Origin of the sequence: Enterobacter sp. SENG-6, assembly GCF_001605945.1 — a bacterium.
Taxonomy (GTDB): domain Bacteria; phylum Pseudomonadota; class Gammaproteobacteria; order Enterobacterales; family Enterobacteriaceae; genus Enterobacter; species Enterobacter cloacae.
This window is the reverse complement of record NZ_LOMM01000044.1, coordinates 114706-172376: the sequence shown is the minus strand read 5'-3', so window position 1 is coordinate 172376 and position 57671 is coordinate 114706. Positions and strand designations below refer to the sequence as shown.

55 protein-coding genes, 2 tRNA genes and 1 other RNA gene (1 of these 58 running past the window's edge) are annotated in these 57671 nt (G+C 55.0%); 37 read left to right on the top strand and 21 right to left on the bottom strand.

The features are described 5' to 3' along the window. Positions 1-97: 97 nt before the first annotated feature. From ppsA to AX755_RS18715, 3 genes are all read left to right on the top strand, one after another. Positions 98-2476, top strand: coding sequence for a phosphoenolpyruvate synthase (gene ppsA, locus AX755_RS18725; RefSeq protein ID WP_013096979.1), 2379 nt, complete (start codon positions 98-100; stop codon positions 2474-2476). A gap of 233 nt (positions 2477-2709) precedes the next feature. Then, positions 2710-4110 (top strand): MFS transporter, encoded by a 1401-nt coding sequence (locus AX755_RS18720; RefSeq protein ID WP_013096978.1) that lies wholly within the window; start codon positions 2710-2712, stop codon positions 4108-4110. A 3-nt stretch (positions 4111-4113) separates the two neighbouring features. After that, positions 4114-6489 carry a glycoside hydrolase family 3 N-terminal domain-containing protein gene (locus tag AX755_RS18715; RefSeq protein WP_062857240.1) on the top strand — a complete coding sequence of 792 codons (2376 nt, stop codon included), beginning with the start codon at positions 4114-4116 and terminating at the stop codon, positions 6487-6489. A gap of 5 nt (positions 6490-6494) precedes the next feature. Here AX755_RS18715 and rprA read toward each other — a convergent pair. Both rprA and ydiK read right to left on the bottom strand, forming a co-directional pair. After that, positions 6495-6602, bottom strand: an RNA gene (rprA, locus tag AX755_RS18710) — antisense sRNA RprA. Positions 6603-6811: 209 nt separating this feature from the next. Continuing rightward, a complete protein-coding gene (gene ydiK / locus AX755_RS18705; protein ID WP_013096976.1) occupies positions 6812-7927 on the bottom strand; it encodes an AI-2E family transporter YdiK in 1116 nt (371 codons plus the stop codon). Positions 7928-8126: 199 nt separating this feature from the next. Here ydiK and ydiJ point away from each other — a divergent pair, with 199 nt between their 5' ends. From ydiJ to AX755_RS18690, 3 genes are all read left to right on the top strand, one after another. Further along, complete coding sequence (gene ydiJ / locus AX755_RS25185) at positions 8127-11183, top strand: D-2-hydroxyglutarate dehydrogenase YdiJ (RefSeq protein ID WP_062857239.1); 3057 nt, start codon at positions 8127-8129, stop codon at positions 11181-11183. Then, positions 11180-11590 (top strand): 1,4-dihydroxy-2-naphthoyl-CoA hydrolase, encoded by a 411-nt coding sequence (gene menI / locus AX755_RS18695; RefSeq protein ID WP_062857238.1) that lies wholly within the window; start codon positions 11180-11182, stop codon positions 11588-11590. Before ydiJ ends, menI begins: the two co-directional genes overlap by 4 nt. A gap of 85 nt (positions 11591-11675) precedes the next feature. Continuing rightward, positions 11676-11870 carry a YdiH family protein gene (locus AX755_RS18690; protein WP_013096972.1) on the top strand — a complete coding sequence of 65 codons (195 nt, stop codon included), beginning with the start codon at positions 11676-11678 and terminating at the stop codon, positions 11868-11870. 44 nt (positions 11871-11914) lie between these two features. On the opposite strand, the gene AX755_RS18685 is transcribed toward AX755_RS18690, so the two are convergent. After that, the gene (locus AX755_RS18685) at positions 11915-12544 is read right to left on the bottom strand and encodes a helix-turn-helix domain-containing protein (protein WP_062857237.1); all 630 of its coding nucleotides are present in this window, start codon (positions 12542-12544) and stop codon (positions 11915-11917) included. Between the two features lie 66 nt (positions 12545-12610). Next, positions 12611-13270 (bottom strand): helix-turn-helix domain-containing protein, encoded by a 660-nt coding sequence (locus AX755_RS18680; RefSeq protein WP_013096970.1) that lies wholly within the window; start codon positions 13268-13270, stop codon positions 12611-12613. Positions 13271-13626: 356 nt separating this feature from the next. On the opposite strand from AX755_RS18680, the gene AX755_RS18675 reads away from it, so the two are divergent. The 7 genes from AX755_RS18675 to fliB all read left to right on the top strand — a co-directional run bounded on the left by AX755_RS18675 (position 13627) and on the right by fliB (position 20949). Further along, a complete protein-coding gene (locus AX755_RS18675; RefSeq protein ID WP_029882031.1) occupies positions 13627-14157 on the top strand; it encodes a fimbrial protein in 531 nt (176 codons plus the stop codon). A gap of 57 nt (positions 14158-14214) precedes the next feature. Beyond that, positions 14215-14892 carry a fimbrial biogenesis chaperone gene (locus AX755_RS18670; RefSeq protein ID WP_062857236.1) on the top strand — a complete coding sequence of 226 codons (678 nt, stop codon included), beginning with the start codon at positions 14215-14217 and terminating at the stop codon, positions 14890-14892. Between the two features lie 44 nt (positions 14893-14936). After that, complete coding sequence (locus tag AX755_RS18665) at positions 14937-17474, top strand: fimbria/pilus outer membrane usher protein (protein ID WP_062857235.1); 2538 nt, start codon at positions 14937-14939, stop codon at positions 17472-17474. 1 nt (position 17475) lies between these two features. After that, on the top strand, positions 17476-18423 hold the full coding sequence (locus AX755_RS18660) for a fimbrial protein (RefSeq protein WP_062857234.1): 948 nt from the start codon (positions 17476-17478) through the stop codon (positions 18421-18423). A gap of 35 nt (positions 18424-18458) precedes the next feature. Beyond that, on the top strand, positions 18459-18947 hold the full coding sequence (locus AX755_RS18655; protein ID WP_073971479.1) for a fimbrial protein: 489 nt from the start codon (positions 18459-18461) through the stop codon (positions 18945-18947). A gap of 51 nt (positions 18948-18998) precedes the next feature. Then, positions 18999-19643 (top strand): helix-turn-helix transcriptional regulator, encoded by a 645-nt coding sequence (locus AX755_RS18650; protein WP_062857232.1) that lies wholly within the window; start codon positions 18999-19001, stop codon positions 19641-19643. Positions 19644-19731: 88 nt separating this feature from the next. Then, a complete protein-coding gene (fliB, locus tag AX755_RS18645; RefSeq protein WP_062857231.1) occupies positions 19732-20949 on the top strand; it encodes a flagellin lysine-N-methylase in 1218 nt (405 codons plus the stop codon). Between the two features lie 47 nt (positions 20950-20996). Here the strand turns inward: fliB and fdhF are convergent, their stop codons facing one another. The 4 genes from fdhF to ycgZ form a co-directional block, all read right to left on the bottom strand. Beyond that, complete coding sequence (gene fdhF / locus AX755_RS18640; RefSeq protein WP_062857230.1) at positions 20997-23147, bottom strand: formate dehydrogenase subunit alpha; 2151 nt, start codon at positions 23145-23147, stop codon at positions 20997-20999. Between the two features lie 175 nt (positions 23148-23322). Continuing rightward, complete coding sequence (locus tag AX755_RS18635; protein WP_013096961.1) at positions 23323-23601, bottom strand: biofilm development regulator YmgB/AriR family protein; 279 nt, start codon at positions 23599-23601, stop codon at positions 23323-23325. 29 nt (positions 23602-23630) lie between these two features. Beyond that, positions 23631-23951 (bottom strand): hypothetical protein, encoded by a 321-nt coding sequence (locus tag AX755_RS25880; RefSeq protein ID WP_029883869.1) that lies wholly within the window; start codon positions 23949-23951, stop codon positions 23631-23633. Between the two features lie 4 nt (positions 23952-23955). Next, entirely contained in the window at positions 23956-24195 is a 240-nt protein-coding gene (gene ycgZ / locus AX755_RS18625) for a regulatory protein YcgZ (protein WP_013096960.1), read from the bottom strand. Between the two features lie 341 nt (positions 24196-24536). Here ycgZ and AX755_RS18620 point away from each other — a divergent pair, with 341 nt between their 5' ends. From AX755_RS18620 to ldtE, 9 genes are all read left to right on the top strand, one after another. After that, a complete protein-coding gene (locus AX755_RS18620) occupies positions 24537-25757 on the top strand; it encodes a diguanylate phosphodiesterase (RefSeq protein WP_013096959.1) in 1221 nt (406 codons plus the stop codon). Positions 25758-25947: 190 nt separating this feature from the next. Continuing rightward, positions 25948-26676: a MerR family transcriptional regulator gene (locus AX755_RS18615; RefSeq protein ID WP_013096958.1), complete on the top strand. Its 729-nt coding sequence runs from the start codon at positions 25948-25950 to the stop codon at positions 26674-26676. Between the two features lie 312 nt (positions 26677-26988). Next, the gene (sufA, locus tag AX755_RS18610) at positions 26989-27357 is read left to right on the top strand and encodes a Fe-S cluster assembly scaffold SufA (RefSeq protein WP_008500631.1); all 369 of its coding nucleotides are present in this window, start codon (positions 26989-26991) and stop codon (positions 27355-27357) included. Between the two features lie 8 nt (positions 27358-27365). Next, positions 27366-28856: a Fe-S cluster assembly protein SufB gene (gene sufB / locus AX755_RS18605; protein WP_013096956.1), complete on the top strand. Its 1491-nt coding sequence runs from the start codon at positions 27366-27368 to the stop codon at positions 28854-28856. 9 nt (positions 28857-28865) lie between these two features. Beyond that, a complete protein-coding gene (gene sufC / locus AX755_RS18600; protein WP_013096955.1) occupies positions 28866-29612 on the top strand; it encodes a Fe-S cluster assembly ATPase SufC in 747 nt (248 codons plus the stop codon). Continuing rightward, complete coding sequence (gene sufD, locus AX755_RS18595; protein ID WP_062857229.1) at positions 29587-30858, top strand: Fe-S cluster assembly protein SufD; 1272 nt, start codon at positions 29587-29589, stop codon at positions 30856-30858. Before sufC ends, sufD begins: the two co-directional genes overlap by 26 nt. Next, a complete protein-coding gene (sufS, locus tag AX755_RS18590) occupies positions 30855-32075 on the top strand; it encodes a cysteine desulfurase SufS (protein ID WP_062857228.1) in 1221 nt (406 codons plus the stop codon). The genes sufD and sufS overlap by 4 nt, the downstream gene beginning before the upstream one ends. A gap of 14 nt (positions 32076-32089) precedes the next feature. Next, positions 32090-32506: a cysteine desulfuration protein SufE gene (gene sufE / locus AX755_RS18585; protein WP_062857227.1), complete on the top strand. Its 417-nt coding sequence runs from the start codon at positions 32090-32092 to the stop codon at positions 32504-32506. A 97-nt stretch (positions 32507-32603) separates the two neighbouring features. After that, a complete protein-coding gene (gene ldtE / locus AX755_RS18580) occupies positions 32604-33617 on the top strand; it encodes a L,D-transpeptidase LdtE (protein ID WP_040019821.1) in 1014 nt (337 codons plus the stop codon). A gap of 61 nt (positions 33618-33678) precedes the next feature. On the opposite strand, the gene lpp is transcribed toward ldtE, so the two are convergent. The 5 genes from lpp to AX755_RS18560 all read right to left on the bottom strand — a co-directional run bounded on the left by lpp (position 33679) and on the right by AX755_RS18560 (position 38543). After that, a complete protein-coding gene (gene lpp, locus AX755_RS18575; protein ID WP_001082307.1) occupies positions 33679-33915 on the bottom strand; it encodes a murein lipoprotein Lpp in 237 nt (78 codons plus the stop codon). A 311-nt stretch (positions 33916-34226) separates the two neighbouring features. Further along, positions 34227-35639, bottom strand: a complete 1413-nt coding sequence (gene pykF, locus AX755_RS18570) for a pyruvate kinase PykF (RefSeq protein WP_013096950.1) — start codon at positions 35637-35639, stop codon at positions 34227-34229. Positions 35640-35646: 7 nt separating this feature from the next. Beyond that, positions 35647-35943 (bottom strand): protein YnhH, encoded by a 297-nt coding sequence (gene ynhH, locus AX755_RS26120; protein ID WP_418250441.1) that lies wholly within the window; start codon positions 35941-35943, stop codon positions 35647-35649. A gap of 73 nt (positions 35944-36016) precedes the next feature. Beyond that, the gene (locus AX755_RS18565) at positions 36017-37162 is read right to left on the bottom strand and encodes a trans-sulfuration enzyme family protein (protein WP_062857226.1); all 1146 of its coding nucleotides are present in this window, start codon (positions 37160-37162) and stop codon (positions 36017-36019) included. Between the two features lie 10 nt (positions 37163-37172). Next, positions 37173-38543 carry a pyridoxal-phosphate dependent enzyme gene (locus AX755_RS18560; protein WP_062857225.1) on the bottom strand — a complete coding sequence of 457 codons (1371 nt, stop codon included), beginning with the start codon at positions 38541-38543 and terminating at the stop codon, positions 37173-37175. A 398-nt stretch (positions 38544-38941) separates the two neighbouring features. Here AX755_RS18560 and AX755_RS18555 point away from each other — a divergent pair, with 398 nt between their 5' ends. The 9 genes from AX755_RS18555 to AX755_RS18515 all read left to right on the top strand — a co-directional run bounded on the left by AX755_RS18555 (position 38942) and on the right by AX755_RS18515 (position 46193). After that, a complete protein-coding gene (locus tag AX755_RS18555) occupies positions 38942-39964 on the top strand; it encodes a methionine ABC transporter ATP-binding protein (RefSeq protein WP_062857224.1) in 1023 nt (340 codons plus the stop codon). Next, positions 39957-40625 carry a methionine ABC transporter permease gene (locus AX755_RS18550; RefSeq protein WP_062857223.1) on the top strand — a complete coding sequence of 223 codons (669 nt, stop codon included), beginning with the start codon at positions 39957-39959 and terminating at the stop codon, positions 40623-40625. The genes AX755_RS18555 and AX755_RS18550 overlap by 8 nt, the downstream gene beginning before the upstream one ends. 24 nt (positions 40626-40649) lie before the next feature. Then, positions 40650-41462, top strand: a complete 813-nt coding sequence (locus AX755_RS18545) for a MetQ/NlpA family ABC transporter substrate-binding protein (protein ID WP_013096945.1) — start codon at positions 40650-40652, stop codon at positions 41460-41462. A 109-nt stretch (positions 41463-41571) separates the two neighbouring features. Continuing rightward, positions 41572-41781: a fumarate hydratase FumD gene (gene fumD / locus AX755_RS18540; RefSeq protein ID WP_013096944.1), complete on the top strand. Its 210-nt coding sequence runs from the start codon at positions 41572-41574 to the stop codon at positions 41779-41781. Between the two features lie 118 nt (positions 41782-41899). Further along, positions 41900-42067, top strand: coding sequence for a hypothetical protein (locus AX755_RS25610; protein WP_013096943.1), 168 nt, complete (start codon positions 41900-41902; stop codon positions 42065-42067). Positions 42068-42211: 144 nt separating this feature from the next. Further along, positions 42212-43618 (top strand): DUF1996 domain-containing protein, encoded by a 1407-nt coding sequence (locus AX755_RS18530; protein WP_062857222.1) that lies wholly within the window; start codon positions 42212-42214, stop codon positions 43616-43618. 72 nt (positions 43619-43690) lie between these two features. After that, positions 43691-45019, top strand: coding sequence for a sensor histidine kinase (locus tag AX755_RS18525; protein ID WP_062857221.1), 1329 nt, complete (start codon positions 43691-43693; stop codon positions 45017-45019). Continuing rightward, positions 45012-45623 (top strand): response regulator transcription factor, encoded by a 612-nt coding sequence (locus AX755_RS18520; protein ID WP_062857220.1) that lies wholly within the window; start codon positions 45012-45014, stop codon positions 45621-45623. Before AX755_RS18525 ends, AX755_RS18520 begins: the two co-directional genes overlap by 8 nt. A 90-nt stretch (positions 45624-45713) precedes the next feature. Further along, positions 45714-46193 carry a GlcG/HbpS family heme-binding protein gene (locus AX755_RS18515; RefSeq protein ID WP_020688318.1) on the top strand — a complete coding sequence of 160 codons (480 nt, stop codon included), beginning with the start codon at positions 45714-45716 and terminating at the stop codon, positions 46191-46193. 37 nt (positions 46194-46230) lie between these two features. On the opposite strand, the gene AX755_RS25435 is transcribed toward AX755_RS18515, so the two are convergent. Then, positions 46231-46371 carry a hypothetical protein gene (locus AX755_RS25435; RefSeq protein ID WP_013096938.1) on the bottom strand — a complete coding sequence of 47 codons (141 nt, stop codon included), beginning with the start codon at positions 46369-46371 and terminating at the stop codon, positions 46231-46233. Positions 46372-46496: 125 nt separating this feature from the next. On the opposite strand from AX755_RS25435, the gene AX755_RS18505 reads away from it, so the two are divergent. Beyond that, positions 46497-47279, top strand: coding sequence for a hypothetical protein (locus AX755_RS18505; RefSeq protein WP_062857219.1), 783 nt, complete (start codon positions 46497-46499; stop codon positions 47277-47279). Positions 47280-47351: 72 nt separating this feature from the next. After that, positions 47352-47987: a carbonic anhydrase gene (locus AX755_RS18500; protein ID WP_013096936.1), complete on the top strand. Its 636-nt coding sequence runs from the start codon at positions 47352-47354 to the stop codon at positions 47985-47987. A 25-nt stretch (positions 47988-48012) separates the two neighbouring features. On the opposite strand, the gene AX755_RS18495 is transcribed toward AX755_RS18500, so the two are convergent. The 4 genes from AX755_RS18495 to mdtK form a co-directional block, all read right to left on the bottom strand. After that, a complete protein-coding gene (locus tag AX755_RS18495) occupies positions 48013-49608 on the bottom strand; it encodes an FAD-NAD(P)-binding protein (protein WP_062857218.1) in 1596 nt (531 codons plus the stop codon). A gap of 120 nt (positions 49609-49728) precedes the next feature. Next, positions 49729-49805, bottom strand: a tRNA-Val gene (locus AX755_RS18490). A 4-nt stretch (positions 49806-49809) separates the two neighbouring features. Then, a tRNA-Val gene (locus AX755_RS18485) sits at positions 49810-49886 on the bottom strand. A 153-nt stretch (positions 49887-50039) separates the two neighbouring features. Then, positions 50040-51413: an MdtK family multidrug efflux MATE transporter gene (gene mdtK / locus AX755_RS18480; RefSeq protein ID WP_013096934.1), complete on the bottom strand. Its 1374-nt coding sequence runs from the start codon at positions 51411-51413 to the stop codon at positions 50040-50042. Between the two features lie 226 nt (positions 51414-51639). On the opposite strand from mdtK, the gene AX755_RS18475 reads away from it, so the two are divergent. Further along, complete coding sequence (locus AX755_RS18475) at positions 51640-52281, top strand: riboflavin synthase (protein ID WP_040023023.1); 642 nt, start codon at positions 51640-51642, stop codon at positions 52279-52281. Positions 52282-52311: 30 nt separating this feature from the next. Here AX755_RS18475 and cfa read toward each other — a convergent pair whose 3' ends face one another. After that, a complete protein-coding gene (gene cfa / locus AX755_RS18470; RefSeq protein ID WP_013096932.1) occupies positions 52312-53460 on the bottom strand; it encodes a cyclopropane fatty acyl phospholipid synthase in 1149 nt (382 codons plus the stop codon). A 298-nt stretch (positions 53461-53758) separates the two neighbouring features. Beyond that, complete coding sequence (gene punC / locus AX755_RS18465; protein WP_062857217.1) at positions 53759-54958, bottom strand: purine nucleoside transporter PunC; 1200 nt, start codon at positions 54956-54958, stop codon at positions 53759-53761. Positions 54959-55073: 115 nt separating this feature from the next. Between punC and punR the strand changes: the two genes are divergently transcribed. Then, on the top strand, positions 55074-55985 hold the full coding sequence (punR, locus tag AX755_RS18460) for a DNA-binding transcriptional activator PunR (protein ID WP_013096930.1): 912 nt from the start codon (positions 55074-55076) through the stop codon (positions 55983-55985). 16 nt (positions 55986-56001) lie between these two features. On the opposite strand, the gene purR is transcribed toward punR, so the two are convergent. After that, positions 56002-57027 carry an HTH-type transcriptional repressor PurR gene (gene purR / locus AX755_RS18455; protein WP_013096929.1) on the bottom strand — a complete coding sequence of 342 codons (1026 nt, stop codon included), beginning with the start codon at positions 57025-57027 and terminating at the stop codon, positions 56002-56004. 297 nt (positions 57028-57324) lie between these two features. Between purR and cydH the strand changes: the two genes are divergently transcribed. Continuing rightward, positions 57325-57414, top strand: coding sequence for a cytochrome bd-I oxidase subunit CydH (cydH, locus tag AX755_RS25430; RefSeq protein ID WP_020688313.1), 90 nt, complete (start codon positions 57325-57327; stop codon positions 57412-57414). A 163-nt stretch (positions 57415-57577) separates the two neighbouring features. After that, positions 57578-57671, top strand: partial view of an MFS transporter gene (locus AX755_RS18445; RefSeq protein ID WP_062857216.1) — the start only. It continues 1073 nt past the right edge of the window; only the first 94 of its 1167 coding nucleotides appear in the window; it begins with the start codon at positions 57578-57580; the stop codon falls past the right edge of the window.

The window sequence follows — 57671 nt, the reverse complement described above, 5'->3', positions numbered from 1 at the left end:
ACGATTCACCGTTTTTTTAGCGTAAATAAATATGCCAGTATAAATACGTAGTCAGGTGTTTCTTACTCCGATCAAATATCACAAAAGGATTGTTTCGATGTCCAACAATGGCTCGTCACCGCTGGTGCTTTGGTATAACCAACTCGGCATGAATGATGTAGACAGAGTTGGGGGCAAAAATGCCTCCCTGGGTGAAATGATTACAAATCTGTCCGGTATGGGTGTCTCCGTACCAAACGGGTTTGCCACGACCGCCGATGCGTTTAACCTGTTTTTAGACCAGAGCGGTGTAAACCAGCGCATTTACGACCTGCTGGATAAAACGGATATTGATGACGTTACCGAGCTTGCTAAAGCCGGGGCGCAGATCCGCCAGTGGATTATCGACACACCTTTCCAGCCGGAACTGGAAAAAGCCATTCACGATGCGTACAACCAGCTCTCCGCTGATGATGCGCAGGCCTCTTTCGCCGTGCGCTCCTCTGCAACCGCAGAAGACATGCCGGATGCCTCGTTCGCCGGACAACAGGAAACCTTCCTGAACGTTCAGGGGTATGACGCGGTGCTGGTGGCGGTGAAACACGTGTTCGCCTCCCTGTTTAACGATCGCGCTATCTCTTATCGCGTGCATCAGGGCTATGACCATCGCGGCGTCGCGCTCTCTGCGGGCGTACAGCGTATGGTGCGTTCCGACGTGGGCTCTTCCGGCGTGATGTTCTCCATTGATACCGAGTCCGGCTTCGACCAGGTGGTGTTCATCACCTCCGCGTGGGGCCTGGGTGAAATGGTGGTGCAGGGGGCCGTGAACCCTGACGAATTCTACGTCCACAAACCGACGCTTGCCGCCAACCGTCCGGCAGTAGTTCGCCGCACCATGGGCTCGAAAAAAATCCGCATGATCTATGCCCCGACCCAGGAGCATGGCAAGCAGGTGAAGATTGAAGATGTACCGCAGGAGCTGCGCGACCGCTTCTCCCTGACCGACGCCGAAGTGCAGGAGCTGGCGAAGCAGGCGGTGCAGATTGAAAAACACTACGGCCGTCCGATGGACATCGAATGGGCCAAAGACGGTCACACCGGCAAGCTGTTCATCGTCCAGGCGCGCCCGGAAACGGTTCGCTCCCGCGGCCAGGTGATGGAGCGTTATACCCTCCACGCGCAGGGCAAAATCGTGGCGGAAGGTCGCGCGATTGGTCACCGCATTGGTGCCGGTCCGGTGAAAGTGATCCACGATATCAGCGAGATGAACCGCATTGAACCGGGCGACGTGCTGGTAACCGACATGACCGACCCGGACTGGGAACCGATCATGAAGAAAGCCGCGGCTATCGTCACCAACCGTGGCGGGCGTACCTGTCACGCGGCGATCATCGCCCGCGAGCTGGGGATCCCGGCGGTTGTCGGGTGCGGTGACGCAACCGAACGCATGAAGGACGGACAGAACGTGACCGTCTCCTGTGCCGAAGGGGATACCGGCTACGTGTATGCTGACATCCTTGACTTCAGCGTGAAAAGCTCCAGCGTCGATACCATGCCGGACCTGCCGCTGAAGATCATGATGAACGTCGGTAACCCGGACCGCGCGTTTGACTTCGCCTGCTTGCCGAACGAAGGCGTGGGCCTGGCGCGTCTGGAATTCATCATCAACCGTATGATTGGCGTTCACCCGCGCGCGCTGCTGGAATTTGACGACCAGGACGCAAAGCTGCAGAACGAAATTCGCGAGATGATGAAAGGCTACGACTCGCCGAAAGAGTTCTACGTTGGCCGTCTGACCGAAGGGATCGCGACGCTCGGGGCGGCGTTTTATCCGAAGCGCGTGATCGTGCGTCTGTCGGACTTTAAGTCTAACGAATACGCCAACCTGGTGGGCGGCGAGCGTTACGAGCCGGAAGAAGAGAACCCGATGCTGGGCTTCCGTGGGGCCGGACGTTATGTCTCCGACAGCTTCCGCGACTGCTTCGCGCTGGAGTGTGAAGCGGTAAAACGCGTGCGCAACGACATGGGGCTGACTAACGTTGAGATCATGATCCCGTTCGTACGTACCGTGGACCAGGCGAAAGCGGTGGTGGACGAACTGGCGCGTCAGGGGCTGAAGCGCGGCGAAAATGGGCTGAAGATCATCATGATGTGTGAGATCCCGTCCAACGCCCTGCTGGCAGAGCAGTTCCTGGAGCACTTCGACGGCTTCTCTATCGGTTCGAACGACATGACGCAGCTGACGCTGGGTCTGGACCGTGACTCCGGCGTGGTCTCTGAGCTGTTCGACGAACGCAACGAGGCGGTGAAAGCCCTGCTGTCGATGTCCATCCGTGCGGCGAAGAAACAGGGTAAATACGTCGGGATTTGTGGCCAGGGCCCTTCTGACCATGAAGACTTCGCGGCCTGGCTGATGGAAGAGGGGATCGACAGTCTTTCCCTCAACCCGGACACCGTGGTGCAAACCTGGCTGAGCCTGGCTGAACTGAACAAGTAACGTCTTCCGTATCTGAAAAGGCGAGGGAAATAATCCTCGCCTTTTTTATTTCCGCTTATATTTGCTCCCCATCACAAATAAAGTAAAAAACCAAATATCATAATTTGTCTGTTAATTTAGACAATTGTTAGCACACAAAGGGTTGCTAATACTTGAGCCTTACCGCGCAAATCAACAGGATTTTGCGCAACTGGTTGAAATACGTTTTAACCTGATAAAAAGGCAAATAACAAATGACAATCTCCTCTGTACTGCGTACCAAAGATAAAATAGGTTATGGCTTAGGTGATATGGCCAGTGCGCTGGTCTGGCAAACTGCGACGTTATTTCTTGCTTATTTCTATACAGACGTTTTCGGTTTACCCGCGGCCATTATGGGAACCATGTTTTTAGTGGTGCGCGTGGTCGATGCCTTTATTGATCCCTGTATCGGCGCGCTGGTGGATCGCACCCAAACGCGTCACGGTCGTTTCCGTCCATGGCTGCTGTGGTTTGCCATTCCGTTTGGCGTTAGCTGCCTCATTACGTTCTACGTTCCCGACGTCGGGCCCACGGCGAAAATCGTCTATGCCTGTGTGACCTACGGGATTTTAAGCCTCATCTATTCCGCCATTAACGTCCCTTACTGCGCCATGCCGGGCGCGCTGACGCTGGATCCGCGCGAGCGCCATTCGCTGCAGTCGTGGCGCTTTGGCCTGTCGTTTATCGGCGGGTTGATTGTGACGGTTATCGCTTTGCCGTTGGTTTCGCATCTTGGACAGGGCAACGTACAGAAAGGCTATTTCTATGCCATGAGCCTGATGGGATTACTGGGGATTATTTTATTCTTCTGCTGCTTCCTGATGACCCGCGAGCGCTATTCTCCGCGGAATGATACTTCTGGCTCCATGCTCACCGATTTAAAACTGCTGGCCGGGAACAGCCAGTGGCGAATTGTGTTCCTGTTTAATATTTTGCTGTTAACGGCGGTCGTGACGCGCGGCTCTGCCACGATGTATTACGTGAATTATGTGCTGTTGCGTCCGGAACTGGTGTTTGCCTTTATCGTCTCCGGGATGGTGGCCTCCTTAAGTGGCGCATTATTATCCGAACGGCTGCTGGGGAAATTTGACCGCGTACGTGCCTATCAGTGGACCATTATTTCCTTCGTGATTTTTGGGGCGCTGATCTTCTTCCTGCCGCCTTCACAGGTCTGGCTGATTTTCGGCCTCAATATTGTCTTTAGCTTCATCCAGAATCTGACCACGCCGCTGCAGTGGACCATGTTCTCCGATGTGGTCGACTATGAAGAGCACCGCAGCGGTCGCCGGCTCGATGGTCTGGTCTTCTCCACCGCGCTGTTCGCCATCAAATTTGGTCTGGCGTTGGGTGGGGCAGTGGTGGGTTGGGTGCTCGGGATGGTGGATTACGCGCCAGGCCAGGCAACCCAGACGCCGCACGTACTCACGACCATTAACGCACTGTTTACCCTCATTCCGTGCGTGCTGTTCCTCTGCATGGTCGCGCTGCTTGCCATCTACAAACTCAACAGTCGGCTGGTGGATTCCATCGCCCGCGAACTGGCCAGCAAGCGCGACGTGCGGCCAGAAGCAGGGCAACTCAGCCCGGCTGCCCCTTCCGCCCTACAGGAGTAAAACATGACTGCAATCTATAAGGACGCGGGACGTCCCGTGCACGAGCGCGTCGCCGACTTGCTGGCACGCATGACCCCGGAAGAGAAGTTCGCCCAGATGCACGCGTACTGGCTGATCCTCGATGAAAACGGCAACCACCGTGAACGCAACGACTTGAGTGACGAATTCGCGGGGGTGAGTGAACAGGCCTCGCTCAGCGAACGGCTTAAGCTGGGCGTCGGGCAGATTACCCGTCCGCTGGGTACCCATATCGTTGATGCGCAAACCGGCGTGCGCGCCGCCAACCGTCTGCAGCGGATGATGATGGAAGAGACGCGGCTCGGCATTCCGGCGCTGTTCCATGAGGAGTGTCTGGTGGGGTTGTTGTGCAAAGCGGCCACGCTGTTCCCGTCGTCGCTCAACTACGGTTCAACCTGGGATCCGGCGCTGGTACAGCGGGCAGCCGAACAGATAGGCAAAGAGGCGCGCTCTGTGGGGTGCCAGCAGGGGCTGGCCCCGGTGCTGGATGTCTCCCGCGATGTGCGCTGGGGGCGCACGGAAGAGACCTTTGGCGAAGATCCCTGGCTGGTGGGTGTGATGGCCACGGCCTACGTTAAAGGGCTGCAGGGCGATAAACGCGATCTGCTGGCCACGCTTAAGCACTATGTGGGCCACTCGTTCAGCGAGGGAGCGCGTAACCATGCCCCGGTTCATCTGGGCTTTAGCGAACTGAATGATACCTTCCTGCTGCCGTTTGAAATGGCGGTGAAGCTGGCCAATGCCGGGTCGGTGATGCCTGCCTACCACGATATCGACAATCAGCCGGGGCACAGTGACCACTTCCTGCTGACCACCGTCCTGCGCGAACAGTGGGGCTTTGACGGTATCGTTGTGGCGGACTATGGCGGCGTCAGCCTGCTGCATCAGCATCACGGGGTCTCGCATGATGCGACCGAATCCGCCGCGCTGGCCTTTAACGCCGGGCTTGATGTTGAGCTGCCGAAAGATGACTGCGCCCGCCATCTGGCCGAGGCCGTTGAGCGTGGTCTGATCTCCATGGCGAAAGTGGACGAGATTGTAGGACGCGTGCTGACCGAAAAATTCCGTCTCGGCCTGTTTGAAAACCCGTATGCCGATGAAAGCGGTATTGATTTGCAAAATGAGACCACCCGGCAGGTTGCACGTGAGGTGGCGACTCGCTCGCTGACGCTGCTGGAGAATAACGGCATTTTGCCTCTCGGCGGCAAACCCCGCGTGGCGGTGGTGGGACCCACGGCGGACGATCCGCTGGCGTTGCTCAGCGGCTACAGCTTCCCGGTGCATTTGATTATCAGCGATATGGTTGACGAAACGTCACAGGTGACGACTCCGCGCGCGGCGCTGGAGCACTATCTGGGCGCGTCGAACGTGCGTTATGCCAAAGGGTGTCACATCATCGAAAAACGAATGGCGGGCGCGCCGGTCTTCCCGGGTGACAGCGGGGGCAAACCGATGCAGCAGTCGCCGGTGTCGCAAAGTACCGCGCTGATCCCCGAAGCCGTGAACGCCGCGCAGGAGAGCGACGTGGTGGTGGCCTGTGTCGGCGACCTCGCCGGTTTGTTCCAGAGCGGCACGGTAGGGGAAGGATCCGATACCGATTCCCTGCATCTGCCTGGCGTTCAGCAACAACTGCTGGAAGCCCTGGTCGCCACGGGCAAACCGGTGATTGTCGTGATGACCGGTGGGCGGCCGTACAATCTTCAGGGGCTGGAAGATAAGGTCGCGGCGCTGATGATGGCCTGGGCACCTGGGCAGGAAGGGGGCTGGGCAATTGCCGATGTGTTAACCGGCCGCGCGGAGCCGCAGGGACGTCTGGTGGTGAGCGTGCCGAAAAGTGCGGGCGCCATGCCGTACTACTACAACCACAAGCTGAAAAGCGGCGGCACGCCATTCGCGTTCCACTTTGGCTCCCGCTATCCCTTTGGTTTCGGCCTTGGCTGGACGCAATTTAACTGGGGCGCAGCACGCCTCGCGCAAAACAGCGTACCGGTGGACGGCGAAGTTGTGTTGAGTATTGACGTCACCAACCGCGGTGAACGCAGCGGCAGCGAGGTGGTGCAGGTGTACGTCCGGGATAAGGTTGCCACGCAGGTGCGGCCGCTTCAGGAGCTGAAAGCGTTCCAGCGCGTGGCGCTCGCGCCGGGCGAAACGGCCACGCTCACCTTTACGCTGCCCGTGGAGATGTTCAACTTTACCCGTCGGGACGGCAAACGCATTGTCGAGCCGGGCGAGTTTGAGCTACAGGTGGGAGCATCGTCGGCGGATATTCGCGACGTGGTGACGGTCAATGTGACGGGAGAGACGCGGGTGCTACCTGCTGAATGGCGCATGCTAAGCACCTGTCAGGTTCAGCACGCGTAGCCAGGATAAAAAAAAGCCCATCGTGGGAGATGGGCAAAGACTACACACAGCAATTCGTTGTTTCACTCAGGGGATTTCCATGCTTATAAATCAAGGTGTTGATTTATAACCGTGAGCTAATAGTAGGCATGCCAACCTTGAGCGTCGATCAGATTCGTCTCAATAGTTAAAGAGAAGTAAAGATTTCTTGAGGTGAATAGCGGACTTAGAGCAAAAAAGGCGGGTCGGACCAGTGCGCAACGAATAAATAGTTTAGCAATGTTTAAGTATTGCCGGGGAGAATGTAGGCCGGGTAAGCGTCAACGCCACCCGGCAATCCCTTTTACTGCGTATTCTTCTCTTCCAGCTCTTCAAGTTCGCTCAAAATCACATCCGGGTCGGTGCCCGGCGGCGGCACTTCATGTACCCAGGCGGAGAAGAGACGCCAGGTGACGGCAAGCAGCACCGGTCCAATAAACAGACCGATCATCCCAAAGGCGATTAACCCGCCAATGACGCCGGAGAGGATCAGGATCAGCGGCAGGTCCGCGCCCATGCGGATGAGGATGGGACGAATCACGTTATCCATGGTGCCGACCACGCAGCTCCAGACCAGCAGAACGGTTCCCCACGTGGTATCCCCCGTCCAGTAAAGCCAGATGATGCTGGGGACCAGCACCAGCAACGGCCCCAGTTGTGCAAGACAGGTCATCAGCATCACCACCGTAAAGACGGTAGCGTACGGCACGCCAGAAATGGCCAGGCCAATACCGCCCAGCACCGCCTGCACCAGGGCCGTGACGACCACCCCAAGCGCAACCGCGCGCACGGCTTGCGCCGCCAGCAGAACTGCGGCATCGCCGCGTTTACCGGCCAGTCGGGTAGCGAAATGGCGTACGCCCAACGCTACCTGCTCACCGCGCCAGTAGAGCAGGGCGCTGAAGACCAGCATCAGCGCACAGTGCATCATAAAGCGACCAATATGTGCCGCCTGACCCACAAACCAGGTGGTGGTGGTGCCAATATACGGACGCACTTTCGCCATCAACGCGCTGCCGCCCATCTCCAGCAGGCTATGCCAGCCGCTGTAAAGTTTGGCGCCTACCACCGGAATGCTGTTCAGCCAGGCGAGATCCGGCAGCGTTAAATCACCGCTGGTGACGGCGCGAATAACCGGGCCACTGGAATCGACAAGGCTGTTCACCAGCAGCGCAATCGGAATAATAAACAGCAGGAACAGCAGCAGCGTCATGACCAGTACCGCCAGACCGCGGCGGCCAAACAGCAGTTTCTGCAAACGTAACAGCACCGGCCAGGTCGCCACGACCACCGTTGCGGCCCAGGCGAAGCCAAGTATGAAAGGTTGAACAATCCACAGACACGCAATAATCATGAGGGCCAGAAACAGCACCGACAGCAAAATTTGCGCAACATCCCTGGGCTGGCGAAGATTGACCATAAATGAAACTTTCCTTAATAAACACCAGCGAGGCTGGCGGGAACGGATAACCGCGTCACTCTAATCATTAATGATATCAGCGATTTTTGACAGGCGGATTTTGCCCGTAATTCAGCGAAGCACATAAGAAAAAAATGTGATAAAACTTTCCAGACACAACACAAACGATTTCACACTACTCTAATTAGGGTCGACAGTCATGATCCCACAGATTTCTCAAGCACCTGGCGTCGTTCAGCTGGTGCTTAATTTTTTGCAGGCACTGGAGCAACAGGGTTTTACAGGTGATACCGCCACGAACTATGCCGACAGGCTGACGATGGCGACCGATAACAGTATTTACCAGCTTCTTCCCGATGCAGTCGTCTTTCCGCGCTCAACGGCCGATGTGGCGCTGATTGCCCGGCTGGCGACGCAAGAGCGTTTTAGCGCTCTGGTGTTCACCCCGCGCGGCGGCGGCACCGGAACAAATGGCCAAGCCCTGAACCAGGGCATCATCATTGATATGTCACGCTATATGAATCGCATCATCGAGATCAATCCTGAAGAGGGATGGGTTCGCGTTGAAGCGGGCGTGATTAAGGATCAGCTCAACCAGTATCTGAAGCCCTACGGCTACTTTTTTGCGCCCGAGCTTTCTACCAGCAACCGGGCAACCATCGGCGGTATGATCAACACCGATGCCTCCGGGCAGGGTTCGCTGGTCTACGGAAAAACCTCCGATCACGTTCTGGGCGTACGGGCGGTGCTGCTGGGCGGCGATATCCTGGATACCCAGCCTGTGCCGGTCGAGCTGGCTGAAACGCTGGGTAAAGAGAACACCGCAAGCGGGCGCATCTATCGCACCGTGCTGGAACGCTGTCGCGATAACCGCCAGCTGATCCTCGACAAATTCCCCAAACTGAACCGTTTCCTCACCGGTTACGACCTGCGTCACGTCTTTAACGACGAACTGACCCAGTTTGATTTGACCCGTGTGCTGACTGGCTCCGAAGGAACGCTGGCGTTTATTACCGAGGCACGGCTGGATATCACCCGGCTGCCCAAAGTGCGTCGCCTGGTGAACGTCAAATATGACTCCTTTGATTCCGCGCTGCGTAATGCTCCGTTTATGGTGGAGGCGCAGGCACTGTCGGTGGAAACCGTTGACTCGAAGGTGCTTAATCTGGCGCGGGAAGATATCGTCTGGCACTCGGTGCGGGAGCTGATTACCGATGTGCCGGACAAAGAGATGCTTGGGCTTAACATCGTTGAATTTGCCGGAGACGATGCAGAACTTATCGATAGCCAGGTGACCAGGCTCTGTCAGCGGCTTGATGAACTCATCGCCCACGGCGAAGGTGGGGTCATTGGCTGGCAGCTCTGTAACGACCTGGCCGGCATTGAGCGTATCTACGCAATGCGTAAAAAAGCGGTGGGGCTGCTCGGCAATGCCAAAGGCGCCGCGAAGCCGATTCCGTTTGCCGAAGATACCTGCGTCCCTCCTGAGCATCTGGCGGATTATATCGTTGAATTCCGTGCGCTGCTGGACAGCCACGGCCTGAGCTATGGCATGTTCGGCCACGTTGATGCCGGGGTGCTGCATGTGCGTCCGGCCCTGGACATGTGCGATCCGCAGCAGGAGATCCTGATGAAACAGATCTCCGATGAGGTGGTGGCCTTAACCGCGAAATATGGCGGCCTGCTGTGGGGGGAACACGGAAAAGGGTTCCGCGCCGAGTACAGCCCGGCGTTCTTCGGTGAACAGCTCTTCGGCGAGCTGCGCAAGGTCAAAGCGGCGTTCGATCCCAATAACCGTCTCAACCCGGGGAAAATTTGCCCGCCGGAAGGCGTGGACGCGCCCATGCTGCAGGTGGATGCCGTCAAGCGCGGCACGTACGACAGACAAATCCCGATTGCCGTGCGCGCGTCCTGGCGTGGGGCGCTGGAGTGTAACGGCAACGGCCTGTGCTTTAACTTCGACGTGAAAAGCCCGATGTGCCCGTCGATGAAAATCACCAGCAACCGCATTCATTCGCCAAAAGGGCGGGCGACGCTGGTACGCGAATGGCTGCGTTTGCTGGCCGATCGCGGTATCGACCCGCTCAAGCTGGAGCAGGAGTTGCCGGAAAAACGGGCCAGCCTGCGTTCCCTGATAGAGCGCACCCGCAACAGCTGGCATGCGAATAAGGGCGAGTATGATTTCTCCCATGAGGTGAAAGAGGCCATGTCCGGCTGCCTGGCCTGTAAAGCCTGTTCGACCCAGTGCCCGATTAAGATAGACGTACCGGAGTTCCGCTCGCGCTTCCTGCAGCTCTACCACACGCGCTATCTGCGCCCGATGCGCGACCATCTGGTGGCAACGGTGGAGAGCTATGCCCCGCTGATGGCCCGGGCGCCAAAGACGTTCAACTTCTTTATCAATCAGCCGCTGGTGCGCAAGCTTTCCGAAAAGCATATCGGGATGGTGGATCTGCCGCTGCTCTCGGTGCCGTCGCTGCAGCGTCAGCTGGTGGGGCACCGCTCGGCAAACATGACCCTGGAGCAGCTTGAGGCGTTAAGCCCTGAGCAAAAAGCGAAGGTGGTGCTGGTGGTGCAGGATCCGTTTACCAGCTATTACGACGCGCAGGTGGTGGCCGATTTTGTCCGTCTGGCGGAAAAACTGGGGTATCAGCCGGTGGTTCTGCCGTTCTCACCTAACGGTAAGGCGCAACACATTAAAGGCTTCCTCAACCGCTTCGCGAAAACGGCGCAAAAAACGTCTGATTTCCTTAACCGGGTCGCCGGGCTGGGCATGCCGATGGTGGGGGTCGATCCGGCGCTGGTGCTCTGCTATCGCGATGAATATAAGCAGACGCTGGGCGATAAACGCGGGGCGTTCCACGTTATGCTGGTGCACGAGTGGCTGCCGGCGGCTCTCGAGCAGACCAGCGCCATGGAGGTCAGCGGTGAGCCGTGGTACCTGTTTGGCCACTGTACCGAAGTCACCGCGCTGCCGGGCGCACCTGCGCAATGGGCCTCTATTTTTGCCCGCTTTGGCGCGAAGCTTGAGAGCGTCAGCGTCGGTTGCTGCGGCATGGCAGGCACTTACGGGCATGAAGTGAAGAATCACGCCAACTCGCTCGGTATTTACGAGCTGTCATGGCATCAGGCGATGCAGCGCTTGCCGCGAAACCGCTGCCTGGCAACGGGCTACTCCTGCCGCAGCCAGGTGAAACGTGTTGAAGGTAACGGGGTACGCCATCCGTTACAGGCTTTACTGGAGATTATCGGATGATCTGGAAACGTGCCGTCACGCTACAGGCGTTAAACGCCATGGGCGAGGGGAATATGGTCGGGTTGCTGGATATCCAGTTTATCCGCATTGGGGAAGACGCTCTGGAGGCCACCATGCCTGTCGATCATCGTACGCACCAGCCGTTTGGTTTACTGCACGGCGGTGCGTCCGTGGTGCTGGCCGAAACCCTGGGCTCGGTGGCGGGGTATCTCTGCACCGAAGGGGAGCAGAAGGTCGTCGGGCTTGAGGTGAACGCCAACCATATTCGCTCGGTGCGCAGCGGGCGCGTGCGCGGTATTTGCCGCGCGCTGCACGCCGGTAGCCGTCATCAGGTGTGGCAGATTGATATTCTCGATGAGCAGGATCGGCTGTGCTGCTCATCCAGGCTGACGACGGCGGTGGTGTAAATTTCCTGATGTTTTTGCATTTGGTCAAAATCTCGCCAGGGTGTTGTGATATACTGGTCAGGATTTGTACACAAGTGAGGACATCATGGATACTGAAATAACCCCAACGCAACTGGCAATTGAATATTTACGTCGCGATAACAGCAACCTGTCTCCGGCGCAGTACCTGAAAAAGCTGAAACAGCTTGAACTGGAGTTTACAGATTTGCTGGCGCTCTCTTCGAATGAACTGAAAGAAGAGATCTATTTTGCCTGGCGCTTGGGCGTTCACGTCCATTGAGAGAGTGAAAAGGCCGCGAGCGCGGCCTTTTTTGTGTCTGCAATTCAGTACCGGGCGGGAAGTTTATTGATTTTAATCAGCCTGCCATCTTCCATTTCAATAAAGCCCCCTGTTTTGAGATCGGCCAGGATACGCATCACGCCGCTGCGGGAAAGCTGGGTTTTATCGCGAATGTAGCGTTCTGCGGTTATCTCCCGACGATAAGATTCATCTTCATTCATTAATAACATCAGCTGCTGGCGGATCATCTCATAGGCCGTCGGGGCACCCTTTGGCATGACGGTGTTATAGAGCCGGTTGTACATAAACATCAGGTGGTTTGATATCAACCCCCACAGCGCCTTCTCCTGGATAATGACGTGGAGTTGCTCTGCGGTCAGCGTTCCAATCTTGCAGGTGGTCACCGTTTTCAGGTAGTCGTCAAAAAAGATGTCATTAATATTGGCCACACCAAATAACGCCGGGCTTTTCGCGGTCGACAGCATCAGATTGTCGCTGCGTCGGTAAATGGCAACGGTCCCTTCCAGAATCAAATAACTCATTCCCCGGCCATTAACCACCAGATCCAGCTGCTCCCCGCGATCGAGATGACGGACAGAAGAATAAGGTTGTAAGTGCGTAATCAGCGCTTGCGCATAGGGAGAACCACGATGGGGTTTTTCTGTGGAGGACATAACCTGAACCTGAAAGAATCATCTTTCTGATTATAGCGTTACTCCTTATTACCGACATCACCTGAATCAGTATTTCCGCGGCAGATGGTGGACATCAAGCAGCACGCCGCGCTCCATCGTAATGTACTTCCCGGTGCGCAGTTCGGCCAGGATCCGCATTATCCCGCTACGCGAAAGCCAGGTGCGACTTTGTATATAGGCGGCCGCCGTGGTGTTCAGCCGTATTGCTTCGGGCTCCTGCATCAATTCAACCAGCTGAAAACGGATGATGTCATAGGCCGACATCTGCGAGATCCGGGAGCAGTGCTCATAGACCCGGGAGGCGGTATAGATCAGCAGATGCGAAAACGGCTCCCACAAATTGTGTTGCGCAATCACGCCGTTAAAACGCTCCAGCGAAACCCCGGCGAGTTCGGAGGTCTCCAGCGCCCTGACATACAGGTGCTCTGAGGAGAACTGGCTACTCACGCCAAGAATAAACGGCGCGGATTCAGAATTTAAGACGATGCCATCTCCCCGACGGTGCAACGCCACGCTGCCCTGGAGCAATAAAAAACACTGACGCACGTCGTTTGCATAATAGTGGAGCACTTCCCCCCGGGACAGTATGCGCCTCTCTGCCAGCGGAAGAAGATGATCAATTAATTTCTCGATGTGCTTATAGGGTTTAGCCGTAAGCACGGTGGCTTTTTCATTATCGAGACTGGGAGCCATTCGGGTGTTCATTAGAGACCTCACTCACGGACGCGATCATTATTTGATCGATATAGAGAATTATCTTAAAAAACAGCGAGTCGTGGAATATTTGAGACGGGTCCAAAAATAGACCGCAGTAAATGACGAGCCTAATTATATGAATTCTAAGGACGTAAATTAGGGGTCTAAAAGTAGACTGAAAATAGAAAGACTTAAGAAATTTCAAAACTGAAATGTATTTATTTTGTTAAAGAGAAGTCTACAGCTAGACCTCAAAATAGATTGTGTGCCGAAAAAGAGTTGTATAAATTTCGGTCATCGGCTGATGAAGCCCGAATTATGTAATCTGGATTTCAGTAATAAATAAAGTGATACAGGATTTGATGATGAAAAATAAAATGATGATAACCCTGCTGGCAGTGGGTTCCGCCCTGACAGCAACCCACGCTTTCGCCGCAGCAGGTACCGTTAATTTTAACGGAAATATTCTGGATTCCGCCTGTGACGTTGATGTGGCTTCGCAGAACCAGGTGGTGGTATTAGGTGATTATTATAAGACCGAGTTTCCAACCACCGGGGCCAGAACCGCAGCCACGCAATTTAATATCGTGTTGAAAAATTGCCCGGTGACGGTGACTAACGCGAAGGTTCGCTTTGATGGTACGCCAGATGCCACCAATTCCAGCCTGCTGGCGATTGATTCGTCCGCGGCGGGAGCGGCGACCGGAGTGGCAATCAACCTGATGAGTGCGGATAAGGCGGATCTGCCGCTTCACGGTAGCAACAGCTATAGCTATGTGCTGAGCAGCACCGCGGATAATACCCTGAGTTTCTACGCTCAGTATATTTCCACCGCAGCGACTGTCACCGCCGGTCCGGCGAATTCTGTCGCTAACTTCTCCGTGGTTTACAACTAATCGTTTGCAGCAATGTGCAGGGGGCCAGCCCGGCCCCTTTGTAGTATGAGGTTTACAATGCGTTTTATCAACACAGCCGGACTGGCCGTAGCGCTGTCAGCACTGACGCTGAGCACAGCGCAGGCCGGAGTGATTATTGGCGGCACCCGTATCATTTTCGATGGGACAAAAAAAGAGGCGTCAATAAGCATTAATAATCCTGACGCGACGCCTTACTTAATTCAGTCATGGATAGATTTGCCGGAAGGTAATTCAGGTAAAGCGCCTTTTATTATTACCCCACCGTTATACCGACTGGATGGCGGGCAAAAAAACGTCGAGCGAATTGTGATGGCGGGTGCACTGCCTCAGCAGCAGGAAAGTTTATTTTGGCTGAATATTAAAGCGATCCCTTCGGCATCAAAACAGACGAACGCCCTGCAAATAGCAGTGAAAACGCGCATCAAACTGATCTACCGGCCAGAAAGTTTGCGGGCGTCTACGCCAGAAGAACAGGCTAATAAATTAACCTGGCAACGCGCCGGGAATGAAATTCAGGTCAACAACCCCACGCAATATGTCGTCAATTTTAATGAAATTACGCTGGGGGGGAAAAAGCTGGACGATGTGACCTACGTGTTACCCGGCGCCTCAGCCCGGTTTGTATTACCCAATGAGGCAAGGGGAAATTTACTCACGTTTAAAATTATCAACGACTATGGCAGTCCCGGCGTATTACATCAAGCCAGTTTGTGATCCTTTCACAAACGGCAACGCCTGCATTAACCCGGTAATTCGCAATGACGGTAAATAACACAATGAAACCCGCACGCCTGGTGATGTTTATCGCCTTAGCGTTTGGCGGATCCTCAACCTCGCTCTACGCCAGTGTTGCCTTTAACTCCGAATTAATTGAGCTGGATAATCCAGGCATGGATAAAGCCGATTTGTCGGCCTTTGAATCAGGCTCGCAGGCACCGGGGATCTACCATGTCGATATTATTGTCGACGACGCGTTTCTGGAGACGGGGGATATTCAGTTTACCGCGAGCAAAGCCGACAACGGCGATGCGTCATTGCAGCCTTGTCTGAGTCTTGCGCAATTAAAACGCTGGGGGGTGAAAACGGCATTATTTCCTGCGCTCAGTGCAGGAGACGGTGAATGCATCAATCTTCAGGCGATTCCCCAGGCCAGTGCCGATTTCCAGTTTGGTGCCCAGCGTCTGGTGTTGAGTATTCCGCAGGCCGCCATCGATCTGCCGGCAAGAGGCTATGTGCCGCCGGAGATGTGGGATGAGGGGATAACGGCAGCCATGCTCAATTACAGCCTCAGCGGCGCGAACAGCCGGGCGAAAGCGGGTGAGGGGGCCAGCAGCAACAGCCAGTATGCGAACCTGCGTCCGGGGATAAATATCGGTCCGTGGCGTCTACGCAACTACACCACCTGGTCACGGGATGGCGCGGGGAAAGATCGATGGGACACGGTCTACAGCTATCTGCAACGTGCCGTTATTCCCCTGAAAGCGCAGCTTACCCTTGGGGACAGTTCCGCCCCGGCGGATGTCTTTGACAGCGTGCCTTTTCGCGGGGTTCAGCTGGCATCGGATGATGACATGTTACCGGATTCCCTGAAAGGCTATGCCCCAGTGGTCCGCGGGATCGCGCGCACCAATGCTCAGGTGGTGATTCGCCAGAATGGCTATCAGATCTACCAAAGCTACGTGGCGCCGGGCGCGTTTGAAATTACCGATATGTATCCCACCGGCGGCGCGGGCGATTTAGACGTGACCATCAAAGAGGCCGATGGCAGCGAGCAGCATTTCACGCTGCCGTATGCCTCGGTACCGGTATTGCAGCGCGAAGGGCGACTGAAATATGCCCTCACCGGTGGACAGTATCGCGCCTACAACAGCAGCGTGGAGAAAACCCCGTTCGGGCAGATCGCCGCGATTTATGGGCTTCAGAAGGGCATCACGATCTATGGCGGGGGGCAGGGTGCCAGCAAATATCAGTCGCTTGCGGTCGGAGCCGGTAAAAACATGGGGGACTTCGGCGCGCTTTCCGTCGATGTCACCCAGGCCTGGTCAACGCCGGCCAATACTGCAAAAACGCAGGGGCAGTCCTGGCGAGCGCGTTACAGCAAGAACGTCATTAATACCGGCACCAACTTTTCGATTGCGGGGTACCGTTATTCAACGCGCGGCTACTACGGACTCCAGGACGTGCTGGACTCCTGGGGGAACAGCGGCGCACTTCAGGACCGACGGCGTAACCGTCTGGAGCTCACCATGAGTCAGACGCTGGGCGGTGACCGGGGCGCGCTGACGCTCAGCGCCGCGCGGGAAGATTACTGGAACGCTGACAGACCCATGGCCTCGTGGAGTGTCGGCTACAACAATGACTGGCACAACATCAGCTATGGCGTGAGCTGGACATACAGCAAAAATGGCAGCCCGTCGTCCGGCAGTGGAAGTACAAAGACCTACGTTCACGACCAGCTTCTGGCGCTGACCGTTAGCGTACCGCTGGATAAATTTCTGCCGCAGACGTGGGCTAACTATGGCCTGAACGCCAGCAAGAACAGTGGCACGACGCACAGTATCGGCATGAACGGGGTGGCCCTCGACAATAGCGCCCTGAGCTGGAATATCCAGCAGGGTTACGGTACGGATGGCGTGGGCTATACCGGTACGCTCAACGGCGACTATAAAGGCACGTACGGGGAAGTTACGGCGGGTTATGGGTACGACAAACATAGCGAGCGCCTTAGCTATGGTTTGCAGGGGGGGATCCTCGCGCATGCTGATGGCGTGACGCTGTCTCAGCCGCTGGGGGAAACCAACGCGTTAATCAAAGCCCCGGGCGCGCACGGCGTGAATATTCGTAATCAGTCCGGCGTGCGAACGGATTTCCGGGGCTATACGGTGGTGAATAACCTCTCCGTATACCGCAAAAACGATCTCACTCTCGATCCGGAAAATATGCCTGACGATGTGGAACTGGAGATCAACACCCGCACGGTCACGCCTACGCGCGGCGCGGTGGTGAAAGCCGATTATTTGTCCAAAGTCGGACGCCGGGTGCTGATGACGTTGACGACGCCTGAGCAGTTCGTGCCGTTTGGCGCGGTTGTTACCCTGGCGGATGATGACAAGAGCAGCTTTATCGTGGGCGATCGCGGCCAGGTCTATTTAACCGGCCTGCGCGACCAGGGCACGGTCCTGGCAACATGGGGACATCAACCTCACCAGCAGTGTCGGGCAGATTTTAGCCTGCCGAATGGAGCGCAATACGGCGGCATCACGGACATCAGCGTCTCGTGTCGCCAGGAGCATTAAGATGAAACGGATCAACATGTTATTACTGCTGTGCTGTCTTTGCGCATGGCATATCGCCCGGGCCGGGACCTGCACCACCATTACGCCTCAGCTTTCTACGCTGTCGGTGGGCACAATTAATGTTCAGCGCGATGCGCCTGTCGGCACGGTGATTTTTTCCGGCGCGGCGAGCAGTACCGGCACCTACCTTAGCGGGTGTACCAATCCGCTTATGCTGGGTTTTAGCATGCGATACAACAATGCCGCGCTGAGCAGCTACGGTAATCATGTTTACAACACCAACGTTAGCGGGATTGGCATTCGGCTTTCATCAAATGCCTATTTTGAGAACCCGAGCAATACGTTCTCGTATAGTGCGCAGACCTCGTATGTGGTCTGGTACGGGGGCTGGGTCGAGCTGGTGGTGACCGGCCCGGTATCATCCGGCGCCTTAACGCCAGGCCCCATAGGGGCGGTGACGCTGCAGGGCAGCGATGGTATTTACCGTGACGGGTTAACCGTGCAGCTGACCGGCGGCACAATCAACGCACTGGCCTGCACCATCACCACGCCGCAGCTGACGTTCCCGATTGGTGATATTTCAGCCGCAGCATTTGGCTCAGTGGTGGGGACCACGCCAGCAGTTGCGCAGAATACGCAAAACCTCGGGTTGAACTGCAGTGCCGGCACCAATATTTCGGTTTCCCTGAGCGGAATACAGAACCCGGACAGTGCGAATACCAGCGTAATGGCATTAACAGGGCAGGGAAACAGCGGCACCGCAAAAGGCGTTGGCGTGCAGCTTCTCTATAATGGCTCGCCGCTGACGTTAAACAGCCGTCTTTTATTAAAACAGTCTGCAGGCGGGCAGGAGACGCTCCCGTTAACGGCACGCTATTACCAGACATTAACATCCGTTGAGTCCGGCTCGGCAAATGCCTCCGCCACCCTTAATTTGACCTACCAGTAACAGGTGAAATGATGAAATTACCCTTCAGGAGAGGGATGCTCCTCCTTGCATTCAGCTGGAACGTCATTGCAGCTGATAGCGTTAATCTGGGCGTGACGGGAAATATCATCGCCTCGCCCTGCGTATTTAATGGCGGGAGCGCAAACCTGGATATTAATCTTGGAAATATACAGGCGACTAATATGGCGACGCCGGGATCGACATCCGATCCGGTGCCGTTTAATTTGCAATTTGCCCAGTGCCCGGCGGGGACCCGCAGCGTCACGGTCTCGTTCACCGGCACCCCCGATCCGGCGGCCGGTGCGGACTACTACATGAACAGCGGCTCGGCGACAAACGTGGCGATAGCCATGCGTGAGGCCGCAACGGGAACGCTGAAGGGGACCGGGTCCAGCATAACGCAAAATATTGCGCCGGACAGAACGGCGACCATGGCCATGCTGGCTTCGGTAAAATCTGTAACCGGTGGCGCGACGCCGGGCAGTGTCAGCGCAGTTGTTGTGATGACCATGCAATACAATTAACAATCCCGCGCGTTAATAACGCTTATTGACTGACCCACATCGGTATTTGCTATGTTGAATATTCTGATTCAAGAGACAGACCAATTTTTTCACCATGGGCTGCAGTGTTTCTTTGTGGAATTCTTTTTGCGTAATTTTAAACAGCAGATTCATTTCGAGGCGGAGCTTAGCCGTGATAACGTCAGTGCCGCCGATATTATCGTTCTCTCGTTTTGTATGGGGGAGGCGCTGGTCTGTTTTCCCGAATTACAGGCGCGCCAGAAAGGGATTGTGATCGGATTGGTAGACGATGAATATCATTTTTCTGCCTTACCCTCCTGCTTTAACGATATTATTTTTATTTCGCGTCGTGCTTCGCTTGATCGGATAAGCCAGGTGCTGTTCATCGCCTGGTACCGCGCAGAGCTGGCGGGGAACAGCTGGAAGCAAAAAAGCTGCGCAGAGTGTCAGCATAAAATATTATCACCCCAGCAAAAACGCATTATGGCCAATTTTTACCGGGGATTATCGGTAGTGCAGATCGCGCATGCGCTGAAGATCAGCGATAAAACCGTTTTCACGCAAAAGTATGTAATGATGCAGAAATTTAATCTGCGAACCGATTTTGAACTGATTGCCCTTATTCGCCGAATGGTGCAGAGGAACAGTTATCCTAACCGGCTCGGTGACTATCTCGCATTCTCTTTGATACTGTAAATTACCTGAATTTGTGCGCCGTTATGCGCCTTTAGCATAGCGCGCGCGTCATGGTACTTTTTATGCTTTATATAATGACGCCTTCGCTATGCAAATTCATAAAACCATCAAGCCGATTTTTGTCTGTAAGTTTAAGTGTGTTGGGCCAGAATGCTTAATGTCATGTTGTCGTGGCTGGACAATCGCTATCGACAAGAAAACCCATCAGAAATACGTTCTCTCCTCGCACACAGAGATTGCCGCCATTGCCAAAAAGAACCTTATCCTGCAGAGAAAGGGTAAGAATCGCTACTCCAGAGTGAAGTTAAACGAAAAAGGGGACTGTCCTTTTATCGATGAAAACAAGCTCTGCATGGTCCACCGCGATCTGGGGGAAGAGGCGCTCTCGCATACCTGCAGCACTTACCCCCGGAGTTCAACTCGCTACAAGGATGAGACACGGCACACGATGACGCTCTCCTGCCCGGAGGTGGTGCGGCGGGTGCTGTTTGACCCGGATGCGATGCTGCTTCAGGAGCAGGATGAGCTCGTGGCGGGCTATAAAACCAATTTGATTGGGCAGCGCCAGTCTGTCTCGCAGACTCAACAGGTGATCCATCTTTTCGCCTGGAATTTAATCCAGTCGCCATCCCGTAATATAGAAGAAAATTTGATGGCGCTGGCGCAGTTTATTCTTTGTCTCCAGCACGTTAACTTTGATCTGCATAATAAATTTGCTGAAGTGGAAAATTTCTACGAAGCGCTTCTCAATGAGTTGCAAAGCGGAAAATCGCTGATGGATTCCGGTCATCTGGCGAAGTCAAACGCAATGAAATATCTGGCGTTGTCCGTCATGGGAACGCATGTTGCAAAAGATTCAGCCCGGGACGGTTTTATTCTTGAAGGGCATCAGCAAATTGCCGCATACCTGGATGTTGCCGGTATAAGCGACGCGGCGGAACTGGAGACAAAATTCGACGCGATTAATCAGCAGTGGCACAAATTATGTGAGGATTCCTGTTTGTCAGAACCTTACGTGTTACGCAATTACCTGCTGTACAAACTCTACAGCAGCTATTTCCCCGGCAAAAACATGGCGACGATGATGCGTCAGTTTTATCGTATCGTGCTGGACTTTTTCTATATCAAATTCATCCTCAGCGTGAGATCGATGCAGGGCGAAATTGACCAACAGGTGGTAATGAAAACCATCGCCAGCCTCTCCGAAAAGACCATGCACAACACCACCATTGATGCCCGCATGGACGCTGCGATTGATAAAATCAATGGCGGCGATGATTTATCCTGCCTGCTGTTGATTGGATAAACGCCCGTAACGTAGGCCGGGTAAGCGCAGCGCCACCCGGCATTTTCTCAGACATTCACCGCACTGATCAGCCGGGACTTCATGGACTGGTACGCCGATGCCGCAAAGTCCTCAGCCCAGCGTTGATCCTCAATGGCGTCCAGCTCAACCGCACAATACTTCGTTTCCGGCGTTTTGGAGATGGGATCAAGATTATCCTGCGTCAGTTCGTTGCAGGCACCAATCCACCACTGATAGGTCATATATACAGCCCCGGGGTTGATGCGTTCGCTGAGGCTGGCGCGGGTAATCACTTTACCGCGGCGCGAACGCACCCAGACCAGTTGCCCGTCAGTGATACCGCGTTTTTCCGCATCCGCCGGGTTCAATTGTACCCGACCCGGTTCGTCGGCCAGGCTTTGCAGCGCAGCGCAGTTTCCGGTCATGGAACGACAGGAGTAATGTCCCACTTCGCGCACCGTGCAGAGCACCAGAGGATAGTCTTCGTCAGGTGTTTCAGCGGGCGCTCGCCAGGGCGCGGCAAACAGTTGCCCTTTGCCGGTTGGCGTGTCGAAGTGATTATCTTTGTACAGGTACGGTGTGCCGGGGTGATCGAGCGTTGGGCACGGCCACTGAACATGGCCCATTTCGCCCATTTTTTCGTATGTTACGCCGTAGAACAGCGGACACAGCGCGCGCATCTCATCCCAGATCTGCTGGTTTGAGGTGTAGTGCATCGGATAGCCCATTTCTGTCGCCAGCAGGCTGATGATCTCCCAGTCGCGTTTTACGTTGCCGCTGGCCTCAATGGCCTTGCCGAAACGCTGGAAGCCGCGATCGGCACAGGTAAAGACGCCCCCGTGTTCGCCCCAGGAGGTAGCGGGTAACAGAACATCCGCCACTTCCGCCGTTTTGGTCATGAAGATGTCCTGCACCACCACAAAGTCGAGCGCCTCAAAGCCGCTGCGCACCAGGCCCAGGTCGGCCTCGGTCTGCAGCGGATCTTCCCCCATGATGTAATAGGCTTTGACTTTACCTTCCAGGGCGAGATGCGGTACCTCGGTAATACGCGTGCCGACGCGATCGTCCATTACCGTAACGTCAATTCCCCAGGCATCGGCGAACTTCTGCCTGACAGCCGGGTCCGTCACGTCCTGATAGCCAGGGAACATATTGGGCAAAACGCCCATGTCACAGGCTCCCTGCACGTTATTTTGTCCGCGCACGGGACCGACGCCGACGGCAGGGCGACCAAGGTTACCGGTTAACAGCGCCAGACTCGAAAGCCCTTTTACCACATCTACGGCCTGACCAAACTGTGTGACGCCCATTCCCCACATCACGGTCGCGGAGGGGGCCGCTGCGAAAGTGCGCATCGCCTGGCGGACATCGTGGGCGGGTATGCCGGTCAGATGTTCGACCTTCTCTGGCGCGTACTCTTTCACCGTCTGCCGGTAGGCCTCAAGCCCCTCCGTGAAGCGTGCGACGTAGTTTTTGTCGTACAACTCCTCTTCCAGCAGCACATAGCCAAAGGCGTTAACCAGTGCCATATTGCTGCCGTTTTTCAGTTGCAGATGTTGGTCGGCAATGCGGGCTGTTTCAATCCGACGCGGATCGCAGACGATAATTTTCGCACCGTTCTCACGGGCTTTCAGCACGCGGCGGGCGACAATAGGATGGGAATCGGCGCAGTTGTATCCGAAAACCAGCAGGCATTTTGAGTGTTCAATGTCGTTAATGGAATTACTCACCGCGCCGTTGCCCAGCGTTTCCTGCAAACCCGCCACGGAGGGCCCGTGGCAGACGCGTGCGCAGCAGTCCACGTTGTTGGTATGGAGTACCGCACGGGCGAATTTCTGCATCACATAGTTGGTTTCATTGCCCGTCCCCCGGGAAGAGCCGGTGGTCATGATGGACCGCGGGCCGAACTGCGCTTTAATGTTTTTAAGCTTGTTGGCGGTATAACGAATGGCCTCGTCCCAGGTGACCGGGGTAAAGGGTTCGCCTTTATGGTAGCGGATCATCGGTTGCGTCAGGCGAGGGGTGAGCAAGCGGGTATCGTTAAGGAAGTCCCAGCCGTAAAAGCCTTTCAGGCACAAGGTGCCCTGATTGGTTACGCCGTCTGCGGCTTCGGCACGGATAATACGGTTATTTTCAACAACGAGGTTTAATTTACAGCCTGCACCACAGTAAGGGCAGACGCTGGCGATTTTTTTCATCAATAACAGACCTGTTAAGAAATGAAGCAAGATGACCGGAGAGCCCGATCCCGTAAAGAGGAGTAAGCAGGAAGTGTGCCATCTTTACGATGCGTGTTTCACAGGGTGTTATGAGGGGGGAGGGGTGTCATCGTCAGGCTGGTCGACAGTTATGACGATGACACGTTAGCTAATTTTAAAGGTCGTCCATTGTGTAACCCACAACAATTTCCAGCGTTTTACGAATGACGTCGGCCTGAACCACGTCATCCGTCGCTTCCAGCGTCTGGATCAGCCAGAGAATGATCGCTTTATTGGTAAGGTGACCTTCCGTGGCCAGGACACAACGTACTGCAGTAGAAAAAATCGCGGATTCTTCAGCAAAACGATCGCCAGCGTGGCGGAAATACTCCGACAAAGCGCTGTCCAGAAAAGCCGAATGGTATTCGGGTTGTGGCTGAATATTCTGTCTCATTTGTTCTCACCGTAGCTGTTAAATTGCAGTCAATGTATTTTCCTGGGATTGGACGGTTTTCCATCACCAAATAACGGCACTACATTGTCTCTGTTATCCTTGAGAGATCCCTCTCTGATTGGTCGTCCTTGCGCGGTTCTGCGACGTATAAAGGCGCTGTTTTTTGAGCCGATGTCGGCTATCACCCTCGCCAGTGTCTCCCGCCGCCGGGGATCCTTTTCATGTATTTGCATTTTACGCAGACGCTGTACCAGAGAATCGGTCGTCAGTGGCCCCCGTTCTTTCAGGAGGGAAAGCACGGCTTCACCGATAAGCTGGTCTGTGAGTCTTTCAGCGTCACTGCGATTCATAACGTTACCGTTCGAAGAGCAAACCAAGCAGCATGTGGTAATGCTGTTCCTCTTCCGGCCCTTCGGCCTTTTCGAGGCGACTTAAGAGTTTGGTGCAGAGCGACTTGCGGTTGAGGTTTCGCCCGTCGCTAAGAATTTCAACCACAACTTCACCCAGCGTTTCCTGTTGCGTTGGAAGCGCGGCTTTTTCGAAGTACTGCGCAATAGCGGCGGCAGAATCTGCGACGTAACCGTTCTGTTGCATGTTTCGCTCCTGTAAAATTTAGTAATCACTAACGTTACATTTAAGGTATACACAAATCCCAAATCTGTACATTAAAAATGTACAGATTTTTAAATATTTTATGATATATTTTATAAACTTTTTATATTTCAGAGGGTTATTGATGGGGTTTGTAACGGTATCGTAACAGAATATATTGTACAACTTGAAGCGTCGTGGTTAAGTTGTACAACATCGAAAACTCGGGTCATAAACGTCCTAAATCATTGAGACGTAAATTATTTGCCTGACAATTAATATGCTATAACAGAACTCTATCCACGCGTTTTCGTGGCCAAACCCCTAACCCCTCCAGGAAAAGCATGCTGACAACCATCATATACCGCAGCCATATCTGCGATGACGTTCCGGTGAAAGCGCTGGAAACCATGGTCGCTGCTGCAGATAGTAAAAACCGACAATCCGACGTCACAGGGATCCTGTTGTTTAACGGCACGCACTTTTTTCAGTTGCTCGAAGGGCCAGTCGAAAACGTGACCGCCATTTATGAGCAGATCTGCCGCGATCCGCGTCACCACAATGTGGTGGAACTGATGCGCGATCACGGACCTTCCCGGCGTTTTGGCAATGTTGGGATGGAGCTCTTTGATTTGCGTCACTTCGACCGGGAAGATGTTCTTCAGCAGGTGCTTAATAAGGGCACGACCCGCTATCAGCTGACCTATAACGATCGTCCGCTGCAGTTCTTCCGCACGTTCGTTGAGGCAACCGAGAAGGCCAACTATTTTGAATTGCCGCCCGCCGATGCCTGGGATTTTATCCCCGAGGAGACGCCGTTATCCGCACAACCGCCGGTGGTAGCAAAAGGGGCAGACTGCAGCTTTGCGTTTCAGCCGATTGTGGATCCCTTTATGCAGGAGGTGGTCTCCTGGGAAGCACTGCTGCGCACGCCATCCGGCGACTCGCCACGGGCCTATTTTGCGGCGCTTCCGCGCGAAGAGGTCTACGCAGCAGATTTGCACAGCAAACAGGTTGCGCTCTCCATGGCCAGTGCGCTGGGGCTACAGAATCAGACGCTGTCGATTAACCTGTTGCCCATGACGCTAGTCAATGTCCCGCATGCCGTCGATTTCCTGCTCACCGCTATCGACGCGAACGGCTTTGTGCCGGAGCAAATTGTGGTGGAATTCACCGAAAGTGAAGCCATCTCGCGCTTCGATGAGTTTACCCATTCGGTCCGGCAGTTAAAAAGTGCCGGTATCAGCGTGACGATCGATCACTTCGGGGCCGGTTTTGCCGGGCTGCAGTTGCTGGCCCAGTTCCAGCCGGACAGAATTAAGATTAATCGCGATCTGGTGCTGGATGTGCATAAAAGCGGTCCGCGTCAGGCCATCATTCAGGCGATTATCAAGTGCTGTTCCTCGCTGGAAATTCAGTTCTGCGCCGTTGGCGTAGAGAAGGCTGAGGAGTGGATGTGGCTGGAATCTGCGGGAATTTCCCAGTTCCAGGGGCATCTGTTTGCCAGCCCCCGACATGGCGGCATTCCGGCAATTTCGTGGCCCGAGAAAAAGTCTGGATTGTGATAATGCTGTACAACCTTTGGCAGAGTTAACTGTACGGAAGGCGGAATTTAGACAACAATAGAGTTAACGGCGTGGATGGTGTCCTCACCATTCACCTGTTTCAAACTGAGGTCTTAGTTATACAAATAGCTTGTACAATCTGATAAGGTTGCTGTGGTTGGGTATGGAAGTATTGAGCGTGAGGGAGTTAATGGCCTATTACAGTATCGGCGAAGTCGCCGAACGATGCGGTATCAACCCCGTTACGCTGCGTGCCTGGCAGCGCCGTTATGGTTTGTTGAAGCCGCAGCGCAGTGAAGGGGGTCATCGTCAGTTCGACGACGAGGATATCCTGCGTATTGAAGAGATCAAACGTCTGATGAAATCAGGCGTATCGGTGGGGAAAGTAAAAGCCTTGCTGGAAAACAAGGAAGTGATGACCCAGGGTAACTGGGCCGCTTTCCAGGAAGAGATGATGACCGTTTTGCGCTATGCCAGCCCGGCAAAACTGCGCGCAAAAATTGGCGAGTTTCGCCGCGATCACGCCATGGATGCGCTGATCGACAACATTATTACCCCCGTAAGGCAGCGCATGAATCAGGATCAAAATACGGTGCGCCACATGGCGAGCCTGTTTGATGGTGTGCTGATCGAATTCGCCGTGGCAAGCCTGGCAGAATCGCGTAAAAAAGCCGGTAAAGATGCGTTGCTCATCGGTTGGGAGTGCGACGACCGCACTCATCTGTGGCTTGAAGCCGCGCGCTTAGCCAATAAGGGCTGGCATATCGACGTGCTGGCAGAGCCGATTGATTCACCGCGTCCCGAACTCTTCCCCGGGCAGAAACTCTTTGTCTGGACGGGAAAATCGCCCACGCCCCGTCAGCAGGAACAGCTCGATCACTGGCGTGAACAGGGTTTTTCCGTCGCCTTTCATCATTAATCATCAGAGGCCTTGAGGGCCTTTTTTCTTTATGTCCTGTCCTGCGCAAAAGCTATCTCAAAAATAGGCATTTCCGATGCATATTTTGCTTTTCCTTTTAATCAGACGAACGACGCAGCGAAATGCATTATTAATCAATGCATTGAACAATTAAATCCATCCCGCCAGCATCCTCTCACAGGGTCTATGCTTAATAAAACCAGGCAAAAAGGGCGATTAAGCCTAATGCCCCTGCTGTCAGAGGGTTGAAGTGATAATCGTTATCACTAACATGGTGTTATGCCCTGATGGCTTATCAGATGAGGTGGACCTATGGAACTGCATTCAGAAACCTTTAACCCTGCCGATTTCGCCTGGCGCGGTTTAACGCTCACGCCAGCGGCGGCGGCACATATTCATGAGCTGGTGGCGAAAAAGCCAGAGATCCTCGGCGTGCGTTTAGGGGTCAAGCAGACCGGCTGCGCGGGATTTGGTTATGTGCTCGACACCGTCACCGAACCCGAAAAAGATGATCTGGTCTTTGAAACGGATGGCGCAAAACTGTACGTCGCGCTTCAGGCGATGCCGTTTATCGACGGCACCGAAGTGGACTACGTGCGTGAAGGTTTAAACCAGTTATTCAAATTTCATAACCCGAAAGCCCAGAACGAATGTGGCTGCGGCGAAAGCTTTGGGGTATAGGCGGTACTATGTCTCGTAATACTGAAGCAACGAGTGAAGTAAATACCTGGAGCGGCGGACACCTCAACTATAAAGAGGGGTTCTTCACCCAGCTGCAAACTGATGAACTGGCGAAGGGCATCAATGAAGATGTCGTGCGCGCAATTTCAGCCAAACGTAACGAGCCGGAGTGGATGCTCGAATTCCGCCTGAGCGCTTACCGGGCCTGGCTGGAGATGGAAGAGCCGCACTGGCTGAAAGCCCACTACGATAAGCTGAATTATCAGGATTACAGCTACTACTCTGCACCTTCCTGCGGCAGCTGTGACGACACCTGCGCCTCGCAGCCCGGCGCGGTACAGCAAACGGGCGCGGATAATAGCTTCCTGAGTAAAGAGGTGGAAGAGGCGTTTAATCAGCTTGGCGTGCCGGTTCGCGAAGGGAAAGAGGTGGCGGTGGACGCCATTTTTGACTCTGTCTCGGTGGCAACCACCTACCGTGAGAAGCTGGCGGAACAGGGGATCATTTTCTGCTCTTTCGGCGAAGCGATCCATGATCACCCGGAACTGGTGAAAAAGTACATTGGCACCGTGGTACCGTCTAACGACAACTTCTTCGCGGCGCTCAACGCAGCGGTCGCCTCAGACGGCACCTTCATCTACGTGCCGAAAGGGGTACGTTGTCCAATGGAGCTGTCGACCTATTTCCGCATCAACGCGGAAAAGACCGGCCAGTTCGAGCGCACCATTCTGGTGGCGGACGAAGGAAGCTACGTCAGCTACATCGAAGGGTGTTCCGCGCCGGTGCGCGACAGCTACCAGCTCCACGCCGCGGTGGTTGAAGTCATCATCCATAAAGACGCCGAAGTGAAATACTCCACGGTGCAGAACTGGTTCCCGGGCGACGGTAATACCGGCGGTATCCTCAACTTCGTCACCAAGCGTGCGCTGTGCGAAGGCGAAAACAGCAAGATGTCCTGGACCCAGTCTGAAACCGGCTCGGCCATTACCTGGAAGTATCCGAGCTGTATTTTGCGCGGGGATAACTCCATCGGCGAGTTTTATTCCGTTGCGCTGACCAGCGGCCATCAGCAGGCGGATACCGGCACCAAGATGATCCACATTGGTAAAAACACCAAATCGACCATCATCTCAAAAGGTATCTCCGCCGGACACAGCCAGAACAGCTATCGCGGGCTGGTGAAAATCATGCCTACGGCCACCAACGCGCGAAACTTTACCCAGTGTGACTCCATGCTGATTGGCGCAGACTGCGGCGCGCATACCTTCCCGTACGTGGAGTGTCGCAACAACAGCGCCCAGCTTGAGCATGAGGCGACAACGTCGCGTATCGGGGAAGATCAGCTCTTCTACTGCCTGCAGCGCGGGATCAGTGAAGAAGATGCCATCTCGATGATTGTCAACGGCTTCTGTAAGGATGTGTTCTCTGAACTGCCGCTGGAATTTGCCGTTGAAGCCCAGAAACTCCTCGCCATTAGTCTTGAACACAGCGTCGGTTAAGGAAAGCACATGTTAAGTATTAAAGATTTACAGGTTAGCGTGGAAGACAAAGCCATCCTGCGTGGCCTCAATTTTGACGTCAAGCCGGGTGAAGTCCACGCCATTATGGGGCCGAATGGCTCCGGGAAAAGTACGCTTTCAGCGACGCTGGCGGGACGCGAAGATTACGAAGTGACCAACGGCTCGGTGGAGTTTAACGGCAAAGATTTGCTGGAGATGTCGCCGGAAGAGCGCGCGGGGGAGGGCATCTTTATGGCTTTCCAGTATCCGGTCGAAATTCCGGGCGTCAGTAATCAGTTCTTCCTGCAAACGGCGCTCAACGCGGTACGCAAATACCGTGGCCTGGAGGCGCTGGATCGTTTTGATTTTCAGGACCTGATGGAAGAGAAGATCAAGCTGCTGAAAATGCCGGAAGATCTGCTGACCCGCTCGGTAAACGTCGGCTTCTCCGGCGGCGAGAAGAAGCGCAACGACATTCTGCAGATGGCGGTGCTTGAACCTGAACTGTGCATTCTGGATGAGACCGATTCCGGTCTGGATATCGATGCCCTCAAGATTGTCGCCGACGGGGTGAATTCTCTGCGCGACGGCAAACGGTCATTCATTATCGTTACCCACTATCAGCGTATTCTTGACTACATCAAACCGGATTACGTCCACGTGCTTTACCAGGGGCGCATTGTGAAATCCGGTGATTTCACGCTGGTCAAACAACTGGAGGAGCAGGGTTATGGCTGGCTTACCGAACAGCAGTAATGCGCTCCAGCAGTGGCACCGCCTGTTTGAAGCGCAGGGCGGAAGGCGTTCTGAGCAGGCACAACAGCACCTGCAACAGATGCTGCGCCTCAGTTTACCCACGCGTAAACATGAGAACTGGAAGTACACGCCGCTTGAGGGCCTGCTGAACGCTGAATTTGTCTCGCAACGGGCGGATATCAGCCCGACGCAGCGCGATGCACTGGCGCTGAATGTGGATGCCCTGCGCCTGGTGTTTGTCGACGGCCATTTCCGTCCTGATCTGAGCGACAGCACCGACGAGAGCGGTTATACGATCACTATTAATGATGAGCGCCAGAGCCTGACGGCACCCGTGCAGCCGGAGGTCTTTTTGCACCTTACCGAGAGCCTGGCGCAGAGTGTGACGCAGGTTCACGTGAAGCGAAACCAGCGCCCGGCGAAACCGCTGCTGCTGATGCACATCACCCAGGGCCTGGACGGCGATGAAATCAATACTGCGCACTATCGCCACCATCTGGAGCTGGCGGAGGGGGCGGAAGCCACGATCATTGAACATTACGTCAGCCTCAACGATACCCGCCACTTTACCGGGGCGCGCCTGACGATGAATGTCGCCGCCAACGCTCAGCTGCACCATATCAAGCTGGCATTCGAGAACCCGCAGAGTCACCACTTTGCGCATAACGATATCCTGCTTGGACAAGATGCAGCGGCATACAGCCACAGCTTCCTGCTGGGGGGCGCGGTACTGCGTCACAATACCAGTACGCAGCTTAACGGCGAGAATACCACCCTGCGCATCAACAGCCTGGCGATGCCGGTCAAATCGGAAGTGTGCGATACGCGGACCTGGCTTGAGCACAACAAAGGCTACTGCAACAGCCGCCAGCTGCACAAAACCATTGTCAGCGACAAAGGCCGCGCGGTGTTTAACGGTCTGATCAATGTGGCGCAACACGCCATTAAGACCGACGGGCAGATGACCAACAACAACCTGCTGCTGGGGCGCCTGGCAGAAGTGGACACCAAGCCGCAGCTGGAGATCTATGCCGACGACGTCAAATGCAGCCACGGCGCCACGGTCGGGCGCATTGACGATGAACAGATGTTCTATCTGCGTTCGCGCGGTATTGACCAGCAGGCGGCGCAGAAAATGATTATCTACGCCTTTGCCGCAGAGCTGACGGAGGCGCTGGACGATGGCCTGTTAAAACAGCAGGTGCTGGCCCGTATTGGTCAGCGTCTGCCTGGAGGCGAAGCATGAGTTTTCCCGTAGAGAAAGTACGGGCCGATTTCCCGGTTCTGACCCGTGAAGTGAATGGACTGCCGCTGGCCTATCTCGACAGCGCTGCCAGCGCGCAAAAACCGAATCAGGTGGTGGATGCAGAAGCCGAATTCTACCGCCACGGTTACGCCGCCGTGCATCGCGGTATTCATACGCTGAGCGCAGAGGCGACCCAGCGTATGGAGAACGTCCGCACCCAGGTGGCCGCTTTTCTGAATGCGCGATCGCCGGAAGAGCTGGTGTTTGTGCGCGGCACGACGGAAGGGATCAACCTTGTCGCCAACAGCTGGGGCAGTGCGCAGGTCCACGCGGGCGATAACATCATCATCACCGAGATGGAACACCACGCCAATATCGTGCCGTGGCAGATGCTCTGTGAGCGTGTGGGTGCTGCGCTACGGGTGATCCCGTTGAATCAGGACGGCACGCTTCAGCTTGAGCACCTTGATGCCCTGCTGGACGACCGCACGCGGCTGGTGGCGATAACCCAGGTCTCTAACGTGCTGGGCACTGAAAACCCGGTGGCAGAGATCGTCGAAAAAGCCCACCGGGCGGGCGTGAAGGTCCTGATTGATGGCGCTCAGGCGGTGATGCACCACGCGGTGGATGTTCAGGCGCTGGACTGCGATTTTTACGTCTTCTCCGGGCATAAGCTTTATGGCCCAACCGGGATCGGCGTGTTGTATGTGAAAGACGATATTTTGCAGGCCATGCCGCCGTGGGAAGGGGGCGGCTCGATGATCGCCACCGTCAGCCTGTCGGAAGGGACCACCTACGCGCGCGCGCCGTGGCGTTTTGAGGCTGGTACGCCCAATACCGGCGGGATTATCGGGCTTGGGGCTGCTCTCTCTTATGTCTCCTCCATTGGCCTTGAGGCCATCCAGGAGTATGAGCAGATGCTGATGCACTACGCGCTGCAGGAGCTTGCCAGCGTGCCCGAGTTGACCCTGTATGGCCCGGCCAACCGGCAGGGCGTGATTGCGTTCAATCTGGGAAAACACCATGCCTATGACGTGGGCAGTTTCCTCGATAACTATGGCGTGGCCGTGCGTACGGGGCACCACTGTGCCATGCCGCTGATGGCATTTTATCAGGTCCCGGCAATGTGCCGCGCGTCGCTGGTGATGTACAACACAACGGAAGAGGTCGACAGGCTGGTGGCGGGGCTAAAACGCATTCACCAGTTGCTGGGCTAACGGAGAAGCGAACAATGGCAGAGTTGCCGGACAAAGATAAATTACTGCGTAACTTCGGACGTTGCGCAAACTGGGAAGAAAAGTATCTCTATATTATTGAGCTGGGGCAGCGTTTGCCGCCGCTCAGTGAAGCGGCGCATAACCCGGGTAATATTATTCAGGGCTGCCAGAGCCAGGTGTGGATTGTGATGGAGCAAAAGGGCGACGGTACGATTGAATTGCACGGCGACAGCGATGCCGCGATTGTGAAAGGGCTTATCGCCGTGGTCTTTATTCTCTACCACCAGATGTCCGCGCAGGATATTGTCGCCTTTGATGTGCGCCCGTGGTTTGAAAAAATGGCCCTGACCCAACACCTCACCCCGTCCCGCTCCCAGGGGCTGGAAGCGATGATTCGCGCCATCCGCGCCAAAGCTGCAATCATTAGCTAGACTTACAGGACAGCATTCATTCTGTTTCGCGAGGTGGTTCCCGCCTCGCTGGTTTTTCAGCTTTCTGGCGTTCTGTCAGTGAATAAGGAATCTCAGCATGAAGCGCGCGTCTCTAATAACACTCTTACTCCTTGGTTCGCTCGGCGCTCTTAATTCGGCCAGTGCGATGGATTATCCGTTACCGCCCGCAGGCAGCCGTCTGATTGGGCAAAATCAAACCTACACAATACAGGAAGGGGATACCAAACTTCAGACCATCGCACGTCGGTTTAATACTGCGGCACAGCTCCTCCTTGAAACCAATAATACCATTGCGCCGGTAAATCCTGCGCCGGGAACGGTGATTACCATTCCATCCCAGATGCTGCTTCCGGACACGCCACGCGAAGGTATTGTGGTGAACCTGGCCGAGTTACGGCTTTACTACTATCCGCCGGGGGGAAATATTGTTCAGGTCTTCCCGCTGGGGATTGGACAGCTGGGGCTGGAGACGCCGGTCACGACGACCCGCGTGAGTCAGAAGATCCCTAATCCAACCTGGACCCCGACGCCGGGCATCAGAGCGCGCTCTCTGGAACAGGGCATTAAATTGCCGCCGGTCGTACCCGCCGGGCCAAATAACCCGCTGGGACGCTTTGCACTGCGTTTAGGCGTGGGCAATGGGGAATATCTCATCCACGGTACCAGTGCGCCGGACAGCGTTGGGCTGCGGGTGAGTTCAGGTTGTATGCGCATGAATGCCCCGGACATTAAAGCCCTGTTCGAACAGGTGCGGGTCGGCACACGGGTGCAGATTATTAATGAGCCGGTGAAGTTCTCCGTCGAGCCGGATGGTAAACGCTATATTGAAGTGCATCGTCCGCTGGCGCAGGTGGAGGGAGAAAACCCGCAGATTACACCTATTACCCATTCCGCTGACTTTGCCTCGTTTGTTTCTCAGGCAGGAAGTGACAAAGCGCTTATTGATAAAGCCTTGTCGCGCCGGGCGGGGATCCCGGTCGCCGTATCGGCGGCTAACGGCCCGTCGGCCAGCAACAACGTGCAGTCCGTACAGAACAGCCGTGTCTCTGCTGCGGTAACGGAAGAGGATGGCGAGAAGGTGACGCAGTAGGACGTTTGACGCAGGCAAAAAAAATGGCGCACAATGTGCGCCATTTTATTAACAGGTACTATTACTTACGGTATTTAGTAGCCTGGTTGTCCAGACGCTGGTTAGCGCGAGCTGCGTCGTCTTTAGCAGCCTGAACGTCGGAACGCATTGCGTTCACGTCGTTGCTCAGCTGGTCAACTTTAGCGTTCAGAGTCTGAACGTCAGAAGACAGCTGATCGATTTTAGCGTTGCTGGAGCAACCTGCCAGCAGAGTAGAACCCAGGATTACCGCGCCCAGTACCAGTTTAGTACGATTCATTATTAATACCCTCTAGATTGAGTTAATCTCCATGTAGCGTTACAAGTATTACACAAACTTTTTTGGGTTGAGAATATTTTTTTGATGGGAATACGCCTATTTTTGATCGTTCGCTCAAAGAAGCAACGAATTCGGCATTTTTGTCGAAAAAGCTATGTTAAAAAAGGCATTTTTCATCGGATTCATCTTACATAAATCGCGATTAAATAGAAAAACCCGATTTGCTTTTTGAATAGAGTTGGCTAATACCACGAATAAAAAAAGCGCCCCGAAGGACGCTTTTTATCAAAAACTAATTCATTTGAACATTATTACAGCACGTGAACAGATGCGGTATTGGTTGTACCACTCGGTACCAGTGCACCCGATACCATTACCACCACGTCGCCTTTCTGTGCCAGGCCGCTTTCCAGCGCCAGTTCTTTGCCCTGAATGTAGAAATCGTCAGTAGAGGCGATCTCTTTCACCAGGTGCGCAACAACACCTTTGCTCAGCACCAGCTGACGCGCAGTGGTTTCATTGGTGGTCAGCGCCAGGATGGTAGCATCCGGGAAGTATTTACGTACGGCACGCGCAGATTTACCGCCCTGCGTTGCAACCACGATCAGTGGCGCTTCCAGCTTCTCAGCCGTTTCTACCGCACCGCGGCAGACCGCTTCAGTGATGCGCAGTTTGCGGCTGTCGTTGTTGAAGTCCAGACGGCTGGTCATCACGCGGTCAGTACGTTCGCAGATGGTGGCCATGATGGACACCGCTTCCAGCGGATATTTACCTTTTGCGGATTCGCCAGACAGCATGACGGCATCAGTACCGTCGAGGATGGCGTTCGCCACGTCGCCTGCTTCTGCGCGGGTTGGACGTGGGTTTTTGATCATGGAGTCCAGCATCTGGGTGGCAGTGATAACCACTTTACGTGCGCGGACACATTTCTCGATCATCATCTTCTGCGCGAAGATCACTTCTTCAACCGGGATTTCAACACCCAGGTCGCCACGCGCAACCATGATACCGTCAGACGCTTCGAGGATTTCGTCGAAGTTGTTCAGGCCTTCCTGGTTTTCGATTTTGGAGATGATCTGGATCTTCTCGCCGCCGTGCGCTTTCAGGTGCTCACGGATTTCAACCACGTCGGAACGTTTACGGATGAAGGAGGCAGCAACGAAATCAACGCCTTGCTCGCAGCCGAAGATCAGGTCTTGCTTGTCTTTTTCAGCCAGTGCTGGCAGCGCGATAGAAACGCCTGGCAGGTTAACGCCTTTGTTTTCGCCCAGGTCGCCGTTGTTCAGCACTTTACAGATGACTTTGTTGCCTTCGATGGCGGTGACTTCCATTCCGATCAGACCATCATCTACCAGCACGGTGTTACCCACAGACAGATCGCTGGTGAAGCCTTCATAGGTTACCGCAACGATTTCGCTGTTACCGACCACAGACTTGTCAGTGGTGAAGGTGAAGGTCTGGCCCGCTTTCAGGGAGACGTCGTTACCGCCTTCCAGTTTGATGGTGCGGATTTCAGGACCTTTGGTATCCAGCAGGATGGCGGCTTTTTTACCGGTCTTGCTCATGACGTTGCGCAAGTTCTGGATACGCTGACCATGTTCAGCGTAGTCACCGTGAGAGAAGTTCAGACGCATAACGTTCATGCCGGCGTCCAGCATTTTGGTCAGCATCTCTTCAGATTCGGTTTTCGGGCCGATGGTACAAACAATTTTCGTCTTTTTCATGACAGTCTTAGTCTTTAAGTTGGGAAGGATATGGAAATCTCGCTCCGGGGGCGCACCGCCGCGGAGTCAAACCTGTGTTGCAAAAGAGTATATGACACGCACTAAGGATAGGAGACATCAAATGAGCGTGCAGAAGAAAGTGTGCCTGAGTGACAGCCCAACGAAGGAGAGGAGAAGTTGTACGTTGTTTTTTGTATTCCAAGCGCTGAAACCATTCACCAGGGATTTGGCGCGCATTATACGCTGATTTTAAGATAAAAGGAAAATGGAAACGGTGTTTCAGAAATAATCTGTGCAGTTTCACATAATATTGTTATCAATGCGTTAAGGCATAATGACATCTTATGGCGACAGGCGAGGGGCCTGCCGCCTTTTGCTTATTTTTCCAGCGCCTGACTCAGATCGGCAATCAGATCGTCTGCCTCTTCGATCCCCACGGACAGGCGGATCAGCTGCGGCACAATGCCGTTAGCCAGACGCTGCTCGCGCGGAATTGAGGCGTGGGTCATGCTGTAGGGCTGACTCACCAGGCTTTCCACACCGCCGAGACTTTCTGCGAGGGTGAACAGCTTCAGCTTGCGGATCACCTCCGTCGCACGTTGCGCATCGCCTTTCACCACGACGGAAATCATCCCGCCCGACAGCGCCATTTGCCTGCGGGCGAGCTGATAGTGCGGGTGCGAATCCAGCCCCGGATAGAACACCTTTTCGACCTGCGGCTGCTGCGCAAGCCATTGCGCAATCGCCAGCGCGTTGCTGCTGTGCTTTTCCATCCGCAGAGCCAGGGTACGCATTCCGCGCAGCGTCAGAAAACTGCTGAAGGGATCGAGCACGCCGCCGATGGCGTTTTGCAGATACCCCAACCGTTCCGCCAGCGCCGGGTTATCGCCCACCACCGCCAGCCCGGCTACCACGTCGGAATGGCCGTTCAGGTATTTAGTGGCGGAGTGCACCACGATATCAAAACCCAGCTCCAGCGGACGGTGAATGACCGGGGAGGCGAAGGTGTTATCCGCCACGCTTATCACGTTATGGCGGCGGGCAATGGCCCCGATGGCTGCCAGGTCGGCCAGTTTCAGCAGCGGGTTAGTCGGCGTCTCCACCCAGATCATGCGCGTTTGGGGACCAATGGCGGCTTCCAGCGCGGCCAGATCGTCGGGCTTTACCCAGCTGACCCGCAGCCCGGTGCTGCGCTTGCGCACGTTTTCAATCAGACGGTAGGTGCCGCCATACACGTCATCAATGGCGACGATATGGCTGTCTTTATCCAGCAGCTCCAGTACGGTGGAAATGGCGGCCAGACCGGAGGCAAAAGCATAGCCGCGCGTACCGCCTTCCAGCTCGGCGATGGCGGTTTCCAGCGCATGGCGGGTAGGATTGCCGCTTCGGGAATATTCGTAGCCGATATGCTCCCCCGGCGACGGTTGCGCAAACGTCGAGGTGGCGTAAATGGGCGGCATGACCGCGCCGTGTTGATCGTTAACCTGGCCGCTGTGTACGCTGAGCGTGGCGAGATTTTTCATTCTTGTTTCCTTATTGCTGTAGACGGTTGCGCCAGGCTGTGAGGAGGTCGCTGCGGGTGATCAGACCCAGAAAACGGTCATTGTCATTAATCACCGCCACCAGACCGCGGTCAAAGATGGCGTGCAGGGCGCTTTCCGGCGCGTGCTTATCAAGAATCTCCACCTGTTGCGTCATGGCCGCCGTGACGGGGAGGGCAAAGCGAGCCCCGTCGCCGCCAATGTGGCGCAGCAGATCCCACTCATCAATAATGCCTACCACCTTGCCGTTCTCCAGCACCGGCAGCTGCGAGATGTCATACAGGCGCATGCGTGCCAGTACGGTGGAAAGCGTGTCGTCCGGGGCGGCGGTGACGGTGGCGCCCTCGTCGTGGCGCAGCGCAATGTAGTCAGAGAGATCGCCTGCCTGCGGGCGGGACATCAGCCCCTGCTGGCGCATCCAGTCATCGTTGAACATCTTTGAGAGGTATTTATTGCCGCTGTCGCAGGCGAAGGTCACCACGCGTTTCGGCGTGGTCTGTGCCTGGCAGTACTTCAGCGCGGCTGCCAGCAGGGTTCCGCTGGAGGAGCCTGCCAGAATGCCTTCCGTTTTCAGCAGCTCGCGCGCGGTGGCGAACGCGTCGCGGTCGGTGATGCGCCAGGCGCGATTCACCCCGTCAATGTGGGCCAGTGGCGGAATAAAGTCTTCGCCAATTCCCTCAACCAGCCAGGAGCCCGCGTCGCGGTAGCGTCCGGTTTCCACCTGGTCGGCCAGAACCGATCCTGCCGGGTCTGCGAGGACAAACTCCGTGTGCGGCGAGTGTTCGGCGAACCACGCCTGCAGGCCACCCAGCGTGCCGCCTGATCCCACGCCCACCACGATGGCGTCGATCCTGCTGTTAAGCTGTTCAAACAGCTCCGGCGCGGTGGTGGTACGGTGCGCCAGCGGATTGGCTTCGTTGTTGAACTGGTCGATGTAAAACGCGCCGGGCAGTTCACTCGCCAGACGCCGGGCGTAATCCTGGTAATAGGCGGGATGGCCCTTATTGACGTCCGAACGCGTCAGTACCACCTGGGCACCCAGCGCGCGAAGGTGGAAGATTTTCTCGCGGCTCATTTTGTCCGGTACCACCAGGATCAGCGAATAGCCTTTCTGGGCGGCGATCAGGGCCAGACCCAGGCCGGTATTCCCCGCCGTGGCCTCAATAATCGTGCCGCCCGGCTGCAGCTGGCCGGTGCGCTCCGCTTCATTAATCATCGACAGCGCCACGCGGTCCTTTATAGAGCCACCCGGGTTCTGGTTCTCCAGTTTCAGAAACAGCGAACAGAGGCCGGTGTCCAGTTTATGCAGCTGGATAACCGGTGTATGGCCAATCAGTTCAGTGACGGAGTGGTAAATCGTCATGGGTTTTTCCTTTCAGGAGGTCATGACGGGATGATAGGGCGGTGAAAATTTCGCAAGAAAGAACGAATCTCTGCTTTTTAGAACAGAAAAGAATATAAATGGTGTTTTTGGATGTCAGGATAGCAAGACGTAAAGTGCTCCGGATGTGAGGATGGCTATATCAACAGAATGTGTTGAAAAAATGCGCGTTTTTGGCGTGGGTCGCCTCTGACATATGCATCGTGCAGATAAACATTGCTGAAATTGGTCTAAACGGGTCCCGCCCGCGACAGGCAGTGTTTATTCCCGCTAGTTATAACACATGCTTTTTTGTTCATTTAAAAGCAAGTAACGGCTGATTACTATCGTTTGGACATCCATACTTCTAAACCGCCAGGGCGGACGGATAACGAATAAGAATGATTGTTCTCAGCAATATTTCGAAGGTCTTTGACAACGGCAAGGTGGCGCTCACGGCCGTTGATAACGTCAATCTGACGATTGAGCAGGGGCAGATATACGGCATTATTGGCTACAGCGGCGCGGGGAAAAGTACGCTTATCCGCCTGTTAAATGGCCTCGAAAAACCGAGCAGCGGCAGCGTGACCATTAACGGTCAGGACATTTCTGCCGCAAAGGGGGAAGCGCTGCGACAGGCGCGTCTGAAGATCAGCATGGTGTTCCAGCACTTCAACCTGCTGTGGTCGCGAACGGTAGCGGAAAACATTGCCTTTTCGATGCAGATCGCCGGGGTGCCAAAGGCCAGGATTCGGGCCCGCGTGGCCGAGCTGGTGGAACTGGTCGGGCTGAAAGGCCGCGAAAATGCGTATCCGTCGCAGCTCAGCGGCGGGCAAAAGCAGCGCGTGGGCATTGCGCGTGCGCTGGCGAACAACCCGGACGTGCTGCTCTGTGACGAAGCCACCTCTGCGCTCGACCCACAGACCACCGATCAGATCCTCGATCTGCTGCTGGACATAAACCGTCGTTTCAGGCTGACCATCGTCCTCATCACCCACGAGATGCACGTGGTGCGCAAAATCTGTGACCGGGTGGCGGTGATGGAGAACGGTAAAGTGGTGGAAGAGGGCGACGTGCTGAGCGTTTTTACCCATCCGCAGCAGCCGATTACGCAGCAGTTTGTCCGCCAGGTGAGCCAGTACGCCGAGGAAGAGACCTTTAATACCGAGCTGGCAAACGATCTGGAAGGGACGGTCATCCGTCTGACCTTCACCGGGCACAGCACCCATAAACCGATTGTGGGTGAATTGACGCTGCGCTACGGCCTGCCGTTTAACATTCTGCACGGAAAAATGACCCAGACGGCGCACGGCGTGTTTGGCCAGCTGTGGGTACACGTGGTGGCATCCGATGAACAACTGAACAATATCCTCGCCGACCTGAAGCACAGCGATATTGAAGGCGAGGTGATTAAACATGGCTGAGAATCTCTTTCCGCATCTGAAGTGGGATCAGCTCTGGGCGGCAACGCTTGAGACGCTGTACATGACCGCGCTCTCCGGTGTGGCGACCTTTGTGCTGGGGATCGTGCTGGGTCTGGCGCTGTTTTTAACCGCCCGCGGCGGATTGTTCCACAACCGCACGGTCTATAGCGTCATTTCAATTGTGGTGAACGTGTTCCGCTCTATCCCGTTCATCATTCTGATTGTTTTGCTGATCCCGTTCACCAAGTCCGTTGTTGGCACCATCCTGGGAGCTAACGCGGCACTGCCTGCCCTGATTGTGGGCGCCGCACCGTTCTACGCCCGTCTGGTGGAGATCGCCCTGCGTGAAGTGGACAAAGGGGTCATAGAAGCAACGCGCTCAATGGGGGCACGACTGAGCACCTTAGTGTTTCGGGTTTTACTGCCGGAATCATCACCCGCACTGGTTTCAGGTATTACGGTGACGCTGATTGCGCTGGTGAGCTACAGCGCAATGGCCGGAGTGATTGGCGCCGGTGGGTTGGGAAATCTGGCTTATCTGGAAGGATTCCAGCGCAACCATGGTGACGTCACGCTGGTGGCAACGGTGACCATTTTGATCATCGTTTTCGTTATCCAGTTCTGCGGCGACATCATTACCTCACTGTTAGATAAACGCTAATAAATACACACAGGAACCATCATCATGAAAAAGACACTGACACTGATCGCCGCAGCAACCCTCAGCGCCCTGAGCTTTGCCTCCTGGGCTGACACCCTCACTGTAGGCGCATCCAATACGCCACATGCTGAAATTCTTGAGCAGGCGAAGCCGATTCTGGCGAAGCAGGGTATCGACCTGGAGATCAAACCGTTTCAGGACTACATTCTGCCCAACACTGCCCTGGCGGGTCATGACATTGACGCGAACTACTTCCAGCACATCCCTTACCTGAACAGCGTGCTGAAAGATCACGAAGGCGATAAGGATTATGATTTTGTCAGCGCAGGCGCGATCCACATCGAGCCCATCGGCATCTACTCCAAAAAATACAAGTCGCTGAAAGACCTGCCGGAAGGCGGCAAAATCATCATGCGTGATGCCGTTTCTGAAGAGGGGCGTATTCTCTCTATCTTCGAAAAAGAAGGGGTGATCAAGCTGAAGCCTGGCATCGACAAAGTGACCGCGCGCATCAGCGACATCGTGGAGAACCCGAAAAAGCTGCAGTTCACCCCTAACGTGGAAGCGTCTCTGCTGCCGCAGATGTATAACAACGATGAAGGCGCGGCGGTTGTGATCAACGCCAACTACGCGATTGACGCCGGTCTGGATCCGGTTCACGACCCGATTGCAGTTGAGAGCGGTGAAAACAACCCGTATGCCAATATCATTACCGTGCATCGCGGTGACGAGAAGAAGAAAGATATCGTTGCGCTGGTGAACGTGCTGCACTCCAAAGAGATTCAGGACTGGATCCGCACCAAGTACAAAGGCGCGGTGATCCCGGTAAATAACTAATTAATTGATTTAGCTTAGGAAGCCCGGTGAGTTTATCGCCGGGCTTCTTTTTTGTATCCGGGCGAGGGATCATTTAAGCTGACGGTTTAGGGCAACGGAGTGGATCGCCATGGGCAATGTGACCAAAGACGAAGAGTTGTACCAGGAGATGTGTCGGGTGGTAGGGAAGGTCGTTCTGGAGATGCGTGACTTAGGGCAGGAGCCCAAGCATATCGTGATTGCCGGGGTGCTGCGTACGGCGCTGGCGAACCAGCGCGTAAAACGAAGCGAGTTAACCACTCAGGCGATGGAGACAGTGGTGAAGGCGCTGGCCGGGTAAGGCACCAGCGTTTCGCGAGTTACTCAAATCCTGCATATCAACAGTCGTTATTGTTATTTCCCCTTCCTGATGGAGGCGTGTTTTACTGAAGTCAGGTAAAGCGAGAGGGGTACAGACGATGAAAAAGTGGATAAGCACGTTACGGCGGTTTTTTGCGACCCGGCCCGCGAATGCGGAGAACAGCGCGCAACGTGTTCTTGAGTCGATACTGCCTGTCGCCAGTCTGTATGGCGTGGACGTGGCCAACATTGACCCGGAGTGGTTCCATGATAAAACGTCACGCTGAACTGCGCCGCACGCGCGAAATGTACTGGAATGAGCTGTGCATCGATGCTGTAAAGCGTGGATGAGCGGAAAAATACGCTGGGAAATCCTCGGTTAACGCAGGCCGTTTTGTTACCAATATCTCCTTTCACAGATGGAGATGAAGATGAAACGGACTGTATTCACGCCCGCCCTTTTAACCACAGCGTTACTGATTGCCATGCAGGCGGCCCATGCCGGGCCACAGGCGCATGTGGTCTGCAGTTACTCCCACACCCTCGGCGATGACGCCATCATGATGTTTGGTATGCCCAACCAGGCCATGTGGCACGATTTCTTTGGCAATACCCATACCGATGCCTTTTCAACCCGGGAAATCTTGCGCCAGCACGAAGAGACGACCTGTGATAACAAGGCCGACGGCTCTGCCTACTGGGCGCCTTCTCTGAGATTACCCGACGGAACGGTGGTCAAACCGGCCTATCAAAAAACCTATTATCAGGCCTCGAAGGTTGATGCCTATCCCTTGCACCCGTTCCCGGCCGGGCTGTCGCTGCTCGCCGGGGATCATCACGGCAGCACGCCCAACCCCCATATCAGCTTTTTATGCGCGAACGGGAATGGCTATAGCAGCAAAATCGGCGAGGTGTGCGGGCTGCGTAAAGCTAACGATGCCGTCCAGTTTATTATTGGCATTCAATTTCCGAACTGCTGGGACGGTGTGAATCTGAAGCCCGACCACGGTCTGGCCAATGCGGCGTATGACGTTAACGGCCAGTGCCCGAGCGCGTTCCCGGTAAAAATTCCAACGGTTAATATGAATGTGGCTTACGTGCTGCATGGTATTACCCGCCTGGACACCCGTCAGGCGCAACTGTCGCTCGATCCGGTGATGCAGGGGGCTGAACGTGAAGAACGCTGGGGTAGCCTCTACACGGCGCATGCCGATTTCATGAACGGCTGGACGGACGATGCCGCCCGCTTTATGACCGAACGCTGCATGAACCGCGGTATGGATTGTGGTTCAACCGTGCCCTATGGTTATTCTATGGCGAAGGCCAATGTCTGGCTCAGCAGTCTTGAACCGAACATCACTCAACCTTCACCGCAGGTGTTACTGGTAGAAGATAACTGGCAGAACGGTGGACGCACAAAAAACAGCGAGACGCTGAGCCTGGTAAAATTCCATATCCCACCGCTGCCCGCCGGGCAGGATCCGTCCTTGTTTAAATACCGCGTCCGTATTTTCGGTGGGAAGGTAGAAAACAATGGGGCCGATCAGATTTTCTTTTATCCGGCCAGTAATGACTGGGATCCTGCGACCGTGAAGTGGTCGTCGCGTCCGGCCTGTAATTACCGTTCCGATGCCGTGCTTTATCTGAACCATGTTCGTGAATACCGGATGGTCGACGTGGATAAAGCCGTGCGTAAGGCGCTGGCGGAAGGGAAAACCGAGATCTCGTGGTATATCGGTGGCGATCGCCAGGGGAATCATTATCAGTTTGAACCAGCCTCATCACCAGACGGGTTAATGCTCATGCTGACTGGCTTTAAACATACGCCGGAGGTCTGACCCCACGTTTTTTTGTTCTTAACAGGGTTAGCTGGTAAGGTCTCGGCATTCGCCACTGCCCCTGTTAACGCAATGACCACCAACAGCATGATGAAACGCGCTATCGTTCTTTGGGCGATAGCGTGCACACTCAGCGGCGTACTGCTCTACGCCGAACAAATTCGCCGTCAGTTCTGGGAACGAGACCGTGAGTTCTCGGCGTTATTTTCCGAATTAAGCGCGGTCCTGACGCAAAATGAATCGGTCTTACCGCTTCTGAATGGCGATGAAGACATTGCCGCCTTGCGCAAAAAATTCCCCCATCTGCTCGCGCTGGAAAAAACGACGGGACGCCCACTGGATGCGGCGCGGGTGGAGCCTGCCCACGAGATGCAGTACTGGCTTTATAACCCCTGGCGTCAGATCCGCGTGCGGGTGGATCTCGGCCCGATTCTGAATGCGCATCATCCGTTTACCCACCTTGGGATCCGCTTCATACCGACCGGAGAAGAACGGCCCTCTGACGCATTCTGGCACTGGCAACGCACCTTCCCGCAACATACGCAACCTTTTACGCTTGAAGCGGATTCCCGGCCGGACTGGTTTGGCGTCCGCTGGTCTGTTTACCCCTTGTTGTTTATCGGCTGGGGGATAGTGATTGCGCTGGCAAACGTGGTGCTCTGGCAGCGTAAAGCACGTAAAGACGCCGAGCAAAGGGCGCGCTATTACCAGCACGCCAGGCTCAATACCCTGGGGGAGATCACCGCCGGTATTGTGCATGAGATAAACCAGCCGCTGACCGCCGCCCAGACGTGGATCCAGGGCGCGCAGCGTCAGTTACAGCAGGAAAACGGTCAGGCCGTGTCGCAGGCGCTGTCGGCTGCGCTGACGCAAACGCAGCGTATTAGCGCATTATTAACCCGTTTTCGCGAGCACGTTGTGAAGGAGAAAGTCACCCTGCGGGAAACCGATCTGGCAGCATGCTGGCTGCAGGTGGTGAACTTACTTGAGCATGAGCGCAGGGCTGAGCATATCTCGGTCAGTCATGCGTTTGCCCCCGGGGCCACCACCGTGCTGGCCGACCCGCTCTGGCTGGAGCAGGTACTGCATAATCTGCTCAGCAATGCGATTCAGGCCCAACAGGCGAGTCCTGCTGGCTGGGTAAAGATTGAAAGCCACAAAACCGAGAGCGGCATTCAGATTACCGTGACGGACGGCGGGCCAGGCTTTAGCCCGGAGGCGTTACAAAATGCCTTTATGCCGTTTTACAGCGGCCGGGAAGAGGGCATTGGACTGGGAATGACCTTAACGGAATCATTAATGACGCGTATGAATGGATCGATTACGCTGGGCAATGCGCCGCAGGGCGGGGCAGAGATCCGGCTACAACTGGCAAACGGAAAGGAGGCTACGGTTGGATAACACAATCTGGCTGATTGATGATGATGAATCCATCAGAGAGTCAATGGCGTTTTTGCTTTCGGGCATGGGGTGGCCGGTCAGGACGTTTGAAAGCGTTGATGCCTTTACCGCGGCCCATGCACGGGACACAGAGCTGGTAGGCTGCATGCTGCTGGATATGCGGATGCCGGGCAAAGGCGGGCTCACCTGGCTTGAGGAGGGGAAATGGCCCAGGCCCCTGCTGCCGGTAATCATCATGACCGGGCACGGGACCGTAGATGCCTGTCGTCGGGCATTTCGTAACGGCGTGTTTGAGTTTTTCACCAAACCGCTGGATGCCGATAAGCTTATTGAAACGGTAGGATTAGCCTTTGAGGAGAGTCAGCGCCGGTTTGCCGACTGGCAGGAAACCTCCCGGGTGAAAGCGCGCTTCGCACAATTAACCGCGCGGGAGCATGAGGTGCTGGGGGAGTTGATGAAAGGGCTCAGCAACAAAGAGGTGGCCGCCCGGCTGAATCTCTCGCCACGGACGGTGGAAGCGCACCGCGCGGCGGCGTTTACCAAGCTTGGCGTCGGCAGTCTGGTTCAGGCAATACGCGAATACGATAAATTGCAATCCGTATAACTACCAGGTTGAGTGCGTATTCAACCGAATTATGTTTCATCGCCCGGCAGGGTACGCTCTGCCACGTATCCCAACACGCGAGGAAGTGCGATGAAAAAATTAATGATGGTTGCGGCACTGGCCGCAGGTAGCGTAAGTCTGTCGGCACAAGCCGATACGTTAAACCAAAAGAGTCTCTCGCTGGCGCAGGCGAATGCGCTGGCCACGTCCGCCATTCAGGCGTGTACGGCAAAGAATTATCAGGTGACGGTCACCGTGGTTGACCGTGCGGGCGTGGTGAAAGCCGTGCAGCGTACGGACAATGCCGGTCCTCATACGGTTAAAGCCAGCGAAATGAAAGCCTGGACGGCGCTCAGCGCAAAGAATGCCTCAGGCAAAGTGATGGAAGCGGCGCAGAGCAACGCTGGCGCGCAAAACATGCGTGATATTCCGGGCTTCCTGCTGCTGGCGGGCGGCCTGCCGGTGAAAGAGGGCGATGAGGTGATCGGGGCGATTGGCATCGGCGGTGCGCCGGGCGGTCATCTTGATGAAGCCTGCGCGCAGGCGGCCATTGACGGGCTGAAAAAGTAACATAAAAAAAAGCACCGGGTTAACCGGTGCTTTTTCATCAGATCTTGCAGGCATCGCCGCAGTCGTCATCTGCAACAATCGCCTGGGCTTTTTTATCTGCGTCGTCCAGACGTTCCGCATTACGCTCTTCTGCTTCATCCAGTCCGTTAAAGACCAGGTTTTCGAGATCAATTTCCATGTGGCACCTGCTTTGTTCAGTTTTTGATACTGGCACAGTATAGGGCAAAAAAGGCCAGCAATGTACCTCGCAGCACATATGGACAATCCCTGCCATACTCTCTGCTTTATGGCTGAGGAATGCATATGATGACACTCTGCAAAACCTGCGGTACTGCGTATGACACCACGCCGGAAACATGCCCGATTTGCGAGGATGAACGCCAGTATGTTCCGCACAGCGGCCAGGCGTGGATTGACTTTGCTACCGTGACTTCCACCCACAGCAACAAATGGCAGCAGCTGGCGCCACAGCTGTTCAGTATCAAAACGGTGCCTGCCTTTGCGATTAACCAGCGCGCGCTGCTTTTGCGTACCCCACACGGCAATATTCTCTGGGACTGTATTGCCAACCTCGACCCGGCAACCAAAACGCTCATTACCGCGCTCGGCGGCATCAGCGCGATTGCGATCTCGCACCCACACTATTACACCACCATGCAGACCTGGGCTGCGGTATTTAATGCACCGGTGTACCTGCACGCCAGCGACAGAGAGTGGGTCATGCGCGGCAGTCCCGCCATTCAGTTCTGGGAAGGGGATGCGCTGGAACTAGTTCCGTCGGTCACCTTGTTGCGTCTGGGGGGACATTTTGCAGGCGGAACGGTGCTGCACTGGCAGGAGGGCGAAGGCGTATTGCTGGCGGGGGATATTCTTCAGGTCACGCCCGGAAAAGACGCCGTTTCGTTTATGTGGAGCTACCCGAATATGCTGCCGCTGCCAGCCCGCACCGTTGAGCGGATTACCGGTCTTCTGGAAGGCAAAAAATTTGCCCGCCTGTACGGTGCCTTTGAGGGACAAAACATCCCGGCAAACGCGGATGAGATTGTGCAGCGGTCAGGCCAGAAATATATTGCTTGTCTCAGGTAAAGCACGATGGGTAAACTTCATGAGTGTGATCCCGATCATACCTAAACTACAACAGATAAAAGAGAAATTGCTATGCAACATATCATTGAAGGTTTCCTCAACTTTCAAAAAGAGATTTTCCCGCAACGTAAAGAGCTCTTCCGCAGTTTAGCGTCCAGCCAGAATCCCAAAGCGCTGTTCATCTCATGCTCCGACAGCCGTCTGGTACCAGAACTGGTCACTCAGCAAGAGCCAGGACAACTCTTTGTCATTCGAAATGCTGGCAACATTGTGCCACCGTTCGGGCCAGAGCCGGGCGGTGTCTCCGCAACCATCGAATATGCCGTTGTGGCGCTGGGCGTGACGGATATCGTGATTTGCGGTCACTCCAACTGTGGGGCGATGAAGGCGATTGCGGATAACGCGAACCTCGAGCCGATGCCTGCCGTCTCCCACTGGCTGCGTTATTCTGATGCCGCTAAAGCGGTGGTGGAGAAGAAAAGCTGGGATCAGCCGATCGACAAAGTGAATGCGATGGTGCAGGAGAACGTCTTTGCGCAGCTGAGCAACATCAAGACTCATCCATCCGTTGCTGTGGGTCTGCGCAATAACGCCCTTCGCCTGCACGGCTGGGTGTATGACATTGAGAGCGGTGAAATTCGTGCGCTGGATAAAGCGACGAAAACCTTCGTTTCTCTGTCAGAGAACCCGGAAGTGTTCTTCGAATAATGACGATCAGGGCATGGATGCCCTGTCAGCTATCGAAATACGGCAATCTCCTGCGTAACCCTGAAGCGGGTTTTTCTGCCGCTTTCGCCATCGACCCGGCAATCTCCGCGCACTCGGCCAGTCCCTGAACGAAGGGATGATCGTGCATCAGCCACGGTATCGCGCCAAACGCGATTCTCCCGCGCACCGTTTCTGGTGCTTTAAGCGTGTAATCCTCGCCAATATCAGGGATCTCGTCGCCTGTCGCCTGTAGCTGTTTGCGCAGTGTCGGGAAAGGCAGATCCTCTGTTTTCAGCGGTTTTTGCCCGCGGGCATCAATAAACACGTCAAAGAGATAGGTGTTGTCTTCAGTCGCGATCGCCGTCTGGGCGCGACCGACATCCAGCGTGTAATCATCACTTAATGCGACAACGCTGATGATCCCGGCCTCGCGCAGCGCAAGCAGCCGACGGATAGACTGCGGTGGAATGGCGGCGTAGTTGTCGATAAACACCCGCGCCAGTCCCTGTTTGAAACGTTCCCGGTCCTGCTCATTAAGATGCGGCACGATCTCCTGAACCATCTCGTGCAACCGAAGCACGGTGTAGCGCCAGGGCACCGTTCGCCGCTCACGTTTGTTGCGTTCGACCTCATTCAGATTGGCTTCTGCCCAGCTAAACGGGCCATGCTGTTTGCGGTCCTCAAACCAGGCATCGCGAAGGGTGTCCGCATCCAGGGCGCGCAGCCCGATTTTCTCACACCATGTCGGGTCGGCGAGTTCCAGCTCTTTTACCATCAGGGTAAAAATACGATCCAGCAGGCCGTCAGACCCTTTGGCGATTTCATTCTCAACGACAAATTCAGTTAATACCGACAGCGGCTCGTAAGGAATAGGGCAGTAAAAATCGGCCTCAGGCAGAATGCCTGTCCGGGACATGAGGACTATTTTTAACGCCTCGCTGCCTTTATCCAGAACGAATTTGTCATCAACAAAGGCGCCATGCTGCATAACAACCGCCATGGCGGCGTCCAGTCCGCTTAATGAGGTCCCCATAATCCCCACCCGACAGGCTGGGATATGGGCGTCCATCAACCCGGACCAGGGGCTTGGGAAGAAGGTGCGCGTAGCCTCATCCTCATCAGGCCAGACGTGGCCGGTGGCGATGACGGCAAGGTTGAAGCGTTCAGGTAAGCGGGTGTTATTTACCGAAAGCGTAACGCCGTCTTTGTCGGTGGCGATATCCGTCACCTCGGCGGATTCATGGATATCGACCTGAAATCCCAGCCTGCGGGCCTCTTTGACCACTCTCAGAAAACTGTCGCGAAAATATTCCCCCAGCAGGATCCGGGGCAGAAACTGCCGGTCGTGCAGGGAAGCTTTATCGACGTGATAGCGGGCGAGATGGGCTGCACTCTGCTCTTTTAACCAGTCGAGGTAGGTCATAAAAACGGGTGGGATTTCAATGCTGGCAATATTCGCCAGCATCAGACGCGAGTTCTCATCAATTCGGTAGGGCATGCCCACGCCCGCTTCCTCGGCTTTTTCAAAAATGGAAACGGCCAGTGGCGTTTTATGCTTGAGGAGCGCGTAAAAGGTGTAAATCCCTGTGGGGCCGGAGCCGATAATGGCGATTTTTTTCATCGACACTGTTCCTGCTTTTTTTTGTCATATGAAAAGCGTAGCAGGAGAAAGCGTAAAAAATCAGGCGATTGGGATTATTCAGACTACAAGAAGAGGATTTGCACCATTTCAGGACTGAAATGGTGCGTCCGAGTGGACTCGAACCACCGACCCCCACCATGTCAAGGTGGTGCTCTAACCAACTGAGCTACGGACGCAGAATGGTGCGTTCAATTGGACTCGAACCAACGACCCCCACCATGTCAAGGTGGTGCTCTAACCAACTGAGCTATGAACGCAACGTGTTGTCGGTGACAACGGGGACGAATATTAGCGGCACAGCACCGCAGTGGCAAGAGGCAAAATGCATTTTTCTCTCTGATTTCACGCGATTGCTTCATTACCGCGCAAAGTGAAGAGAAAGTAGCCGCCAGCAGGCGGCTACTGTGTATTTAACGTGCGGCGCGTTGCAAAATTACCGTGGATGGCTGACGCTGCAGGAAGCGCATACGCAGCATCATCATGATAGCCGCAGAGGTCAGACCGATGATAAAGCCGATCCAGAACCCCGCGGGCCCCATACGATCCACCACCAGATCGGTGAGCGCGAGAATGTAACCGCTCGGCAGACCTAACACCCAGTAGGCGATGAAGGTAATAAAGAAGATGGAGCGGGTATCTTTATAACCACGCAGTACGCCGCTGCCGATCACCTGGATGGAGTCAGAGATCTGGTATACCGCTGCCAGCAGCATCAGATGCGATGCCAGCATCACCACTTCCGGGTTGTCATTGTAGAGCAGGGCAATTTGCTCCCGCAGTGCGACGGTGAAAAGCGCTGTGCAGACCGCCATACAGACACCCACGCCCAGCCCGGTGCGCGCAGCCGTTTGTGCATCAAGGGTTGAACCTTGCCCCAGACGGAAGCCGACGCGGATGGTGACCGCGGCCGCCAGCGACATCGGCAGGACGAACATCAGCGAGCTGAAGTTCAGCGCAATCTGGTGTCCGGCCACGTTCACAATGCCCAGCGGCGAGACCAGCAGGGCGACCACGGCAAACAGAGTCACTTCGAAGAACAGTGCCAGCGCAATGGGCAGCCCCAGCTGTACCAGACGCATCATAATGTGCCAGTCCGGCGTGCTGAATGAACGCTCATTACGGATATCACGCAGGGAGCGGGCGTGTTTAACAAAGGTAAGTATGCTAAAGAACATCACCCAGTATACCGCCGCTGTTGCCACGCCGCAGCCTACGCCGCCAAGCTCCGGCATACCAAAATGGCCGTAAATAAAGATATAGTTCACCGGAATGTTGACCAGTAAACCGATAAAGCCCATGACCATCCCCGGCTTGGTTTTTGCCAGGCCTTCGCACTGGTTACGCGCCACCTGGAAGAAGAGATAACCCGGGACACCCCAGAGCAGGGCGCGCAGATACCCCACGGCTTTGTCTGCCAGAGCCGGGTCGATATTATGCATGGCGCGAATGATATGCCCGGCGTTCCAGAGCACGATCATAATCAGTACGGAGACAAATCCAGCCAGCCAAAAGCCCTGGCGCACCTGATGGGCGATACGTTCACGTCGGCCGGAACCATTCAGCTGGGCGATAACCGGCGTGAGTGCCAGCAGCAGGCCGTGACCGAAGAGAATGGCCGGAAGCCAGATAGAGGTTCCGATTGCCACGGCGGCCATATCGGTGGCGCTGTAGCCACCGGCCATCACCGTATCCACAAATCCCATTGCGGTCTGGGCCACCTGCGCGATGATCACCGGGATAGCCAGTGCCAATAACTGCCGCGCTTCATTCATGTACTTCTGCACGTGAACACCTTTATTTTGTAGTTATATGAGAGACTAAAAAAGCCGCCGTAACTGGCAGCAAGAAGAAAAAGCAGAGGGGGTGCCAGCTATTGTAGCGGGCTTTAGCTATTAATCTAGTGAAAAAATCGCCAGAAAATGCGCTGCTCTGGCAACCTGTATTTCCAACTGTTATTGTGGTGGGATTAAACGGTGTCACCACCGTCCGGAAAATACAGGAGTTGTAAGCATGTTTACTGGTATTGTGCAGGGCACCGCTAAAGTGGTGTCCATTGATGAAAAACCTAATTTCCGTACCCACGTCGTTGAGCTGCCAGAATATATGCTGGATGGCATCGAAACCGGTGCCTCGGTTGCGCATAACGGCTGCTGCCTGACGGTGACCGAAATTCATGGCAACCAGATTAGCTTTGATTTAATGAAAGAAACGCTGCGTATCACCAACCTGGGCGAACTGGTGGTGGGCGATACCGTAAACGTAGAGCGTGCGGCGAAGTTCAGCGATGAAATTGGCGGCCACCTGATGTCGGGCCATATCATGACCACCGCCGAAGTGGCGAAAATTGTCACCTCTGAAAATAACCGTCAAATCTGGTTTAAAGTGCAGGATCCGTCATTAATGAAATACATCCTCTATAAAGGATTTATTGGTATTGATGGGATTAGCCTGACGGTCGGAGAAGTGACGCCGACGCGTTTTTGCGTGCATTTAATTCCGGAAACGCTACAGCGTACGACGCTGGGGGCGAAAAAACTGGGGCAGCGTGTGAATATCGAAATCGATCCGCAAACCCAGGCGGTCGTGGATACCGTCGAGCGTGTGCTGGCGGCGAAAGAGGCAGCCATAATAAAGGCCACCGAAGAAGAATAAAAAATAACCCCGGATACCCGGGGTTATTTTTTAGCGCGGCACACGTAAGCCGTGTTCAATCCCGCGACTAAAGACCACCTGCCAGAGCTGAATATCACGCGCGCGGAACGCACCTGCGCAGGCATTCAGATAATAGCTGAACATCCGTTTAAATCGTTCAGAATAGTTGTCTGCAATCTCAGGCCACGCTTGCTGGAAACGTTCATGCCACGCCATAAGCGTGGTGTCGTAATCCGCGCCAAAGTTATGCCAGTCTTCCATAATGAAGTGGCTTTCGCTGGCGTTGGCAATCTGGCGAACGGAAGGCAAACAGCCATTCGGAAAGATGTATTTATTGATCCACGGGTCAACGTTATTGTCCGTGCGCTTAGAGCCTATGGTGTGCAGCAGGAAAATGCCGTCGGGTTTTAAATTACGATCCACCACCTCAAAATAGGTGTCGTAATTTTTCGGCCCCACGTGCTCAAACATGCCCACGGAAACAATGCGATCAAACTGCTCGTTGAGGTCGCGGTAATCCTGCAGACGGATATCAACGTCGAGACCCTGGCAGCGCTCCCGGGCCATTTTTTGCTGTTCGGCTGAAATGGTTACGCCGACCACGCTGACGCCGTAGTGCTTCGCCATAAAATACGCCAGACCGCCCCAGCCGCAGCCGATATCCAGCACACGCATACCGGGCTGCAGCTGCAGTTTCTCGCTAATCAGACGCAGTTTATCCTGCTGGGCTTCTTCGAGGGTTGTCGCCTTTTTCCAGTAGGCGCAGGAGTATTGCATGAAGGGATCCAGCATGCGGCTGAACAAATCGTTACCGAGGTCGTAGTGCTCTTTGCCCACGATCCACGCCCGTTTTTTGCTTTGCAGATTGAACAAACGGGCGGAGGCGACGCGCAACGTATCTTTTATATTGCGGGGGAGCTGGTTCTCCAGACCGGCGCGCAACACGCTGGCAAAGAAAATATCCAGCCGCTCGCAATCCCACCAGCCATCCATATAGCTTTCGCCCAGCCCTAACGATCCCTCGCGCAGCACGCGTTTAAAAAAATCGGGATGTTTGACCTGCGGATCGGAGGGTGAAGATCCGTTGATAGTGATGCCTGCACGACCTAACAGTTCACTGACGATCCGGGACCAGTTATCGTCCGGAACGCTGACTTCTTCTATACACGATGAACTCATAGCTTCTCCATCACCTTACTGTGATCAGAACCTTCAAACAGCGTAGACGCTTTTTATGGTTTGTGAGAAATCTCACGGTAAATACCGCGAGGCTAGTATCCGACGTAGAACAGAGGAAGGGAGATAACCCTTGCCGAAATGCCTTCCATGGTAAAACGGGAGCACTCCGGCTCCCGTTAACACTTAATATTTATCGTATTTAATCGAACCAAATTTAGTATAGGCCTCAAAAATTGGTGATTCAATAGAAAATTCTTAGCAACCTAATCACTGAAATGTTACATATTTTCCCCAGTGATTACGCGTGCGACGTCTCCGCCTGAGCATGGTTCTCAAGCTCGCGCTGTGCGGCAGATTGCATGCGATAACCCATTACTGCCAGCGCAACGGTGACCAGCATCACGCTGGTGGTAGTTAACAGCGGGGTGGCAATCAGCGCTGACACCACCAGGCTTGCCAGGAAGCACAGGCCGAGCTGCAGGGTATTTTGCAGCGCCGCGGCGCGTCCTGTCGCCTGCGGGAAAGGACGTAACGCCTGTGCGACCACGATAGGGTAAATGGCACCGTTAGCCACCGCCATCACGCAGAACGGAATCAAAATCTCCGCCAGACCGACGCCCGGAATAAACCCGACGGCCCAGGTGGCGCCCACGCTCAAGGCAAACAGCGCCAGCAGCCAGGGCAGCATCTGCTGGCCTTCCCATTTCTGCAGCGCCGCACGGCAGCCGTATCCGCCCAGCAGGAAGGCGATGGTCTGCGGGACATAGCTCAGGCCAATGGCGGCCGGGCTGTACCCCATATCGTGCAGAATAAACGGCGAGCCGGTGAGCCAGGCGAAGAAGCTCGCCGAGCAGGCGGCATAGACCAGGACGTTACCACGATACGCTTTGGCGCTCAGCAGGGAGAAGAACGTGATCGGTTTGGCGTCAGCATGCGCCTCTTTTTTATGCGCGGGCTTGAGGGCAAACGCCGGCAGCATCAGTACCAGGGTGATGGCAAATAGCGTGGCAAAAATGGCCTGCCAGTCGAAGTGCGCGAGGATCCAGCTGCCCAGCAGGGGAGCGAGGGCAGGTGACAGGCCAACCAGCGGCATAATGGTGGCGAAAATGCGGTTGGTACGGTTGGCCGGGTAGTAGTCGGTCACGAGAGCCTGCCAGGTTACCGCCGCGGCACAGACGCCGACGGCCTGCACAAAGCGCAGCACCAGCAGCCAGGTCGCATCGCGTACCCATAACATTCCCAGACAGCCTGCGGCAAAAATGGCCAGGCCCAGTAACAGCACCGGTTTACGCCCGAAGCGATCGGAGAGTGGGCCCCAGAGCAGCTGTGCGATGGCAAAACCGGCGAGGAACAAACTCAGGCTGGCGCTGATGGCCGCGGCTGGCGTTTGCAGATCTTCCTGCATCGCCGCAAACGCGGGCAGGTACATATCGGTGGCCAAAAAGCCCAGCACGCTCAAACCGCCGAGCCAGACTAAAAATCCATTCCTGGGTTGCATTGTTTTATTCTCCTTGAGGAGGCAGGTAGACACTGGCGCAGAGTGTAGGGAGTGCAAAGCGGGTTGTGAAACGCTAATATTTGGCGGTTGCATTCAAATTTTTTGCAGGCAGAAAATGTGGTCAGATTATTCTCTTGAAGTGGTGGATGCTGTCGCGCGTAACGGCAGCTTTAGCGGTGCGGCACAGGAGTTGCACCGCGTCCCTTCGGCTATCAGCTACACGGTGCGGCAGCTTGAAGAGTGGCTGGCGGTTCCGCTGTTCGAACGGCGGCATCGCGATGTGGAATTAACGCCTGCTGGCGCGTGGTTTTTGAAAGAAGGGCGTTCTGTTATCAAAAAAATGCAGATCACCCGCGAACAGTGCCAGCAGATCGCCAACGGCTGGCGCGGACATCTTTCCATCGCCGTGGACAATATCGTTAAGCCGGAGCGTACCCGGCAGATGATCGTGGATTTCTATCGCCATTTTTCAGACGTTGAACTTCGTGTCTCGCAGGAGGTATTCAACGGGGTCTGGGACGCGCTGGCGGACGGCAGGGCAGAGATGGCGATTGGCGCAACCCAGGCGATCCCCGTCGGGGGGCGCTATGCGTTTCGCGATATGGGCATGTTGAGCTGGAAATGCGTCGTGGCACACGATCATCCGCTGGCTGCCCTGGAGGGACCGCTGAGTGACGACACGCTGCGCAACTGGCCGTCGCTGGTGCTGGAGGATACCTCGCGCTCGTTGCCAAAACGTATCACCTGGCTTCTTGATAACCAGCGGCGGGTGGTGGCGCCGGACTGGGAATCCTCCGCGACCTGCCTCAGCGCCGGGCTGTGCGTCGCGATGGTTCCCGTCCATTTCGCTAAGCCGAGAATCGATACCGGTGAATGGGTCGAGCTGACGCTGGAGAATCCGTTCCCGGATGCGGCCTGCTGCCTGACGTGGCAACAAAATGATGTGTCGCCCGCCATGGCATGGCTACTGGATTATCTGGGAGACAGCGAAACGCTTAACCGGGAATGGCTACGGGAGCCAGCTTAGCTGGCTCCACACGAGATTAACGACGATAGTCGCGGAATGGACCATCCGCAACGGAACGGCGCTCGATAAGGCGCGGGTGAACTTCAATGGACTGCGACTCTTCACGTTTGTTGACGATCCTGTCCATCAGCATATTGAAGGCCGTTTCACCGAGGGAGTCCTTCGGCTGGTGGATGGTGGTCAGCGCAGGCGTGAAGAAGCGCGCGTTGCGCACGTTGTCATAGCCGATCACGGAAATATCCTGCGGCACGCGCAGGCCCAGCTCATCGGCTGCACACAGGGCCCCCATCGCCATGATGTCCCCGCCGCAGAACACCGCCGTTGGACGATGCGGCTGAGAAACGATCTGCTGCATGGCGCGGTAGCCAGACTCCGGCTCAAAGTCGCCCTGCACGATCCAGTTTTCCGGCACGGTGATCAGCGCTTCTTCCATCGCCTTCATAAACCCGGCCAGACGGCCAGCACCGGTGTTGCGCTCGAGCGGCCCCGGGATCACGCCAATTTCACGGTGACCGCGTTCAATCAGATAGCGGCCCGCCATATAACCGCCTTCGAAGGCGTTATCGATGACGGAGTCGGTAAAGTCGGCGCGCGCTTCGCCCCAGTCCATCACCACCATCGGGATATGACGATACTCTTCCAGCATGGACAGGACAGATTCCGGGTATTCGGAACACATCACCAGCAGGCCATCCACACGCTTTTGCGCCATCATCGACAGATAGGCGCGCTGTTTTTCAATATTGTTCCACGCGTTGCCGAGGATAAGGGTATAGCCTTTCTGGAAGCAGTTTTTCTCAACCGCTTCGATGATTTCGGCAAAATAGGCCGCTTCACTGCTGGTCGCCAGCAAACCAATGGATTTGGTGTGATTAACTTTAAGGCTACGCGCAACGGCACTCGGCGAGTAGTGCAGCTCTTTGATTGCCGCCCAGACGGCGTTGCGCGTCTCTTCCGCTACGAAGCGGGTTTTGTTAATTACATGTGATACGGTTGTAGTGGAAACGTTTGCGCGTTTTGCTACGTCTTTAATTGTTGCCATTAAATGTCACTCCAGACCATATCCTAAACTCCTGAAAACCTTGAAGGTAAACGTTTGCCTTCTCTCACCCTTATCACGCAATCTTGAATTGCGGCACGCCAGGAAAACGACACGGGACGTCAGGAGGGGGTCAATGGCCGGTACGCTAATAAATTTAGCGTGGAATTTTGTCCTATCTTGATGAAAAGGGGAAGAGCTAAAGTGGTTATCCGTTTAAATCCTGGAAGATTTTTGACGTAAATTGTGTAAAAATGAGCAAGCTCACTTTTCGTGGGGGGATTAAAAGGAGAAAAATTGATGAGTTCCGATCTGAAGTTTTCGCTGTTCACCACCGTTATTGTGCTGGCGCTGATTGTTGCTGCAGGTCTGACGGCTGCACTGCACTGATTTACGCGGAGGGGGCGTTCGCTCTCTCCCGCTCGTCCTGATTGTTACATCTCCGGCAAAAATCTTTTGCCAATTTGTTAACTTCTCATTTTTTGTGATTGATGTCATGCTTTCGGCTTCTTTGTTCTGTGTCACCATATGACACGGCATCCGGAGTTGACGCATGAAAATCAATTTTCCCCTGCTGGCCCTGGCGATTGGCGCTTTTGGGATTGGCACCACTGAATTTTCCCCTATGGGACTCTTACCGGTTATCG

Bases quoted from the DNA above. Each gene is read 5' to 3' on its own strand.
- ppsA (WP_013096979.1), top strand. From the start codon at position 98: ATGTCCAACAATGGCTCGTCACCGCTGGTGCTTTGGTATAACCAACTC.
- AX755_RS18720 (WP_013096978.1), top strand. From the start codon at position 2,710: ATGACAATCTCCTCTGTACTGCGTACCAAAGATAAAATAGGTTATGGC.
- AX755_RS18715 (WP_062857240.1), top strand. From the start codon at position 4,114: ATGACTGCAATCTATAAGGACGCGGGACGTCCCGTGCACGAGCGCGTC.
- ydiK (WP_013096976.1), bottom strand. From the start codon at position 7,927: ATGGTCAATCTTCGCCAGCCCAGGGATGTTGCGCAAATTTTGCTGTCG.
- ydiJ (WP_062857239.1), top strand. From the start codon at position 8,127: ATGATCCCACAGATTTCTCAAGCACCTGGCGTCGTTCAGCTGGTGCTT.
- menI (WP_062857238.1), top strand. From the start codon at position 11,180: ATGATCTGGAAACGTGCCGTCACGCTACAGGCGTTAAACGCCATGGGC.
- AX755_RS18690 (WP_013096972.1), top strand. From the start codon at position 11,676: ATGGATACTGAAATAACCCCAACGCAACTGGCAATTGAATATTTACGT.
- AX755_RS18685 (WP_062857237.1), bottom strand. From the start codon at position 12,544: ATGTCCTCCACAGAAAAACCCCATCGTGGTTCTCCCTATGCGCAAGCG.
- AX755_RS18680 (WP_013096970.1), bottom strand. From the start codon at position 13,270: ATGAACACCCGAATGGCTCCCAGTCTCGATAATGAAAAAGCCACCGTG.
- AX755_RS18675 (WP_029882031.1), top strand. From the start codon at position 13,627: ATGAAAAATAAAATGATGATAACCCTGCTGGCAGTGGGTTCCGCCCTG.
- AX755_RS18670 (WP_062857236.1), top strand. From the start codon at position 14,215: ATGCGTTTTATCAACACAGCCGGACTGGCCGTAGCGCTGTCAGCACTG.
- AX755_RS18665 (WP_062857235.1), top strand. From the start codon at position 14,937: ATGACGGTAAATAACACAATGAAACCCGCACGCCTGGTGATGTTTATC.
- AX755_RS18660 (WP_062857234.1), top strand. From the start codon at position 17,476: ATGAAACGGATCAACATGTTATTACTGCTGTGCTGTCTTTGCGCATGG.
- AX755_RS18655 (WP_073971479.1), top strand. From the start codon at position 18,459: ATGCTCCTCCTTGCATTCAGCTGGAACGTCATTGCAGCTGATAGCGTT.
- AX755_RS18650 (WP_062857232.1), top strand. From the start codon at position 18,999: ATGTTGAATATTCTGATTCAAGAGACAGACCAATTTTTTCACCATGGG.
- fliB (WP_062857231.1), top strand. From the start codon at position 19,732: ATGCAAATTCATAAAACCATCAAGCCGATTTTTGTCTGTAAGTTTAAG.
- fdhF (WP_062857230.1), bottom strand. From the start codon at position 23,147: ATGAAAAAAATCGCCAGCGTCTGCCCTTACTGTGGTGCAGGCTGTAAA.
- AX755_RS18635 (WP_013096961.1), bottom strand. From the start codon at position 23,601: ATGAGACAGAATATTCAGCCACAACCCGAATACCATTCGGCTTTTCTG.
- AX755_RS25880 (WP_029883869.1), bottom strand. From the start codon at position 23,951: ATGAATCGCAGTGACGCTGAAAGACTCACAGACCAGCTTATCGGTGAA.
- ycgZ (WP_013096960.1), bottom strand. From the start codon at position 24,195: ATGCAACAGAACGGTTACGTCGCAGATTCTGCCGCCGCTATTGCGCAG.
- AX755_RS18620 (WP_013096959.1), top strand. From the start codon at position 24,537: ATGCTGACAACCATCATATACCGCAGCCATATCTGCGATGACGTTCCG.
- AX755_RS18615 (WP_013096958.1), top strand. From the start codon at position 25,948: ATGGCCTATTACAGTATCGGCGAAGTCGCCGAACGATGCGGTATCAAC.
- sufA (WP_008500631.1), top strand. From the start codon at position 26,989: ATGGAACTGCATTCAGAAACCTTTAACCCTGCCGATTTCGCCTGGCGC.
- sufB (WP_013096956.1), top strand. From the start codon at position 27,366: ATGTCTCGTAATACTGAAGCAACGAGTGAAGTAAATACCTGGAGCGGC.
- sufC (WP_013096955.1), top strand. From the start codon at position 28,866: ATGTTAAGTATTAAAGATTTACAGGTTAGCGTGGAAGACAAAGCCATC.
- sufD (WP_062857229.1), top strand. From the start codon at position 29,587: ATGGCTGGCTTACCGAACAGCAGTAATGCGCTCCAGCAGTGGCACCGC.
- sufS (WP_062857228.1), top strand. From the start codon at position 30,855: ATGAGTTTTCCCGTAGAGAAAGTACGGGCCGATTTCCCGGTTCTGACC.
- sufE (WP_062857227.1), top strand. From the start codon at position 32,090: ATGGCAGAGTTGCCGGACAAAGATAAATTACTGCGTAACTTCGGACGT.
- ldtE (WP_040019821.1), top strand. From the start codon at position 32,604: ATGAAGCGCGCGTCTCTAATAACACTCTTACTCCTTGGTTCGCTCGGC.
- lpp (WP_001082307.1), bottom strand. From the start codon at position 33,915: ATGAATCGTACTAAACTGGTACTGGGCGCGGTAATCCTGGGTTCTACT.
- pykF (WP_013096950.1), bottom strand. From the start codon at position 35,639: ATGAAAAAGACGAAAATTGTTTGTACCATCGGCCCGAAAACCGAATCT.
- AX755_RS18565 (WP_062857226.1), bottom strand. From the start codon at position 37,162: ATGAAAAATCTCGCCACGCTCAGCGTACACAGCGGCCAGGTTAACGAT.
- AX755_RS18560 (WP_062857225.1), bottom strand. From the start codon at position 38,543: ATGACGATTTACCACTCCGTCACTGAACTGATTGGCCATACACCGGTT.
- AX755_RS18555 (WP_062857224.1), top strand. From the start codon at position 38,942: ATGATTGTTCTCAGCAATATTTCGAAGGTCTTTGACAACGGCAAGGTG.
- AX755_RS18550 (WP_062857223.1), top strand. From the start codon at position 39,957: ATGGCTGAGAATCTCTTTCCGCATCTGAAGTGGGATCAGCTCTGGGCG.
- AX755_RS18545 (WP_013096945.1), top strand. From the start codon at position 40,650: ATGAAAAAGACACTGACACTGATCGCCGCAGCAACCCTCAGCGCCCTG.
- fumD (WP_013096944.1), top strand. From the start codon at position 41,572: ATGGGCAATGTGACCAAAGACGAAGAGTTGTACCAGGAGATGTGTCGG.
- AX755_RS25610 (WP_013096943.1), top strand. From the start codon at position 41,900: ATGAAAAAGTGGATAAGCACGTTACGGCGGTTTTTTGCGACCCGGCCC.
- AX755_RS18530 (WP_062857222.1), top strand. From the start codon at position 42,212: ATGAAACGGACTGTATTCACGCCCGCCCTTTTAACCACAGCGTTACTG.
- AX755_RS18525 (WP_062857221.1), top strand. From the start codon at position 43,691: ATGACCACCAACAGCATGATGAAACGCGCTATCGTTCTTTGGGCGATA.
- AX755_RS18515 (WP_020688318.1), top strand. From the start codon at position 45,714: ATGAAAAAATTAATGATGGTTGCGGCACTGGCCGCAGGTAGCGTAAGT.
- AX755_RS25435 (WP_013096938.1), bottom strand. From the start codon at position 46,371: ATGGAAATTGATCTCGAAAACCTGGTCTTTAACGGACTGGATGAAGCA.
- AX755_RS18505 (WP_062857219.1), top strand. From the start codon at position 46,497: ATGATGACACTCTGCAAAACCTGCGGTACTGCGTATGACACCACGCCG.
- AX755_RS18500 (WP_013096936.1), top strand. From the start codon at position 47,352: ATGCAACATATCATTGAAGGTTTCCTCAACTTTCAAAAAGAGATTTTC.
- AX755_RS18495 (WP_062857218.1), bottom strand. From the start codon at position 49,608: ATGAAAAAAATCGCCATTATCGGCTCCGGCCCCACAGGGATTTACACC.
- AX755_RS18475 (WP_040023023.1), top strand. From the start codon at position 51,640: ATGTTTACTGGTATTGTGCAGGGCACCGCTAAAGTGGTGTCCATTGAT.
- cfa (WP_013096932.1), bottom strand. From the start codon at position 53,460: ATGAGTTCATCGTGTATAGAAGAAGTCAGCGTTCCGGACGATAACTGG.
- punC (WP_062857217.1), bottom strand. From the start codon at position 54,958: ATGCAACCCAGGAATGGATTTTTAGTCTGGCTCGGCGGTTTGAGCGTG.
- punR (WP_013096930.1), top strand. From the start codon at position 55,074: ATGTGGTCAGATTATTCTCTTGAAGTGGTGGATGCTGTCGCGCGTAAC.
- purR (WP_013096929.1), bottom strand. From the start codon at position 57,027: ATGGCAACAATTAAAGACGTAGCAAAACGCGCAAACGTTTCCACTACA.
- cydH (WP_020688313.1), top strand. From the start codon at position 57,325: ATGAGTTCCGATCTGAAGTTTTCGCTGTTCACCACCGTTATTGTGCTG.